This window comes from Paenarthrobacter nitroguajacolicus, assembly GCF_031455195.1.
GTDB classification, from domain to species: Bacteria; Actinomycetota; Actinomycetes; order Actinomycetales; family Micrococcaceae; genus Arthrobacter; species Arthrobacter nitroguajacolicus_D.
Map to the genome: position 1 here is coordinate 341,593 of NZ_JAVDSH010000001.1, position 57,671 is coordinate 399,263.

At 63.1% G+C, this 57,671-nt stretch carries 54 protein-coding genes (2 of these 54 only partly in view); 21 read left to right on the forward strand and 33 right to left on the reverse strand.

What is annotated here, in order from left to right; all coding sequences use genetic code 11:
• Nucleotides 1–277, reverse strand: the 5' end (the start) of a protein-coding gene (locus tag J2Y68_RS01610; protein WP_257368117.1) for a beta-ketoacyl-ACP reductase. Its footprint begins 449 nt before the window's first position; only the first 277 of its 726 coding nucleotides appear in the window; it begins with the start codon at nt 275–277; its stop codon lies off the left edge, out of view.
• Between the two features lie 151 nt (nt 278–428).
• On the opposite strand from J2Y68_RS01610, the gene J2Y68_RS01615 reads away from it, so the two are divergent.
• Genes J2Y68_RS01615 through J2Y68_RS01630 form a run of 4 tightly spaced genes read left to right on the forward strand, consistent with a single transcriptional unit; the run spans nt 429 to nt 2,536 of the window.
• Complete coding sequence (locus J2Y68_RS01615; RefSeq protein WP_309988859.1) at nt 429–929, forward strand: DUF3099 domain-containing protein; 501 nt, start codon at nt 429–431, stop codon at nt 927–929.
• A complete protein-coding gene (locus J2Y68_RS01620) occupies nt 926–1,201 on the forward strand; it encodes a hypothetical protein (RefSeq protein ID WP_309988863.1) in 276 nt (91 codons plus the stop codon). Before J2Y68_RS01615 ends, J2Y68_RS01620 begins: the two co-directional genes overlap by 4 nt.
• Nucleotides 1,202–2,068 (forward strand): SURF1 family cytochrome oxidase biogenesis protein, encoded by an 867-nt coding sequence (locus J2Y68_RS01625; protein WP_309988866.1) that lies wholly within the window; start codon nt 1,202–1,204, stop codon nt 2,066–2,068.
• A complete protein-coding gene (locus tag J2Y68_RS01630) occupies nt 2,069–2,536 on the forward strand; it encodes a YbaK/EbsC family protein (RefSeq protein ID WP_309988868.1) in 468 nt (155 codons plus the stop codon).
• Between the two features lie 22 nt (nt 2,537–2,558).
• Here J2Y68_RS01630 and J2Y68_RS01635 read toward each other — a convergent pair whose 3' ends face one another.
• The gene (locus J2Y68_RS01635) at nt 2,559–4,157 is read right to left on the reverse strand and encodes an ABC-F family ATP-binding cassette domain-containing protein (RefSeq protein ID WP_211712652.1); all 1,599 of its coding nucleotides are present in this window, start codon (nt 4,155–4,157) and stop codon (nt 2,559–2,561) included.
• A gap of 292 nt (nt 4,158–4,449) precedes the next feature.
• Here J2Y68_RS01635 and J2Y68_RS01640 point away from each other — a divergent pair, with 292 nt between their 5' ends.
• The 3 genes from J2Y68_RS01640 to J2Y68_RS01650 are packed head-to-tail and all read left to right on the forward strand — an operon-like array spanning nt 4,450 to nt 6,470.
• Nucleotides 4,450–5,070: a biotin transporter BioY gene (locus J2Y68_RS01640; RefSeq protein WP_309988870.1), complete on the forward strand. Its 621-nt coding sequence runs from the start codon at nt 4,450–4,452 to the stop codon at nt 5,068–5,070.
• 18 nt (nt 5,071–5,088) lie between these two features.
• Entirely contained in the window at nt 5,089–5,838 is a 750-nt protein-coding gene (locus J2Y68_RS01645) for an energy-coupling factor ABC transporter ATP-binding protein (RefSeq protein ID WP_309988873.1), read from the forward strand.
• A complete protein-coding gene (locus J2Y68_RS01650; protein WP_309988876.1) occupies nt 5,835–6,470 on the forward strand; it encodes an energy-coupling factor transporter transmembrane component T family protein in 636 nt (211 codons plus the stop codon). Before J2Y68_RS01645 ends, J2Y68_RS01650 begins: the two co-directional genes overlap by 4 nt.
• Here J2Y68_RS01650 and J2Y68_RS01655 read toward each other — a convergent pair.
• On the reverse strand, nt 6,459–7,709 hold the full coding sequence (locus J2Y68_RS01655; protein ID WP_397334634.1) for a thiolase family protein: 1,251 nt from the start codon (nt 7,707–7,709) through the stop codon (nt 6,459–6,461). The genes J2Y68_RS01650 and J2Y68_RS01655 overlap by 12 nt on opposite strands.
• Nucleotides 7,654–9,045, reverse strand: a complete 1,392-nt coding sequence (locus tag J2Y68_RS01660) for a class I adenylate-forming enzyme family protein (protein ID WP_309988878.1) — start codon at nt 9,043–9,045, stop codon at nt 7,654–7,656. Before J2Y68_RS01660 ends, J2Y68_RS01655 begins: the two co-directional genes overlap by 56 nt.
• Before the next feature lie 61 nt (nt 9,046–9,106).
• Here J2Y68_RS01660 and ypfJ point away from each other — a divergent pair, with 61 nt between their 5' ends.
• Nucleotides 9,107–10,012: a KPN_02809 family neutral zinc metallopeptidase gene (ypfJ, locus tag J2Y68_RS01665; protein WP_309988881.1), complete on the forward strand. Its 906-nt coding sequence runs from the start codon at nt 9,107–9,109 to the stop codon at nt 10,010–10,012.
• A gap of 85 nt (nt 10,013–10,097) precedes the next feature.
• Here ypfJ and J2Y68_RS01670 read toward each other — a convergent pair whose 3' ends face one another.
• Genes J2Y68_RS01670 through J2Y68_RS01695 form a run of 6 tightly spaced genes read right to left on the reverse strand, consistent with a single transcriptional unit; the run spans nt 10,098 to nt 15,251 of the window.
• Nucleotides 10,098–10,430 carry a metal-sulfur cluster assembly factor gene (locus J2Y68_RS01670; protein ID WP_018777579.1) on the reverse strand — a complete coding sequence of 111 codons (333 nt, stop codon included), beginning with the start codon at nt 10,428–10,430 and terminating at the stop codon, nt 10,098–10,100.
• Between the two features lie 13 nt (nt 10,431–10,443).
• Entirely contained in the window at nt 10,444–11,229 is a 786-nt protein-coding gene (gene sufC / locus J2Y68_RS01675) for a Fe-S cluster assembly ATPase SufC (protein WP_257368127.1), read from the reverse strand.
• Between the two features lie 43 nt (nt 11,230–11,272).
• Entirely contained in the window at nt 11,273–11,629 is a 357-nt protein-coding gene (locus tag J2Y68_RS01680) for a non-heme iron oxygenase ferredoxin subunit (protein ID WP_309988885.1), read from the reverse strand.
• A gap of 21 nt (nt 11,630–11,650) precedes the next feature.
• The gene (sufD, locus tag J2Y68_RS01685; protein WP_309988888.1) at nt 11,651–12,964 is read right to left on the reverse strand and encodes a Fe-S cluster assembly protein SufD; all 1,314 of its coding nucleotides are present in this window, start codon (nt 12,962–12,964) and stop codon (nt 11,651–11,653) included.
• Between the two features lie 2 nt (nt 12,965–12,966).
• Nucleotides 12,967–14,430: a Fe-S cluster assembly protein SufB gene (sufB, locus tag J2Y68_RS01690; protein ID WP_011774792.1), complete on the reverse strand. Its 1,464-nt coding sequence runs from the start codon at nt 14,428–14,430 to the stop codon at nt 12,967–12,969.
• Nucleotides 14,430–15,251, reverse strand: a complete 822-nt coding sequence (locus tag J2Y68_RS01695) for a helix-turn-helix transcriptional regulator (protein WP_309988891.1) — start codon at nt 15,249–15,251, stop codon at nt 14,430–14,432. Before J2Y68_RS01695 ends, sufB begins: the two co-directional genes overlap by 1 nt.
• Nucleotides 15,252–15,361: 110 nt before the next feature.
• Between J2Y68_RS01695 and J2Y68_RS01700 the strand changes: the two genes are divergently transcribed.
• The 3 genes from J2Y68_RS01700 to J2Y68_RS01710 are packed head-to-tail and all read left to right on the forward strand — an operon-like array spanning nt 15,362 to nt 18,080.
• Nucleotides 15,362–16,327, forward strand: a complete 966-nt coding sequence (locus J2Y68_RS01700) for an ABC transporter ATP-binding protein (RefSeq protein ID WP_309988893.1) — start codon at nt 15,362–15,364, stop codon at nt 16,325–16,327.
• Complete coding sequence (locus J2Y68_RS01705; RefSeq protein ID WP_309988895.1) at nt 16,324–17,088, forward strand: ABC transporter permease; 765 nt, start codon at nt 16,324–16,326, stop codon at nt 17,086–17,088. Before J2Y68_RS01700 ends, J2Y68_RS01705 begins: the two co-directional genes overlap by 4 nt.
• 47 nt (nt 17,089–17,135) lie before the next feature.
• On the forward strand, nt 17,136–18,080 hold the full coding sequence (locus J2Y68_RS01710; RefSeq protein ID WP_309988897.1) for a COX15/CtaA family protein: 945 nt from the start codon (nt 17,136–17,138) through the stop codon (nt 18,078–18,080).
• Here the strand turns inward: J2Y68_RS01710 and J2Y68_RS01715 are convergent.
• The 5 genes from J2Y68_RS01715 to J2Y68_RS01735 form a co-directional block, all read right to left on the reverse strand.
• Nucleotides 18,077–20,044, reverse strand: a complete 1,968-nt coding sequence (locus J2Y68_RS01715) for an ATP-binding cassette domain-containing protein (RefSeq protein ID WP_309988899.1) — start codon at nt 20,042–20,044, stop codon at nt 18,077–18,079. The genes J2Y68_RS01710 and J2Y68_RS01715 overlap by 4 nt on opposite strands.
• The gene (locus J2Y68_RS01720) at nt 20,041–21,150 is read right to left on the reverse strand and encodes a peptidoglycan-binding domain-containing protein (protein WP_309988900.1); all 1,110 of its coding nucleotides are present in this window, start codon (nt 21,148–21,150) and stop codon (nt 20,041–20,043) included. Before J2Y68_RS01720 ends, J2Y68_RS01715 begins: the two co-directional genes overlap by 4 nt.
• Nucleotides 21,151–21,172: 22 nt before the next feature.
• Nucleotides 21,173–22,063 (reverse strand): hypothetical protein, encoded by an 891-nt coding sequence (locus J2Y68_RS01725; protein WP_309988902.1) that lies wholly within the window; start codon nt 22,061–22,063, stop codon nt 21,173–21,175.
• 22 nt (nt 22,064–22,085) lie between these two features.
• On the reverse strand, nt 22,086–22,466 hold the full coding sequence (locus J2Y68_RS01730; protein WP_211712633.1) for a peptidase inhibitor family I36 protein: 381 nt from the start codon (nt 22,464–22,466) through the stop codon (nt 22,086–22,088).
• A gap of 267 nt (nt 22,467–22,733) precedes the next feature.
• Nucleotides 22,734–23,696: a heme o synthase gene (locus J2Y68_RS01735; RefSeq protein ID WP_211712632.1), complete on the reverse strand. Its 963-nt coding sequence runs from the start codon at nt 23,694–23,696 to the stop codon at nt 22,734–22,736.
• 435 nt (nt 23,697–24,131) lie between these two features.
• Between J2Y68_RS01735 and tkt the strand changes: the two genes are divergently transcribed.
• Genes tkt through pgl form a run of 6 tightly spaced genes read left to right on the forward strand, consistent with a single transcriptional unit; the run spans nt 24,132 to nt 32,355 of the window.
• Complete coding sequence (gene tkt, locus J2Y68_RS01740; RefSeq protein ID WP_309989891.1) at nt 24,132–26,249, forward strand: transketolase; 2,118 nt, start codon at nt 24,132–24,134, stop codon at nt 26,247–26,249.
• A 31-nt stretch (nt 26,250–26,280) separates the two neighbouring features.
• Nucleotides 26,281–27,399, forward strand: a complete 1,119-nt coding sequence (gene tal / locus J2Y68_RS01745) for a transaldolase (RefSeq protein ID WP_309988905.1) — start codon at nt 26,281–26,283, stop codon at nt 27,397–27,399.
• Nucleotides 27,400–27,405: 6 nt separating this feature from the next.
• The gene (locus tag J2Y68_RS01750; RefSeq protein WP_309988908.1) at nt 27,406–29,037 is read left to right on the forward strand and encodes a glucose-6-phosphate isomerase; all 1,632 of its coding nucleotides are present in this window, start codon (nt 27,406–27,408) and stop codon (nt 29,035–29,037) included.
• Nucleotides 29,038–29,052: 15 nt separating this feature from the next.
• A complete protein-coding gene (gene zwf, locus J2Y68_RS01755) occupies nt 29,053–30,609 on the forward strand; it encodes a glucose-6-phosphate dehydrogenase (RefSeq protein WP_211712629.1) in 1,557 nt (518 codons plus the stop codon).
• Nucleotides 30,606–31,547 carry a glucose-6-phosphate dehydrogenase assembly protein OpcA gene (locus tag J2Y68_RS01760; RefSeq protein ID WP_211712628.1) on the forward strand — a complete coding sequence of 314 codons (942 nt, stop codon included), beginning with the start codon at nt 30,606–30,608 and terminating at the stop codon, nt 31,545–31,547. The genes zwf and J2Y68_RS01760 overlap by 4 nt, the downstream gene beginning before the upstream one ends.
• On the forward strand, nt 31,537–32,355 hold the full coding sequence (pgl, locus tag J2Y68_RS01765) for a 6-phosphogluconolactonase (protein WP_309988913.1): 819 nt from the start codon (nt 31,537–31,539) through the stop codon (nt 32,353–32,355). The genes J2Y68_RS01760 and pgl overlap by 11 nt, the downstream gene beginning before the upstream one ends.
• Here the strand turns inward: pgl and J2Y68_RS01770 are convergent.
• From J2Y68_RS01770 to J2Y68_RS01840, 15 genes are all read right to left on the reverse strand, one after another.
• Complete coding sequence (locus J2Y68_RS01770; RefSeq protein WP_309988915.1) at nt 32,308–32,703, reverse strand: RNA polymerase-binding protein RbpA; 396 nt, start codon at nt 32,701–32,703, stop codon at nt 32,308–32,310. The genes pgl and J2Y68_RS01770 overlap by 48 nt on opposite strands.
• Nucleotides 32,704–32,866: 163 nt before the next feature.
• Nucleotides 32,867–33,124 (reverse strand): preprotein translocase subunit SecG, encoded by a 258-nt coding sequence (gene secG, locus J2Y68_RS01775; protein WP_211712625.1) that lies wholly within the window; start codon nt 33,122–33,124, stop codon nt 32,867–32,869.
• Between the two features lie 36 nt (nt 33,125–33,160).
• Nucleotides 33,161–33,976: a triose-phosphate isomerase gene (tpiA, locus tag J2Y68_RS01780; RefSeq protein ID WP_309988918.1), complete on the reverse strand. Its 816-nt coding sequence runs from the start codon at nt 33,974–33,976 to the stop codon at nt 33,161–33,163.
• 75 nt (nt 33,977–34,051) lie between these two features.
• Nucleotides 34,052–35,278, reverse strand: coding sequence for a phosphoglycerate kinase (locus tag J2Y68_RS01785; RefSeq protein ID WP_309988921.1), 1,227 nt, complete (start codon nt 35,276–35,278; stop codon nt 34,052–34,054).
• Nucleotides 35,279–35,287: 9 nt separating this feature from the next.
• Nucleotides 35,288–36,298: a type I glyceraldehyde-3-phosphate dehydrogenase gene (gap, locus tag J2Y68_RS01790; RefSeq protein WP_024821016.1), complete on the reverse strand. Its 1,011-nt coding sequence runs from the start codon at nt 36,296–36,298 to the stop codon at nt 35,288–35,290.
• Between the two features lie 270 nt (nt 36,299–36,568).
• On the reverse strand, nt 36,569–37,192 hold the full coding sequence (locus J2Y68_RS01795; RefSeq protein ID WP_211712622.1) for a superoxide dismutase: 624 nt from the start codon (nt 37,190–37,192) through the stop codon (nt 36,569–36,571).
• A 174-nt stretch (nt 37,193–37,366) separates the two neighbouring features.
• Entirely contained in the window at nt 37,367–38,347 is a 981-nt protein-coding gene (whiA, locus tag J2Y68_RS01800) for a DNA-binding protein WhiA (RefSeq protein WP_235521726.1), read from the reverse strand.
• A gap of 9 nt (nt 38,348–38,356) precedes the next feature.
• Nucleotides 38,357–39,373, reverse strand: coding sequence for a gluconeogenesis factor YvcK family protein (locus tag J2Y68_RS01805; protein WP_309988925.1), 1,017 nt, complete (start codon nt 39,371–39,373; stop codon nt 38,357–38,359).
• Nucleotides 39,373–40,293, reverse strand: a complete 921-nt coding sequence (gene rapZ / locus J2Y68_RS01810; protein WP_211712619.1) for an RNase adapter RapZ — start codon at nt 40,291–40,293, stop codon at nt 39,373–39,375. Before rapZ ends, J2Y68_RS01805 begins: the two co-directional genes overlap by 1 nt.
• A gap of 53 nt (nt 40,294–40,346) precedes the next feature.
• Nucleotides 40,347–42,362, reverse strand: coding sequence for an excinuclease ABC subunit UvrC (gene uvrC / locus J2Y68_RS01815; protein ID WP_309988929.1), 2,016 nt, complete (start codon nt 42,360–42,362; stop codon nt 40,347–40,349).
• Between the two features lie 62 nt (nt 42,363–42,424).
• The gene (locus tag J2Y68_RS01820) at nt 42,425–43,093 is read right to left on the reverse strand and encodes a lysophospholipid acyltransferase family protein (RefSeq protein WP_211712617.1); all 669 of its coding nucleotides are present in this window, start codon (nt 43,091–43,093) and stop codon (nt 42,425–42,427) included.
• The gene (locus tag J2Y68_RS01825) at nt 43,080–43,796 is read right to left on the reverse strand and encodes an HAD hydrolase-like protein (RefSeq protein WP_309988931.1); all 717 of its coding nucleotides are present in this window, start codon (nt 43,794–43,796) and stop codon (nt 43,080–43,082) included. The genes J2Y68_RS01820 and J2Y68_RS01825 overlap by 14 nt, the downstream gene beginning before the upstream one ends.
• Before the next feature lie 61 nt (nt 43,797–43,857).
• Nucleotides 43,858–46,785 (reverse strand): excinuclease ABC subunit UvrA, encoded by a 2,928-nt coding sequence (gene uvrA / locus J2Y68_RS01830; protein WP_309988933.1) that lies wholly within the window; start codon nt 46,783–46,785, stop codon nt 43,858–43,860.
• A gap of 65 nt (nt 46,786–46,850) precedes the next feature.
• Complete coding sequence (locus tag J2Y68_RS01835) at nt 46,851–47,231, reverse strand: GntR family transcriptional regulator (RefSeq protein ID WP_309988934.1); 381 nt, start codon at nt 47,229–47,231, stop codon at nt 46,851–46,853.
• A 154-nt stretch (nt 47,232–47,385) separates the two neighbouring features.
• Entirely contained in the window at nt 47,386–48,162 is a 777-nt protein-coding gene (locus tag J2Y68_RS01840; protein ID WP_309988936.1) for a trans-aconitate 2-methyltransferase, read from the reverse strand.
• 70 nt (nt 48,163–48,232) lie between these two features.
• Here J2Y68_RS01840 and J2Y68_RS01845 point away from each other — a divergent pair, with 70 nt between their 5' ends.
• From J2Y68_RS01845 to J2Y68_RS01860, 4 genes are read left to right on the forward strand one after another with little or no spacing between them, the layout of a single operon-like run.
• Complete coding sequence (locus J2Y68_RS01845) at nt 48,233–50,767, forward strand: DEAD/DEAH box helicase (protein ID WP_309988939.1); 2,535 nt, start codon at nt 48,233–48,235, stop codon at nt 50,765–50,767.
• 11 nt (nt 50,768–50,778) lie between these two features.
• Nucleotides 50,779–52,170, forward strand: a complete 1,392-nt coding sequence (locus tag J2Y68_RS01850) for a CoA transferase (RefSeq protein WP_309988941.1) — start codon at nt 50,779–50,781, stop codon at nt 52,168–52,170.
• A gap of 13 nt (nt 52,171–52,183) precedes the next feature.
• A complete protein-coding gene (locus J2Y68_RS01855) occupies nt 52,184–52,696 on the forward strand; it encodes a GNAT family N-acetyltransferase (protein ID WP_309988944.1) in 513 nt (170 codons plus the stop codon).
• Nucleotides 52,689–54,026, forward strand: a complete 1,338-nt coding sequence (locus J2Y68_RS01860; RefSeq protein WP_309988947.1) for an alpha/beta fold hydrolase — start codon at nt 52,689–52,691, stop codon at nt 54,024–54,026. The genes J2Y68_RS01855 and J2Y68_RS01860 overlap by 8 nt, the downstream gene beginning before the upstream one ends.
• A gap of 7 nt (nt 54,027–54,033) precedes the next feature.
• Here the strand turns inward: J2Y68_RS01860 and J2Y68_RS01865 are convergent, their stop codons facing one another.
• From J2Y68_RS01865 to uvrB, 3 genes are all read right to left on the reverse strand, one after another.
• Complete coding sequence (locus tag J2Y68_RS01865) at nt 54,034–55,383, reverse strand: MFS transporter (RefSeq protein WP_309988949.1); 1,350 nt, start codon at nt 55,381–55,383, stop codon at nt 54,034–54,036.
• A gap of 28 nt (nt 55,384–55,411) precedes the next feature.
• Nucleotides 55,412–56,440, reverse strand: a complete 1,029-nt coding sequence (locus tag J2Y68_RS01870; protein WP_309988952.1) for a TerC family protein — start codon at nt 56,438–56,440, stop codon at nt 55,412–55,414.
• Between the two features lie 165 nt (nt 56,441–56,605).
• Nucleotides 56,606–57,671, reverse strand: partial view of an excinuclease ABC subunit UvrB gene (uvrB, locus tag J2Y68_RS01875; RefSeq protein ID WP_309988955.1) — the 3' portion only. 1,034 nt of this gene lie beyond the right edge of the window; 1,066 of the gene's 2,100 nt are visible here — the last part of the coding sequence; the start codon falls outside the window, past its right edge; the stop codon is at nt 56,606–56,608.

Below are 57,671 nucleotides of genomic sequence, written 5' to 3' on the forward strand. Positions count from 1 at the left end.
GGAGCAGAAGGGTGTCCTTGGTGATCCCGGCATTCGCCACCAGGACCTCCACGGGACCGTGGGCTTCCTCGACGATCTTGAATGCAGCATCGATCGACGCCTCATCGGTCACATCGGCTTTGACGCCCAGGATTCCTTCAGGCAGTTCTGTTTCACTGCGGTAGGTGACGGCGACCTTGTCACCGTTGGCGAGGAACGATTCCGCGATGGCCAGGCCGATGCCGCGGTTGCCGCCGGTGATGAGGACGCTGCGGGGGGCAGATACTGCTTCAGACATACATGTGCTCCAGGTTCCGCGGCATTCGGTGCCGCTGCGACAGGGATTTTCCTTTGTTGATCTTATCCGCCGTGCGCAGCAACCGGCGGGCAACAAGGGCCGTCCGCGGTTTGGGCCGCTACCGGCTTGGTGAGAGAATTGGAAGAGGCCTTTGGAGCGTGATGATTCAACTGTGACCACAGGAAGCAGTCCCCTACAGCAAGTGCCCGGAGACCCGGACGCTGTTTCCGGTGACCCCGAAGTCCACAGCATCACCGATGCGGCAGCTGCCCACTCCGAGGACATGCGTCAGCGCATGATCAAGTATGCGATCGCCATGGGCATCCGCATGGTCTGCATCATCTTGATCTTCGTCGTGGACGGTTGGTTCAAGATCATCGCGATCGCGGGTGCTGTCTTCCTTCCCTGGATTGCGGTGGTCATCGCCAACGGCAGCGACAAGGCCGAGGACCACAGCGAATCCCTGCTGGATTACGTGGCAGTACCGGAAATCGAAAAACCGTCCCAACCTGCGGAGGATGAATCCGCGGACACGCCAACCGTGCTCCAAGGCGAACTGGTGGATGACGAACCATCGGCCAGCCCTGCGGAACACACCCGTGGCCAAGCAAGCGAGGCCGGGAAATCCGGCGATGAACAGGCGACTTCATGAATATCTTTAGCCTCGGCAACCCCGGCCTTTCAGGCCAGGAATCCCGGCAGGCCGCGGGGCCGGTGACATGCTCACGGAAGGGTTGCCGGGCCGGCGCCGAGTGGCAGCTTCTATGGAACAACCCACGCATCCATACAGCAGAGCGGCGGAAAGTGTGGCTCTCCTGCGGCGACCACCGGGAGTGGCTGGAGGACTACCTTCAAACCCGGGGCCTCTGGAAGGAAAGCGTGCCGTTCGTGGCCGACGAGGACCCTGCGAACGAGGCCGGCTGAATGTACCGTTTCCTTTTCTCCAGCAAATGGCTGGGGTACTTTGTCCTGGCCGTGATCTTCGCCACCGCGTGCGTTTTCCTGGGCCGCTGGCAGATGGACCGCCGGGCCGAGACTCTTGCAGAGATCAACCGCGTGGTCAGCAATTATTCAGCGACCCCCATCCCTTTTACGGAAATCAGCGACCAGTTCCACACCCTGGACCCAGAACGGGAATGGACGCAGGTCCAGCTGCGGGGCAGCTACGACCTGGACGGCCAGCGTGTTGTACGTAACCGTCCGCTGAACGGCCAGCCGGGCTACGACGTCGTGGTTCCCTTCCGGCTCACCACCGGCGAGTCGGTGGTCATTGACCGCGGCTGGTTGCCGATCGGCAACAACACTCCAGGCCGCCCCGATGTAGTGCCAGCCCCTCCGGCGGGCGAAGTGACCGTAGTGGCCCGACTGAAACCTGCCGAGCCGAAGCTTGACCGCGGTGCCGTGGATGGGCAACTCGCTTCAATCGACCTTGCCAGCTTCGCCAAAGAATTGCCCTACCCCATCGCCACCGGAGCGTACGGGCAGTTGGCCAGCGAGGATCCCGCGGTGCAACCGATGCCCACCCCGTTCCCGAAGCCGGCCACGGAAGAGGGCACGCACCTTTCCTACTCCCTGCAGTGGTTCGCTTTCGGTGTGCTGATGTTCATCGGTTTCGGCTACGCCGCACGGCAGCAGGCCCGCAACGCGGCCATTGACGCGGAAGAAGAAGAGGACGAAGGGATCATTGCTGCCGGCGGGACACCCAAGCCCCGGACCCCCGCGGTGCGCAAGAACAAGCGGCCCACGTCCGAAGAAGAGGAAGACGCGATCCTTGATGCCCAAGGCTACTGAATGATTCCGGATCCTGTACTGAACGTAAAGTCAGCCCTGACTGCCGCCGGAGTTTCGGACACGGTGCAAATCTTTGAGGACAAGGTTCCGACGGCGGCCGCAGCTGCGTCGGTCCTGGGGTGCGAGGTCGCCGCGATCACCAACAGCCTGATCTTCGAGCTCGACGGCGCTCCCCTGCTCATCCTTGCCAGCGGTGCCGCACGAGTCGATACAACGCTGGTGGCAGATCAGCTGGGAACCGGAAGGATCCGCCGGGCATCGCCGGACTTCGTACTGGAACACACCGGCCAGGAAGTAGGAGGTGTAGCCCCAGTGGGCCACCCTAAGAAACTCCGAACCATCCTGGACACTTCGCTGCGGGAATACCCACTGCTCTGGGCAGGAGCCGGAGACCACAACTCCATGTTCTCCATCAGCTACGAAGAGCTGGCGCGCATCACCGACGCCGAACCTTTACAGGTCCGCTAGGCCGCGGACGGCCAAGCGGGGCTCAAGCCAGCGTAATGAGATCCAGGTAGTCCTCGTTCCAGTGGTCCTCAACGCCATCAGGAAGCAGCACCACGCGTTCCGGGTTCAGTGCCGAAACTGCACCTTCGTCGTGGCTGACCATGACAACGGCACCGCTGTAGTTCTTGAGCGCGCCCAGGATTTCGGCGCGGCTGGCCGGGTCCAGGTTGTTGGTGGGTTCGTCAAGCAGCAGTACGTTGGCGCTGGAGGCCACAATGGTGGCGAGGGCCAGGCGGGTCTTTTCTCCACCGGAGAGCACGCCTGCGGGCTTGTCGACGTCGTCGCCCGAAAACAGGAACGAACCGAGGATGCCGCGGACCTCGGCGTCTTTCATGTCCGGCGCCGAAGAACGCATGTTTTCGAGGACAGTGCGGTCGACGTCGAGGGTTTCGTGTTCCTGGGCGTAGTAGCCCACCTTGAGTCCGTGGCCGGGGATGATGTCGCCGGTGTCGGGCTTGTCGACGCCGGCGAGCATGCGCAGCAGGGTGGTTTTGCCTGCGCCGTTGAGGCCCAGGATGACCACCTTGGAGCCACGGTCGATGGCAAGGTCCACGTCGGTGAAGATTTCCAACGAGCCGTAGGACTTGCTGAGCCCTTCGGCCGTGAGGGGGGTTTTGCCGCAGGGTGAAGGGTCCGGGAAGCGCAGTGCTGCTACGCGGTCGTTTTCGCGGACAGCTTCCAAGCCGCTCAGGAGCCGCTCGGCACGCTTGGCCATGTTCTGGGCTGCCACTGCCTTGGTGGCCTTTGCCCGCATCTTGTTGGCCTGGTCGATGAGGACCTGGGCCTTCTTTTCTGCGTTGGCACGCTCGCGCTTGCGGGCGCGTTCGTCCGTTTCGCGTTGGAGCAGGTAGCGCTTCCAGTCCATGTTGTAGTAGTCGATCTGGGCGCGGTTGGCGTCAAGGAGGTAGACCTTGTTGACAGTGGCTTCGAGCAGGTCGGTGTCGTGGCTGATGACGATCAGGCCGCCCTGGTGGTTCTTCAGGAAGTCACGAAGCCAAGTGATGGAGTCGGCGTCCAAGTGGTTGGTGGGTTCGTCCAGAAGCAGGGTTTCCGCGTCCGAGTATAGGATCCGTGCCAGTTCCACACGGCGGCGCTGGCCACCGGAGAGGGTCTTCAACGGCTGGTTCAGGAGCCGGTCCGGCAGCGCCAGGTTCGAGGAGATTGCAGCTGCTTCGGCTTCGGCTGCGTAACCGCCGCCTGCCAGGAACTCTGCTTCGAGGCGGTCGTACCGGCCCATGGCTTTACGCTGGACGGCGGCGTCCTCGCTGGCCATGTCCTCGTGTGCTTTCTTAAGCTTGCCAACCACGACGTCCAAGCCGCGGGCGGAGAGGATGCGGTCGCGGGCGAGTTGCTCCATGTCAGGGGTCCGCGGGTCCTGTGGCAGGTAGCCGATCTCGCCGCTGCGGGTTACTTTGCCACCAGCGGGGAGTCCTTCGCCTGCGAGGACGCGGGTAAGAGTGGTTTTGCCGGCACCGTTGCGCCCGACGAGTCCAATCTTGTCCCCTTTGTCCACCCGGAAGTTAACCTGGTCCATGAGCAGGCGTGCGCCAGCGCGGAGTTCAAGGTCCTGGACGGTAATCAATTCGGGTGATGCCTTTCAATGGGGAACGCCTGCGGGGACCGGTGGGCCCGGTCAGGTGCGGGGCCTGACAGCTGCGGCGGGGTGGCTGTGAGAACAGCCTGTCCAAGTCTACCGGCACCCCGGCTGCGGACTGGCATCGGCCCGTGAACGGAAATTTTGGGGCACCCTGCAAAGAATCCGCGGCGTGCGTTGTGGGAAGGCTCCAAAATGGGGGTTCCCTGGCCTCCGTACCCTCGAAAGCAGGGGAAAGTTCCGCACGCACCGCACCACATCACACTTGATTGGATCCTTCATGAGCCAGACCGCCTCTGCCACAGCCACGCGCACCGTCACACCTGCCCGTCGACGTTGGACCGCTACCGACATCGGCCTTATCGCCGTCTTCGCAGCGCTCGTCGCGGCCTCCTCGATCGTCCCCGGTATCCCGGTGGGAACCTTGGGGGTTCCGATCACCTTGGTGACCCTCACCGTGATGCTCAGCGGACTGGTGTTGGGCGCTGGACGCGGTTTTGCCGCCGTCGGGCTCTATGTCCTGCTCGGCTTGGCAGGTTTGCCCATCTTCAGCGGCGGCCGCAGCGGGTTGGGCATCCTGGCGACGCCCTCCGCGGGCTACATTGTGGCCTTCCCTTTGGCCGCAGCCGCCACGGGCTACCTGGCCGGCGTCGTTATCCGTCGTACGGTCAAACACCGTGGCCTGTGGCTCTTCGCCGCCGCCATGGTCAGCAGTATCGTCATCATTCACGGTCTTGGTGTCCTGGGCATGATGCTCAACGGCAAGCTGGACTTTGGTAAGGCTTTCCTCGCCGACCTCGCCTTCTACCCCGGTGACATCCTCAAGAACGTGCTGGCCGTGGTCATTGCTCTGGCCATCCACAAGGCTTTCCCAGACGTCCTGGTCCGTCGGGTCAAGTAGGCAGTGAACAATCAGTTAATGAATTCCATCCATTTCGACGGCGTCGCGGTACGAGTGGCGGTCGACGGCAGCGACACTGCCAAGACCCTCCTGCACAACGTTTCCCTGGAGTTGCCGGAGCGCCGCATTGGCGTCATTGGTGCCAACGGTTCCGGAAAATCCACCCTGCTGCGCCTCCTGAATGGCCTGGTTACACCCAGCGAAGGCACGGTAGCGGTCCACGGCGATGACACCGTGGCGAATGTTCGCCGGGTTCGGGGCAACGTGGGCTTCGTGTTCACCGATCCCCTGTCTCAGCTGGTCATGCCGACGGGCCGCGAAGACGTTGAGCTTTCACTCCGCCGTTCGGTCAAGAACTCCAAAGAGCGCGCAGCCCGGGCCGAAGCTGTCCTTGCCCGTTTCGGCCTTCTGGGCCTGGCCGACCAGAGCATCTACGAACTGTCCGGTGGGGAACGGCAGCTGCTCGCGCTGGCCGCCGTTCTGGCCGTTGACCCCAAGGTTCTGGTCCTCGACGAACCATCGACCCTGCTGGACCTGCGCAACCGGGAGCTCCTTCGCCGAACCATCGCAAGCCTGGACCAGCAGGTCATCATGTCCACCCACGATTTGGACCTGGCCCTGGATATGGACCGTGTCCTGGTTGTCGAATCGGGCCGGATAGCGTTCGACGGCGGAGCGGCGGCAGGCGTCGCACACTACCGGATGCTGTGCGCTGCGGAGTTGGAAGGGTTCCCGTCCGGGACCAGAACAGGGGACGTGCCCAGGTGAGGGGTCATGGTTTCCTGATCGCCAACTATGTGCGCGGTGACTCTGTCATCCATCGCGCACCCCTGTGGCTGAAGTTCCTGGTAGTGGCTGCCTGCGGGGCGGCATCGTTCCTGATTGTGGACTGGGCCGTTTCCCTGCTGATCTTCGGCATCGTGTGCGGCATGTTACTGCTCAGCGGAGCAGGCCTCGGACGACTTGCCGGAACCATCCGGATGGTGGCGCCCATTGTGCTGGTGATCGGACTGTTCCAGTGGTGGCAACTGGGAGGGCCCACGGCGGCCCGCATCGTCCTCAACATTCTGGTGTGCGTGGTGGCAGCCTCCGTGTTGACGGCCACTACCCCGGTGCAGGACCTCTTGGATGGCGTGGTCTCCCTGGCCAAGCCGTTCCGGCGGTTCGGGGCCGATCCCGAACGTTTCGCCCTGACCATCGCCGTGATGCTGCGGAGCATTCCGTTCATCGCAGGCGCTTTCTCTGACGTGCGCGATTCTGCCCGGGCCCGCGGCCTGGAGCGGAACCCCCGGGCCCTGGTTCTCCCTGTCTTCATCACTACCGTGGCGTATGCCCGGCAAACGGGTGACGCGTTGGCTGCCCGCGGCCTGGGTGAACCGGAAGACACCCTAGAGCGTTGAGTACCGCATCAGTGCCGCTGTTCCCATGCCGCCGGCGATACTGATCATTGCGAGCCCCAGAGACGACTCCTTCGACTGCAGGAACCGCCGGCGCGCCTGGGCCAGAAGGCGAGTCACCAGGACGGCTCCCGACGCACCGTAGGCGTGGCCCAGCGCCAAAGCTCCGCCGTCCAGGTTGGCCCGTTCGGGCCCGATCCCCATGTGGTCCAGGCAGGCAATCGTCTGTGCGGCGAACGCTTCATTGAATTCGATGAGGTCAATATCGTCCGGCGCCACCGCGTGTCCCGCCAGGAGCCCCTCCGCTGCATTCGCCGCACCGACGCCCAGCAGTTCCGGATGCACCCCGGCGGTGTTGCAACCCAACACCTGCAAGCCGTCCTCCGCGCCCATGGCGCGTGCACGCTTCAGGGAGGTAACGACGACGGCGGAGGCACCATCGGCGTCGAAGCACGAATTCCCTGCTGTGACAGTTCCTCCGGCTACGAAGGCGGCAGGGAAACGAGCCATCATCGGCGCGCGAAGGGAAGGGCGGGGACCGTCGTCGCAGGCCACCAAAGTTCCCTCGTCGCCCAGTGCGACCATCTCGCCCACGAACCTGCCGTCCTGTGCGGCTTCCACCGCCCTCTGGTGGCTGCGGAGTGCGTAGTCATCCTGCCTTTCCCGTGACACACCACATTCCCGTGCCACATTTTCGGCTGCCACACCCATGTCCGGGTCGCCGTACTCCACCGGCACGAAGGTGGCCCGCGAGTAGAAGTCCAGGCCGCCGTCGTCGTTCCTGTTGGCCCGGGCGGGAGCGGTACTGATGCTTTCGACGCCGCCCGCGATATACAGGGGGTCCCCGCCGGCCGCCACCAGCCGGGACGCCAGTGCAATAGCATCCAGTCCCGAGCCGCACTGCCGGTCCACCGTAAGGCCAGGGACTGAGATTGGCAGCCCGGCCTGGAGCGCGGCGAAGCGAGCCACATTTCCGCCGCCACCCACCGCGTTTCCGATGATGACGTCGTCTACCCCGGCAGGGTCCGCCCCCACTGATTCGACGAGCGAACGGATCACCGGGGCCAGGAGGTCCGGCGCGCGGAGGTGCTTCACCTGGCCATTCGCACGGCAAATGGGAGTTCGCAGCGCAGCAATGATCACCGGTTGCAGGGACTCATCCGTCCGAATGGTTCCTGGAGCTCTGTCAGCCAAGGGGCTGCGCCCGCGGGTCGTGGTTCTTGATCCAGTCCAGGAGGACATTCCTGCTGACTTTGCCCCGGTCCGTCATGGGCAGCTCCGAAAGTACAAAGAACTGCAACGGCCATTTGTCTCTCGCCAGCAGCCCGTCCAGCCCGGTGCGCAGGTGCGTGGCGGTGACTGCGCCGTAGGCAGGTACGACGCCGGCAATCACCTTTTGTCCGCGGATATCGTCAGGCGCCCCGGCAGCGACGGCCACTTCGATGCCCGGAACCGAGGCGAGGGCAAGCTCTACCTCGTGGGGGTAGACGTTCTTTCCGGCGGTAAGAATCATGTCCGAGCGACGACCCAGGATGTGGAGTATCCCGTCCTCAACATAACCTTGGTCGCCCACGGTGTACCAGCCATCCAGGCACCGCAAGGCCTGCCCGTCATCCCCCCACAGATAGCCGTTGCTGACCATTGCGCTACGGACGCTGATATTTCCATGTTGACCGTCGGGAAGCGCTCGGCCCGAGTCGTCCATGATGCGCAGTTCCACGCCCGGGAACGGCTTGCCAATGCCGGTGCCGCCTGCATCGAGCCGCTCGCCCGCGGGCAGCCGGGTACCGGACACGAAGCTCAACTCCGAGGCACCGTAGTACTCGTAAATAGCGGCGTGGGGGGCCCAACGCCGTGCGGCCTCCAACGTACGGGCGTCCAACTTCGACCCCGCGCAGATGATGCTTCGAAGACCCGAAGCGTCGACGTCGCCCGCAAGGCCACGTTCGCTGAGCAACCGCAGCATGGTGGGTGCAAGGACCAGGCGCGTAATGCCGTCATGGCTGATGGCGGCGTGCGTCTCACCCACATCGAAGGATTCAAGAGTGTGGAATGCCGATCCTGCATAGAGGCACTCCGAAAGGGCATAAAGGTTAAGGCTGGCTGACAACGGGCCTGGGGCCAACGTCCGGTCCGACGCCGTGAGGCCAAAGAACTCTATGGATGCTTCAAAGGAAGCCTGCCACGAGCTGCGCGAACGGGTGAAGGCCTTCGGGATCGACGTGGTCCCCGAGGTGAGTCCGATAAGGAACGTGCTGGAAGGATCGCCGTCTTCCAACCCCGTACCTTCCGCAGAGCCCGAATCCAGGATGCGCGCCGAGACTTCCTCGACCATGTGCGGCGGCCACTGCGGATCCAGCACAGCGCACCGCCGTTCCCCTGACACGGCCGCCGCATAGCGTTGCACGAAACCCAACGAGTTGGGTTCGGCAAGAACAGTGGTGGCCGCCGCAGTGCCGAGCAGCGCCGCTGCGGCGTCGCGGAGTCCGGCCCAGGTGAGCCCGGCATTTCCCACAACGACGGCGGTGTCGTGTGGGCGCTCGTCGGCCCAGAGCTGAAGTTTGTCCAGGAAAGGCATCCAGCCAATTTTACGGCAGTGTCCAACGCCAGGCACCAAAAGTGACGTCTATTCTGACTGTATGAGTTTCAATGACGGTGCACAGCTTGACCCTTCCCAGGTGGAAGACCGACGTGGCAGCGGAATGGGCCGCGGAACCAAGATCGGTGGTGGAATCGGCGGCGGCATCGTAGTGCTGCTCCTGGCCCTTTTCGGGATCAATCCCAACATCCTGGGCGATCTGACAGGCGGCGGTAGCCAACCGCCTGCCATCGAAAGTGGCACCGCAGGCGCGGGGGGCCTCCAGGAGTGCCAGACCGGCGCCGACGCCGATAAACGACTTGATTGCCGGATCACGGGCACGGTCAACAGCCTCAATGCGTTTTGGCCGAACTATCTGGCCCAGTACAACGTCCAGTATTCGCGCCCGGGGACTGTCATCTTCGACCAAGCCACCAACACCGGTTGCGGCCCAGCAACCACGGATGTGGGTCCTTTCTACTGCCCCACCGACGTGAAAGCCTATTTCGATCCCGGATTCTTCGATGAACTGGTGACCCGCTTCGGCTCCTCCGGCGGCCCCTTGGCGCAGGAGTATGTGGTGGCCCACGAATTTGGACACCATGTGCAGAACATCCTGGGCAACCTCGATAAGGCACAGCAGGACCCGCAGGGTCCCCAGTCCGGTGGTGTCAGGGTGGAACTGCAAGCCGACTGCTACGCAGGATTGTGGGTCCGGCACGCCACAACGCAAACCGATGCAAGCGGCAAGCCGTTCCTGGATCCCCTGACCGAGCAGGACCTGCAGGACGCCCTGTCGGCCGCCTCCGCCGTCGGCGATGACCGTATTCAAAAAGCGGCCACCGGGCGGGTATCCCCGGAATCGTGGACGCACGGTTCCAGTGCACAACGCCAGAAGTGGTTCTACCAGGGCTACACCACGGGTGACATCAACAAGTGCGACACCTTCGGAGTTGCCGCTCCCTAGGACTTTCGCAGTTAACAAAGAATGGTTCCGGGCACATTGCCCGGAACCATTCTTTTTCCCGCTGCGAGCGGGTGAAACATGCTGATCAGATGTTGAAGCCGAGGGCCCGCATCTGGTCCTTGCCGTCGTCGGTGATCCGCTCGGGACCCCATGGCGGCATCCATACCCAGTTGAGGCGCCAGTCATCAACGACGCCGTCGAGCGACTTGCCTACCTGCTCTTCAAGCACGTCCGTCAGCGGGCATGCCGCCGTTGTCAGTGTCATGTCGATCAGGAGCGCGCCGTCTTCGTCTGAATACTTGAGCCCGTACAGAAGCCCCAGGTCCACGACATTGACGCCAAGTTCCGGGTCGATGACGTCCTTGAGCGCTTCCTCGACGTCCTCGAGGCTGGTGCGCGCCGCGTTGATTTCGGTCATGGAATGATCCTAACTAGGCCTGCACGGCAGGGGCAACGGCTACGCCGGCGCCGGGAGCGTAGCGGTCGTAGCCCTCTTCTTCGAGACGGTCGGCGAGCTCGGGGCCGCCTTCCTCAACAACCTTGCCGTCTACGAAAACGTGGACGAATTCAGGCTTGATGTAGCGCAGGATACGCGTGTAGTGGGTGATGAGCAGCGTGCCCATGTTGCCCTCTTCGTGCGCGCGGTTAACGCCCTCGGACACTACCTTGAGGGCGTCGACGTCAAGGCCGGAGTCGGTCTCGTCGAGGATGGCGAACTTCGGCTTGAAGAGTTCCAACTGGAGGATCTCGACGCGCTTCTTCTCGCCACCTGAGAAGCCTTCGTTGACGTTGCGCTGGGCAAAGTCAGCGTCGATGCGCAGCTGCTGCATCGCTGCCTTGACGTCCTTGGTCCAGGTGCGAAGGGCCGGCGCTTCGCCGTCGATGGCCGTCTTGGCGGTGCGCAGGAAGTTGGTCATGGTCACACCCGGAACCTCTACCGGGTACTGCATGGCCAGGAAAACGCCTGCACGTGCACGCTCGTCGACGCTCATCTCCAGGACGTCTTCGCCGTCCAGGGTGATGGTGCCGCTGGTGACCGTGTAACGCGGGTGGCCGGCGATGGTGGAGGCGAGGGTGGACTTGCCCGAACCGTTGGGACCCATGATGGCGTGGGTCTCACCGGTCTTGATGGTCAGGCTGACGCCCTTCAGGATCTCCTTGGTGCCCTGCTCCGTCTCAATGCTGACGTGCAGGTCCTTGATCTCAAGAGTTGACATGCTCTTCTTTCTTTTCGTTCGTAAGTCTGGCGGTACTGGGTGCTCAGTAGTTATCTACCGAGGCACCGTTCACAACGTTGGTCACGTCCACGTAGACGTCGTCGCCATCGATGGTGACGGCGAAAACCGGGACGGGGTCATAAGCAGGCAGCTGGAGGGGCTGGCCGCTGCGCAGGTCGAACTGGGATCCGTGTCCCCAGCACTCGATCGCGCAGCCTTCAACCTCTCCTTCGGACAACGAGATGTCCGCGTGCGAGCAGGTATCGGCGATGGCGTGGATCTCCCCCATCGAGTCCCTCACGATGGCTACAGGGTAGTCACCGATCAGGACACGCAGCGCCTGCTTGACCTGGATGTCATTGGCGTTGCATACCAGTTCGCCCTTGGTTTCTTCACTCATGGTTGTCCTGCCTGGCCTGTCTTAGTTGTCGGTCGCGGCGAGTTCGCGCTCAACAGCTGCGGTCAGGCGCTCTTCGATCGCCGGAACCTTGATCTGCTGAATGATCTCGTTGAGGAAGCCCCGGACCACCAAGCGGCGGGCAACCTTTTCGGGGATGCCACGGGCCATGAGATAGAACAAGTGCTCGTCATCGAAACGGCCGGTGGCGCTGGCGTGGCCGGCACCCTCGATCAAACCCGTCTCGATTTCAAGGTTTGGCACGGAGTCGGCACGGGCGCCGTCGGTGAGGACCAGGTTGCGGTTGGCCTCGTAGGTGTCGGTGCCTTCTGCTTCCTTCCGGATCAGGACGTCGCCCACCCACACGCTGTGGGCATTTCGACCCTGCAGGGCACCCTTGTAGAGGACCCGCGACTTGCAGTTGGCCACGGCGTGGTCAACGAACAGGCGCTGCTCCAGGTGCTGCCCGGCATCGGCGAAGTAGAGACCGAACATCTCGACGTCGGCGCCAGGTGCGGTGAAGCGGGTGGACGGCGTGACACGCACGAGGTCGCCGCCAAGGCTGACCACGATGTGCTTGAACTTGGCATCGCGGCCGATCTTTGCCTGCTGCGATGACGCGTGGACAGCGTTGTCAGCCCATTCCTGGAGTGAGATCACTGTCAGTTCAGCGCCCTCTTCCACGATGATCTCGACGTTCTCGGACACCACGGCAGTGCCCTGGTGGTCAAGGACAACGACAGCCTTGGAGAAGCGCTCAGCCACAATCACGATGTGCTGGGCTGACGGTGCCTCTCCGGCGCCGGTGACCAGGACCGAAACTTCGCTTTCGGCCTGCAGTTCGGCGGGGACGGTGACAACCGTTGCTTCGGCAAAGTTCTCCCATGCATTGGCGGACACGAGGTCCTCCGGGATGGCTGCCTGGCCAATGCGCTTGTCGTCGCGGCCCACGGTCCCAACAACGACGCCGGCAGGCGCCGTGACGCTGACAGTGGGAGCTGCACCGTTGAGCACCTCGGTGTGGAGGCCGCGCAGGCGCTTCAGGGGGGTGAAGCGCCAGTCTTCCTCAAGGCCGTTCAACGGCTTGAAGTCAGCCAGCTTGTATGAGGTGAGACGGCCTGCACGGGAGCTGTCGGGGATGCCCACGCCGCCACCATGCGAGTGGCTCTTGGCCGAAGCGCCGCCGAGCGGACCAGCGGAAGGCTGCTCCGACGTCGTGCTGGTGTTCGTTCCGGTGTTGACGGGCGAAAGGTTCTCGCCTTCCTCGGTGAAGCCGTTGATAAACGGCTGGGCCGAGGGCGCGCCGATGCGCGCCTTTTCTGTTGTGATATCAGTCATTGTTAACCGACGGACCCTTCCATCTGCAGTTCAATCAAGCGGTTCAGCTCAAGGGCGTACTCCATGGGGAGTTCACGGGCGATCGGCTCAATAAAGCCGCGCACGATCATGGCCATGGCCTCGTCTTCGGGCATGCCGCGGGACATCAGATAGAAGAGCTGCTCTTCGCTGACGCGGGAAACGGTGGCCTCGTGGCCCATGACAACGTCATCCTCGCGGATGTCGATGTACGGGTACGTATCCGAGCGGGAAATCGTATCCACCAGGAGGGCATCGCAACGGACCGTGTTGGCCGAGTGCTTGGCGCCCTCGCGGACCTGGACCAGGCCGCGGTAAGCTGCACGGCCGCCACCGCGGGCCACGGACTTGGAAATGATGGAGCTCTTGGTGTTCGGAGCGATGTGAACCATCTTGGACCCGGTGTCCTGGTGCTGGCCCTCGCCTGCGAAGGCGATCGACAGCGTCTCACCCTTGGCGTGCTCGCCAACGAGGTAGACGGCCGGGTACTTCATGGTCACCTTGGAACCGATGTTGCCATCGATCCACTCCATGGTGGCGCCCTCTTCGCAGATGGCGCGCTTGGTGACCAGGTTGTACACGTTGGTGGACCAGTTCTGGATGGTCGTGTAGCGGACGCGGGCGCCCTTCTTCACGATGATCTCCACGACAGCCGAGTGCAGGGAATCCGAGGTGTAGATCGGCGCCGTGCAACCTTCGATGTAGTGAACGTAGGAGTCTTCATCGGCGATGATGAGCGTGCGCTCGAACTGGCCCATGTTTTCCGTGTTGATGCGGAAGTAGGCCTGCAGAGGGATGTCCACGTGAACGCCCTTGGGCACGTACACGAAGGAACCGCCGGACCACACGGCCGTGTTCAGCGAAGCGAACTTGTTGTCGCCCACGGGGATGATGGTTCCGAAGTACTCCTGGAAGATCTCCGGGTGCTCGCGCAGGGCGGTGTCTGTGTCCAGGAAGATGACGCCCTGGGCTTCCAGGTCCTCACGGATCTGGTGGTACACGACCTCGGATTCGTACTGTGCCGCGACACCGGATACCAAGCGGCTGCGCTCAGCTTCGGGGATGCCGAGCTTCTCGTAGGTGTTCCGGATGTCTTCCGGAAGGTCTTCCCACGTTGCCGCCTGCTTCTCGGTGGAACGCACAAAGTACTTGATGTTGTCGAAGTCGATGCCGGAGAGGTCTGCACCCCAGGTGGGCATGGGCTTACGGTCGAAGTACTTCAGGCCTTTAAGGCGCAGATCGAGCATCCATTCGGGCTCGTTCTTCTTCGAGGAGATGTCGCGGACGACCTCCTCGTTGAGGCCACGACGGGCGTTGGCGCCTACGTCGTTCTTGTCGGCCCAGCCGTACTCGTAGTTTCCGATACCGTGCAGTTCGGGATTCTTCTCCAGAATCTCCGAGATCACAGTGCCGTCGGCTACCGCTTTCTCTGCTATTTGGTCCGTCATCACGGCCTTTCTTGCTGGTTGTTTGATTCCTGGTACGGACTCACGGACTGCTCTTCGGCACCTGTAGGCACCGTGGCAGCCAAGCGCCCGGTAGGTATGTGGGTTGTGCAGACATGTCCGCCCTGCGCGAGCGTAGACAGCCGCCGGACGTCGACGCCGACCAAACGGGAAAAGACCTTGGTTTCGGTGTCGCAAAAGACGGGGAATTCAGCAGCGAGGCGCTGGATAGGGCAATGTCCCTGGCAGAGTTGCACGCTGGACAATGCCGCCGGCAGGGGTGCCTTGGCTTCGATGGAATGTGCTGAGGCAACAAATCCGTCGCGGCTCAGGGCCCTCGACAGGGCAGCCGCCCGGGCAGTGATGTCGTCCCCGGCTGCTTCGACTTCGGGGGCGTACCGGCGTTCCATGTCGGAGAAGCGTTCTTCCGCGTACTCGCGGACGGCGTCCTCTCCGGCGAGTTCCTGGAGCCGCCTGAGCGCTGAACTGGCGATGTTCAGGTAATCGTCGCCGAGCTTGGACTGTCCCCGGGAGCTGAGCACGTAACGGCGTGCGGGTCGGCCTGCGCCGGATCCGGCCTTCGCTACCCGCTTGACCTCGATGACGCCAGTGCGTTCCAAGTGGTCAAGGTGCCGGCGAACCGCGGCGGGGGTGAATCCGAGGAGGTCGCCGAGTTCGGCGGCACTCACGGGACCGACCTCGAGGACGGCACTGAGGACGCGGTCACGGGTGCGGTCATCCGCGTCCGGCAACGCAGGCGCGGCAACGGGTGCCCCTGCCGCTGCAGCATGCCGCTTAGGGGGCATGGAAACTGGACTGCTCATGGAATACACAACACAATCATGTCGTAATTTGTTTCATGCATCCAGTAAGGCAAGACTGACCTACGCCTGCCCGCCAAGTGTGACCGTACTACTTCCCGTAGAATACTTTGGTGCGATCACCCGATTCCCCTGTCCTCACCATAGACGGACTAATTAAGGATGTAGGCCCCTTGGCCTCCCTTGACGGCAAGATGCTCCGGGTAGTCAGTGGGCTGTCCATGGTGGCTGAGCGCGGTCAGGTGACTGCCCTGCTTGGGGCCAATGGTGCCGGCAAGACCACCACGCTTGAGTGTGCCCAGGGCCTGCAGAAGCGGACCGGTGGCAGTATTTCCCTGCTCGGTGAGGACCCGGATACGGCGGGGGCCCAGCTGAGGTCCCGCGTAGGCGTGATGCTCCAGGATGGTGGCCTGCCGCCGTCGGCCCGTCCCATCCCGTTGCTGCGGCACATTGCCGGCATGTACCAAAACCCCATGGATATCGACGCACTGGTGCAGCGCCTCGGAATCGACCAGTTCAGCCGCACCACTGTGCGTCGGCTCTCCGGCGGCCAAAAGCAGCGGCTGGCGTTGGCAGCGGCTTTGGTGGGAAACCCGGAGATCCTGTTCCTGGATGAGCCAAGCGCGGGACTCGACCCGCAGTCGCGCCAGACGGTTTTCGACCTGATTGCGGAACTTCGCGACGCCGGAATGGGGATCATCCTGACGACGCACCTGATGGACGACGCCGAACGCCTTGCGGATTATGTCTACATCATCGACGGGGGCCACAACGTAGTGGAAGGAACTGTTGCCGGGCTTCTGCAACACGACCACACTACTGACGCCACCGTTACTGACCGGACCCTGTTTTTCGATGCGCCCCCCGGCCTGGACTTCACAGGCGTCCTTGGCGGGGCGTTGCGGGTCAGCGAGAGCCGGTCAGGCAGTTACTCGGTAACCGGCGAACTCACTCCCGAGGACCTCGCTGCCTTGACGGCCTGGTGGGCAGAGCGGAACATCATGCCTGCCTCGCTGCGCTTGGAAGCCCGCAGCCTGGAAGACGTGTTCCTTGACATCTCCGGAAGGGACGTCCGATGAGCAAACTGCTTTCACCCAACGCGGGACCGGCATCACTGCCCCGCCGGATCATGCAGCAAGGGCGCTACGAAACCATCACCATGCTGCGCAACGGTGAGCAACTCATCCTCGCGATCGTCCTGCCCCTGATGGCGCTGGTGGGCTTGGCTGTTACCCCTTTGCTTGACGGCCTAGGCGGCTCCCGGGTGGATGTTGCCACCCCCGGAATCCTGGCCCTGTGCGCCATGTCCACGGCCTTCACCGGCCAGGGCATCGCAACGGGCTTTGACCGCCGGTACGGCGTCCTCCGTTTCCTGTCCACCACTCCCCTCGGCCGAACCGGGTTGATTGCCGGAAAGGTCCTGGCAGTTCTGGTGGTCCTGGTGCTCCAGGTTCTGGTGGTGGGGGCAGTCGCGGGCCTGCTGGGGTGGCAGCCCCGGCCAGAGGCTTGGATTCCGGGACTCGGATTGCTGATCCTGGGCGCCGCGGCCTTCACTGCGCTGGGTTTGCTCGTGGCGGGCACTGTTCGCCCCGAGGCTACGTTGGCCATCACCAACCTGGTGTGGATACTCTTTGGCGCCCTGGGAGGAATCGTCGTACCGGCCGAACGACTCCCCGCCCTGGTCCAGAGCATCGTGCATTTCCTTCCCTCCGGTGCATTGGGTGAGGCCCTGCGGGAAGCGTTCCTGCAGGGTACTGTCCCCCTTGCCGCCGTCGTGATCCTCGTACTGTGGACCTTAGTGGCCGGTGCCGCCGCCATCCGCTGGTTCAAGTGGAACTAACCAGCCGCGTGTCAACCAACAATGCAGAACTGAGAAGTGAGAAAACTGTGAGCACGGCTTCGCGCCTCCCGAAAACCGTCCAGCGCCTGACGTCCAAGCTGCCGACCGAGGTCAACAAGACGGTCCGCCGTCTCGCCCTGTTCTCGCTCATTGGGCAGACAGTCCTGGTTGTCACCGGTGGCGCAGTCCGCCTTACAGCTTCCGGCCTGGGCTGTCCCACCTGGCCCCGATGCACCAGTGACTCGCTGGTGAACACGCCGGAAATGGGTGTTCACGGGTTCATCGAGTTCGGCAACCGACTGCTGACCTTCGCCCTCGCTGCCGTTGCGGCACTGATGTTGGTGTACTTGTGGAACCTTCGCAGGGAGCGCCGCGACCTTTTCCTGCTGGCATTGGGACTTCTGGCCAGCATCCCGGCTCAGGCAATCATCGGGGGTATCACTGTCCTGTCCGGCCTGAACCCCTGGGTGGTGGGCCTGCACTTCCTGGTCTCCATGGCGTTGGTGGTTCTCTCTACCCTGCTGGTCAACCGGGCTTACGGCCGCACCGGCAAGTTCATGAACCGCACCCTGCCTGTCCTGCCGACCGTGGCCCGTCCGCTCATGCTCGCTGTTGCTGTGTTCTCGGCGCTGTCCGTCATGCTGGGCGTCGTAGTCACAGGAGCGGGACCGCACGCCGGCGACGCCGATGCGCCACGCAACGACCTTGACTGGGACCTTTTCTCGCACATCCACGCCGTCCCCGCCTACCTGATCACCGGCGGAACCCTTTTCGCACTCTACTTGGTGTTCCGGCACAAGCTTGTTGGACCGTTCCGGACGGCGACATACCTCCTCTTGGGCGTGACCTTGCTCCAGGCCGTCATCGGCTTTACCCAGTACTACAACGGTATTCCTGCCCTGCTGGTGGGCGCCCACATGCTTGGCGCTGCGGTGCTGATGAGCGCCTCAACCAATGCGGCCGACGTCGCACGTTCCAGCCCGCAGCGTTAGCTGCGGATGAGCTGGGCGGGGTTCGCCCGCGACGCCACCACTGCCGGATAGACCGCTGACAGGGTACCGCTCAGCAGACCCGCCGCGATACCCAGGATGGCCGCATCCGCCGGTATAACGGGCAGCCAGCCCTCGTTCGCCGAATAGGCAAGGGCAGCGCCCATTCCTGCGGCGGCGCCGGCAACCCCGCCCAGCGTACCCACCAACGCACCCTCCACCAGAAACATGGACGCCAAGGCGCCCCTGCGCATACCGAGGGCCAGCCTCAACGCTATCTCCTGCGTTCGTGCCAGGACCCCCACATACATTGTTGTGCCTGCGCTCAAGCTTGCGATTGCCAGGAGAATTACCGAAACCATCGCAACCATTCGACCCAGGTCAGTGTTAATCCCGTGTTTGAGCTCCCTGAGGTCAGCAACGGTCTGCACCTCGACTGCTTCCGGTGATGCGGGACTCAGGGCCTTGGGGAGCGCTTCTGCTATGGCCGCCGGCGCGCCCGTGCGGGTACGAAGGACCAGGGTGGCAGCCATCTTGTGTGAAGCAATTGGATACGACCCAACGCCCACCACCACAGCGCCACCCAAAACGGGGTCGCGTCCTGGGTTGTTGATGATTCCCACCACTGATACGGGTTGCCCATAGAGCCAGACCACGACGCCGGGGCCGGGCTTCGCTACGCCCAGTTGACGCGCTGCGTCCCGGCCCAGGAATGCCACCGGTGCCCCGAATGAATGGTCAAGCAGAGCGACATCACCGTAGGAAACGTGGGCCCCCTGCAGGCGGACGTAAGCGGCGTCTGCAATGAGGACTGCACCACTGAATGGAGGTGCTTCCGGGACGGAGCCCGGCCGGAACGTCGAAGGCTGTGCCTCGCTGGCCGGGATTTCGGCGACCACGCCGGCATCGGTGACCCCGGGAAGCAGGCTCGATTCCATCAGATCCGTCGACACAGCCGCCCAGGAATCGTAACCGCCCACCCGTGTGGCCCGGACTTCATCATTGGCCGCTGCGTTTATGCGTGCGGAAACCTTGACGGCGGCACTTTCGCTGAGACTGACGGCCGCGACCAGCCCACCAGTGCCCAAAAGGAAAGCAAGAACCAACAGCAGGGCCTTGGCTGGGCGTGTGGTCAGGGCAGACAGCGCGTCAGCGACAAGGTCGATGACCTCATGCCTGCGACGCCGGTCCAGGATGGGACGATGTTCGCCGGCTGTGAAGTGATTCTGTCCACCCTGTTCTGCAGGGAAAACGGGCCCCGTGTCGTCAATAATGCGTCCGTCCCGCATGGTGATGGTTCGGTCCGCGGATGCTGCGATGCCAGGGTCATGCGTGACCACGACTACCGTGGTGCCGCCCTTCTGTAGCTGCCGTAGGTGATCCACCACCACGCGTCCGTTGGCGGTGTCCAGGCTTCCGGTGGGTTCATCGGCCAGAACCACGGTGGGCGCGCCGATGACCGCGCGTGCAATGGCCAGGCGTTGCCGCTCCCCACCGGAGAGCAAGGAGGCGGGGGTTTGTGTCCTGTCCTCCAAGCCGAACCTGCGCAGGGCGGGAATAACCAAGCGCTTCTGCTCTTTCCAGGCAACTCCCCGAGAGCGAAGCCCCAGAACTGCGTTTCTGGCAGCGGCGTCCCGTCCCACCATGTGGGACTCCTGAAAAATGAACCCGAAGGTCCTTGCCCGGAGTTCCGCCCGCTGCCTGATCGGCAGAACGCCGACATCGGCGCCCATCACTACATACGTTCCGCCAGTCGGCGCGTCCAGCAAACCCAGGATGTTGAGCAGGGTCGATTTGCCGGAGCCAGAGGGCCCGACGATAGCCACGAATTCCCCTGCCCGAATGTCCAGGTTCACGTCTTCCACGGCTTTGGCCCCGGGAAACTCCCGGCTGACATGCCGCAGGGAGATCAGGGGGTCCTCCCCGAGCGGGGCGATGCTGGGCGCGAGCTGCCCTTTGGCGCTCACGGCAGCAGAACCTTGTCGCCTACGGCGATGCCTTGGACGTCGGCCAACGCGGCCCAACCCTCAGCCTGGGCTGTCACTGTGACGTCTATCCGTTTCGAACCCTCTTCCGTGCCGAGTTGGACATAGGCGATTCCCGACTCCTGTCGAATGGCGATGAGCGGCACCGCGAGCGACTGGGCCGGCACGCTTCCGGACGTCGCCGTGACGGACTGCCCGGGTGCCAAGCCAACGGTCCCCGAAGGGATGGAAAATGTAATGTCCATCCCCGGCACAACATTGTTGCCGCTGTCACCCTCAGTGAATGCGCCGGCAGCCGTCACCAAGGTATTCACACTTACCGTTCCTGCCCTGACGGTCACTGAGGATCCGACGGCGAAGCTCCCGGCCTGGAGCACGGTGGCCCTGGCTACGATCGTGTCTTCGGCTATGGAGATCTGTGCCACCACGCCATCCTCTGCGAGCACGGCGCCAGTCGCGGCAATCGAAGCAACTCTTCCTGTATCACCCGGAACCTGAACGAAGTCCCGCCAACGAAACATCACTGCGGGTGCGGACTTGTTGCTTGCGTCGACGTTGGATGACGTGGGGGCGGAGAAGCCCGCGGCCTTGTACCAGGCCTCAAGGGCATCTTGGGTCTGCTGGTCAAAGATTCCGGTTGCCTTCACCGCAAACCCGAACCCAGCCAGGCTCTCTTGCAGCGCCCGGACGTCCGGGCCGGAGTCGCCAGCCACCAGGTCCCGATACATCGGAACGTTGGCAGGCATCACCAGAAGGGGACGCCCGGATACGACAGCCAGCAACTCACCTGGCGCCACGGAATCTCCCACGGCCTTGGGTGTGGAAGTCAGGACCAGCCTGTCTATCCCATCGGAAAGACTCGCGGTGACTGGCGACGTTTTGCCGGCCACCACTTTCCCGGCAACAGTGACTTGTTGGGCCACAGCCCGGCGCTCGATGGTGGCCGACACGGGAATCACCTCAGGGGTGTCCTGAGTCGAGGTTGCCATGGAAGCAGCTTGCGAGCCGGCCCAATAGGCAGCAAACATCCCTGACAACGCTACGACACCTGCGACCACCACAAGCCACCAGCGGGGTACGCGTTTCATGGCGGGGCCGTCGAGTCTCGTCTCAGAGCCGCGCATCGGCCACGCCGTGGTCGCGAAGAACCTGTTTGGCTCTCTCAACAGCCGCCGCCTTCTGTTCAGCCAGGACGTTGAGCTCGGCCTGATGGCCTTTCATCAAGGCCGCTTGGTACTGCGCGAAAATGTCATATGGCTTTCTGGCGCCCCCACTGGATTCCTTGCAGTCAACGTCGAGTACCGCCACACGGATTTCATCTTCCTTGGAACCACCCGAGGCGACAGTCCAGGTGTCGCCAGCCACCAGTTTCAGGCCCTTCTCAGCCAGACACCGCTGCCAGTCTTCTCGATACGCCAGATATTCCGGGTCACGGGCCGTGAGCCCCACGGCGTCCTGGGTAATCTGTTGCTGGACTGACAAATCACCGGCCAAGCCTTCAAGGAATTCCGGGAACCCGGCCCGCCCCACAGTGTTGCTGCACTTGGTTTCTGCCTGCTGGTGCTCGGCGCTGAGGGCGGGCCGGTCGGGCTGTTCTGGCATTACGCCGGCAACCTTGCGGATCTCGGGCTTGACGCCGTTTTTTGCGGCCAGTGTCTTGGACCATTGCCCGTATCGACGGTCTTGAAGCCCTTTGCCGTCACCACCCCAAGGGGCCACGGTGAATCCGGCGTCCTCAACGCAGTCGTAGATCAGGAATGCCACCGCGGAATTGACCAGGACGTTCTCCCGGTCGGAGTACCAGTAGGCACTCATCGGGAGCACGACCTCTCCCGTGGCCTCATTGAGGACCGCACGCGCACCTGCTCCTGCTGCGCGATCCACAACAGGAAGGTTTGACGTTGACGTTGGCGCGGCCGGGGCTTGGCCCACGGGCGAACAGGCTGTGACGATGACCGAAACCACCAGCATCGTCACAGCACTGCCTACGGCTTGAAGCATGGTCGTTGCACTGCGCAATCCGTCAGCCCCAGACGCTCGTGATTTCGTCGTCCCAGTTCCTGCCGGCCACCATGGCACTGCCCCTCAGGTCGTTCATGGCGTTCCCGCCCCGGAAGATGATGCTGTACCCGGAGAAGTTGTCATCAACGTAGAAATAGACGTACGGAGAAGCTGGATCGGCGGGTGGCCCTACCACCAGGGAACTTGCCTTATCGTTCGCTGCCGTTCCGACGTTGGAGGTCACCCATCCGAAGGTTCGCTGCGTTCCTGTAAACCAATAGTCGTCGTAGAGGCATACCCTTGCCGTGGAGCATGCCGGGGCGGCCTGGGCGGCGGAAACGCCCGTCAGGACCGAAGCCCCTGCAATGGTCATCACTCCGGCAGTACGCAATAGCTTCTTCATTGCTTCCCCAAATCTTGGTCGGAAATGGAACAGCTTTGTTCCGCTTCGAACGGTAGGGGATATGTTGCGACACCTAGTCGGACTCCAGCACAACTAGGTGGTGTCGACGCTGAAAATGAGTGCTGGGAGCCCTGAACTAGGTGTTGAAGGAAGCCGCGTAGGTGGTATGAGCAGGCGTGGTGCGGTGGGTAAAAGCAAAAGGCACGACGCCGCACCCGGGTAAGTGGCGGCGTCGTGCCTTTGCGTTGGGCTAGCTGAAGAGTCGGCTTAGCCGCCGATAAGCGGTGAACCAATGAAGGGATCGACTGCCAGCGCGATGAACAGCAGGGTCAGGTAGCTGATGGAACCGTGGAAGACCTTCATGGCTCCCTTGTTGGAGACGTCGCCGCCCTGCGCACGCTTGTAGAGGGCGTGGCTCTCGTACAGGAACCAGGCACCGGCAGCGACGGCAGCAATGGTGTAGACCCAGCCGGCTCCACCGACAGGAATCATCAAGAGCGAACAGGCGACCATCGCCCAGGCGTAAAGAACTACCTGTACGGAGACCACCTTGGCGCCGGCGATGGCTCCGAGCATGGGCACGTTTGCGTTCCGGTAGTCCTCGCCGTAGCGCATGGACAGTGGCCAGTAGTGCGGGGGCGTCCAAAGGAAGATGACCATGAAGAGGACGATCGCCGGCCACTCGACGGTGTTGGTGACAGCAGCCCAGGCGATGAGGACCGGGAAGCAACCGGCCGCGCCGCCCCAGACAATGTTCTGGGCAGTCCGGCGCTTAAGGATCATGGTGTAGATCACCACGTAGAAAACGATGGCACCCAGGCCCAGCCATGCGGACAACGGGTTCGCGCCGAACCAGAGGATCGCGATGGAAGCGGCACCGAGGATCCAGGCGAAGACCAGGGCTTCCCGGGGAGTCACTTCACCGGTGACCAGCGGACGCTTCTCGGTCCGGTGCATCAGCTTGTCAATGTCGCGGTCGATATAGCAGTTGAAAACCCCGGCACTGCCAGCTGCGAATGCGCCACCGACCAAAGTGGCCAGGATCAGACCGATGGAAGGGAATCCCCGCTGCGCGAAGATCATGGTGGGCAGCGTGCTGACCAGCAGAAGTTCGATGACACGGGGTTTGGTCAGAGCCAGATACGCCTTGAATTTACGGGACATTCCAATGCTTCCCCGGGCCGGGGACGCGTTGACGGGCGTATCAGTTGTGCTCACGGCGGCAGTCACTCTGTTCTATGCTCTGGGGTTCTCGCAGCGGCTGCCGTCCCGGTTTTCGAAAGCAAACACGGGCGCATGAACCGCTGGTGGCCTCCAAATATCATACCGTGGCCGGAAGTGGCCCAATGTCCGCAAAATTCGTCAATGTTTCCGAAACTTCACTCCCGCGCCGGGCCATCGTGATTCATATAAGGGAATTTCTGTCCAGTTAGTGGGATTCCCTGAGTTGCATGACACGTTTAGGGCTAAGCTGGTGAGCAGATCAGCACACGTTGACCATCCGGGAAACCGTATTCTCGGATATCCGTGCGTCTGGATGAGAGATCAACGTTTCAATGGTGAACGGCTGGTAGACACATTGCAGCGGGCGCCATCCTGTGCTTCCTGCGTGCTGTCCGTACGCCTGCCGTCAGCACAGAGAGGGGCTCGGTTTTCGTGCCACATTTGGAAGAGCAAGAACTGTCATGGACCGATCTGGACAAGAAGGCTGTTGACACCGTTCGCGTGTTGGCCGCCGACGCCGTGGAGAAGGTCGGCAACGGCCACCCTGGTACGGCAATGAGCTTGGCTCCGGCAGCGTACCTGCTGTTCCAGAAGCTGATGCGCCACGACCCCAAGAACCCAGACTGGATTGGCCGCGACCGGTTCGTCCTGTCCCCCGGCCACACCTCGCTGACCCTCTACATCCAGCTTTTCCTTTCCGGTTATGGCCTGGAATTGAAGGATCTTGAGGCGCTGCGCACTTGGGGTTCGTTGACCCCGGGCCACCCCGAGTACAAGCACACCGCCGGTGTGGAAATCACCACCGGTCCGCTCGGCCAGGGCCTCGCGTCCGCCGTCGGGTTCGCCTACTCACAGCGCCGCCAGCGCGGCCTCTTCGACGCCGATGCTCCCGCCGGCGAATCGCCGTTCGACCACACCATCTGGGTTATCGCATCCGACGGCGACCTCCAGGAAGGCGTCACGTCCGAGGCTTCCTCGCTGGCCGGACACCAGGAACTGGGCAACCTCGTAGTGATCTACGACGAGAACCACATTTCCATCGAAGATGACACCGACATTGCCTTCACCGAGGACGTACTCAAGCGTTACGAGGCCTACGGCTGGCACACCCAGCGCGTCGACTGGACCAAGACCGGCGACTACGTCGAGGACGTCCAGGAGCTCTACTCGGCACTGCAGGCTGCCAAAGCTGAGACGAACAAGCCGTCCATCATCTCGCTGCGCACCATCATTGGCTACCCGGCACCGAAGAAGCAGAACACCGGCAAGATCCACGGCTCCGCCCTCGGTGCCGAGGAAGTCGCAGCCCTGAAGACTGTGCTCGGTTTCGATCCGGCAAAGTCCTTCGACGTTGACGAGGAAGTCCTGGCGCACGCCCGCAAGGTCCTGGACCGCGGCGCTGAGTCGCGTGCTGCCTGGCAGAGCTCGTTCGAAGCATGGCAGGCCGCCAACCCGGACGCTGCTGCACTGCTTGAGCGCGTTGAAGCCAAGAAGCTCCCCGTCGGCATTGATGCTGCACTGCCGGTGTTCGAAGCCGGCAAGGACGTTTCCACCCGTGCCGCCTCGGGCAAGGTCCTGAACGCGATCGGCCCTGTCCTGCCTGAACTCTGGGGCGGCTCCGCTGACCTTGCCGAGTCGAACAACACCACCATCGAAGACTCGCCGTCGTTCATCCCGACGTCGCGTTCCACCGATGCCTGGAAGGGCAACCCCTACGGACGTGTCCTGCACTTCGGTATCCGTGAGCACGCTGCCGCGTCGATCGTGAACGGTATCTCCCTGCACGGCCGCACCCGCGCCTTCTCGGGCACGTTCCTGATCTTCAGCGACTACCAGCGCCCTGCCATCCGCCTCGGCGCCCTCATGGGTGTTCCGTCCCTGTATGTCTGGACACACGATTCCATCGGCCTGGGCGAAGACGGACCCACCCACCAGCCCGTGGAGCAGCTCGCGACCCTCCGCGCCATCCCGGGCCTGGACGTTGTCCGCCCGGGCGACGCCAACGAGGTCTCGGCAGCATGGAAGGCCATGCTGGAAAACCACGAGAACCCGGCCGGCATTGTGCTGACCCGCCAGAACATCCCCACCTATGCCCGCGGCGAAGGTGAGGCTGCAGGTGACACCTTCGGTTCCACTGCAGGTGTTGCCAAGGGCGGTTACGTCCTTGCCGAAGCCTCCAAGGACGGCGAAACGGTTGACCCGCAGGTGATCCTGATCGGCACCGGTTCAGAGGTCCAGCTCGCCGTCGCTGCCCGCGAAGCCCTCCAAGCCGAAGGCATCGCAGCCCGCGTGGTTTCCATGCCCTGCGTTGAATGGTTCAACAAGCAGGACGAGGGCTACCGCGAGTCCGTGCTCCCCGCCGCCGTGAAAGCCCGCGTTTCTGTTGAAGCCGGCCTTGCACTCGGCTGGCGCGAATTCGTCGGCGACGCCGGCCGTTCGATCTCCCTGGAACACTTCGGCGCCTCGGCCGACTACAAGCGGCTCTTCAACGAATTCGGCATCACCGCCGAAGCCGTCGCGGCCGCAGCCAAAGACTCCCTCGCAGACTCGAACGCATAACAGTCTGCTCCCCTCTCACAGGAGAAAAAACATGTCTAGCACTCCCACGCAGCAGCTCTCTGATGCCGGCGTTTCCATCTGGCTCGATGACCTCTCCCGCACCCGCCTGGACACTGGCACCCTGCAGAAGCTCATCGACGAAAAGAACGTCGTTGGTGTGACCACCAACCCGTCCATCTTCCACGCCGCCATCACCGCCGGCACGGACTACGACGCCACTATCGCAGCGCAGGCTGCCGCGGGCGCCAGCGTTGAAGAGACCATCTTCGAGATCACCACTACGGACGTCGCTGACGCCTGCGATCTCTTCGCGCCGATCGCCGCCGCCACCAATGGTGTGGACGGCCGCGTCTCCATCGAGGTGGACCCCCGCCTTGCCTGGGACACTGCCGGCACCATTGCCGAGGCCAAGCACCTCTACGCAAAGGTCAACAAGGACAACGTCCACATCAAGATTCCGGCAACCCTGGAAGGCCTCGAAGCCATCACGGCAACCCTGGCCGAGGGAATCAGCGTCAACGTGACCCTGATCTTCTCCTTGGAGCGCTACCGCGCGGTCATCAATGCCTTCCAGTCCGGCCTTGAGCAGGCCAAGGAGAACGGCCACGACCTCTCCAAGATCCACTCCGTGGCTTCCTTCTTCGTTTCCCGCGTTGACTCCGAGATCGACAAGCGCCTCGATGCCATCGGCACAGACGAAGCCAAGGCACTCAAGGGCAAGGCGGGCGTCGCCAACGCCCGCTTGGCCTACCAGGTCTACGAAGAACTCTTCTCCACCGAGCGCTGGGCTGTCCTGGCCGAGGCCGGAGCCCTGCCCCAGCGCCCGTTGTGGGCCTCCACCGGCGTCAAGGACCCGGCCTACCCGGACACCCTTTACGTGACCGAGCTCGTCGCCGCCGGAGTGGTCAACACCATGCCGGAGAAGACGCTCGACGCTACGTTCGATCACGGCGTCGTCACCGGTGACACCATCACCGGCACCTACGACGAAGCGAACGAGACCCTCAATGCCCTCGAAGCACTGGGAGTCTCCTACAACGACGTCGTCACCCTCCTGGAGACCGAAGGCCTCGAGAAGTTCGTTGGCTCCTGGAAGGAACTCCTCGCCGACGTCGAAGGCGCACTCGTCACCGCACGGAAGGCTTCCTAACCCACTATGAGCACAATCAGCTACGACGCCAGCGGTGCCGCCCAGCAGGCCATCGCCCAGCACATCGACGGCCTGGTCGAAGAAAAGATCGCCACGAGGATATTCGCCAAGGACCACACCCTGTGGGGCCCGGATGCGGAGTCCGAGTCGGCGATCCGCCTCGGCTGGGTAGAAGCCGCCACCGTGTCCCAGGCCTTGGTCGGGGACATCCTGGAACTTCGTGATTCCCTCCGCGCCGAAGGCGTCTCACGCATTGTCCTCTGTGGCATGGGTGGATCGTCCTTGGCTCCCGAGGTTATTGCCGGCACCGCAGGCGTCGAGCTGACCGTGCTGGACAGCACCGACCCCGAACAGGTCAGTGCTGCCCTGGCTGACCGGCTGGAGGAAACGGCCATCGTCGTTTCCTCCAAGTCCGGCTCCACCGTGGAAACCGATTCGCAGCGACGCGTGTTCGAGAAAGCGTTCACTGACGCCGGTATCGATGCCAAGAGCCGCATCATCATCGTCACCGATCCTGGTTCGCCCCTGGACAAGGCCTCCCGCGAGGCAGGCTACCGCGCGGTGTTCAACGCCGATCCCAACGTGGGCGGACGCTTCTCCGCACTCACCGCCTTCGGCCTGGTCCCTTGTGGCCTCGCCGGAGTAGACATCCAGGCGTTCCTGGACGAAGCGGAAGAAGCTGCCGAGATCCTCAACGAGGATTCGGCAGACAACATCGGCCTGGCCCTGGGCATCGCCCTGGGCGGCACTAACCCACTCCGCAACAAGATCGTCATTGCCGAGGACGGTTCCGGCATCGTCGGCTTCGCCGATTGGGCCGAACAGCTCATTGCCGAGTCGACCGGCAAGCTGGGTACCGGTGTCCTGCCGGTCGTTGCCGGTCCAGAGTCCCCTGAGGCCCTGAACGGAGCCGAGGACGTCCTGGTGGTGCGACTGGTCGGTGCGGATGCCGACGTCGAACTTCGCGAAAACGAGGTCGCAATCGCCGGTGGCCTGCCTTCCCAGATGTTCGTCTGGGAGTTTGCCACGGCAGTTGCCGGCCGCCTCCTGGGAATCAACCCCTTTGACCAGCCCGACGTCGAAGCCGCCAAAGTGGCAGCCCGTGGCCTGCTTGATGCCCGCCCGGAGCCCACACCGGCCGCTTTCACGGACGGTGTGGTGGAAGTGCGCGGTGGTGACTGGCTCGGTTCTGCTGCGACCGTGGCCGAAGCCGTGCAGGCGCTCCTCGAACAGCTCGGCGCGGACGGCTACCTGAGCGTCCAGGCGTACCTGGATCGCATTTCCTACGCCCCCCTTGAGGGGATCCGGGATGAGCTTGCCGCTGTGAGCGGCCGCCCGGTCACGTTCGGCTGGGGTCCCCGGTTCCTTCATTCCACCGGCCAGTTCCACAAGGGCGGACCGGCCATCGGCGTTTTCCTGCAGGTCACTGCCGCCGCTTCCACCGATCTCGAAATCCCGGAGCGCCCGTTCACGTTCGGGCAGCTCATCGCCGCGCAGGCATCGGGTGACGCCCAGGTCCTTGAAGGACACGGCCGTCCTGTGCTGCGCCTGCACCTCACCGAGCGCGCCGCAGGTGTAGCGCAGCTCCAGGACGTCGTCGCTGCGCTTGCCGGCCAGGCCAGCGCACTCGAAAGCTAAGGCACAAAACACAACATGCCAGAAACTGAAAACGGCAGGAAGAACGCTGGCCTGCGGAACCCCTTGCGGGATCCGCGGGACCGGCGCCTGAACCGCATCGCCGGGCCTTCGTCGTTGGTGTTCTTCGGAGTCACCGGCGACCTCGCCCGTAAGAAGCTCATGCCCGCGGTCTACGACCTCGCCAACCGTGGCTTGCTCCCTCCGAGCTTTGCCCTGGTGGGTTTTGGTCGCCGTGAGTGGGATAACGCCGAATTTGCGGCCGAGGTCAAGGAAAACGTCAAGGCGCACGCCCGGACGAAGTTCGATGAAGCGGTCTGGGAGCAGCTTGCCTCCGGTATCCGCTTTGTTCAGGGCGAGTTCGACGACGACGACGCCTTCGAGCGCCTCGGTGATGTACTGGATGAGCTCGATGAAACCCGTGGGACCCGCGGTAACCACGGCTTCTACCTGTCCATCCCGCCCAAGGCGTTCGAGCAAGTCTGCCGGCAGCTTTCCAAGCACGGCCTGGCCCAGGCCAAGCCGGGCCAGTGGCGCCGAGTAGTTATCGAGAAGCCGTTCGGCCATGACCTGGAATCCGCTCGGCAGCTGAACGACATTGTCGAATCAGTGTTCCCGCCGGACGCCGTATTCCGGATCGACCACTACCTGGGCAAGGAGACGGTACAAAACATCCTTGCACTGCGCTTCGCGAACCAGTTGTTCGAGCCGCTCTGGAACGCCAACTACGTGGACCACGTCCAGATCACCATGGCCGAGGACATCGGCACCGGTGGGCGTGCAGGCTACTACGACGGCGTGGGTGCGGCCCGTGACGTCATCCAGAACCATCTGCTGCAGTTGCTCGCCCTGACCGCGATGGAAGAGCCGATCTCGTTCAACGCCGATGACCTGCGTGCTGAGAAGGAGAAGGTCCTCGCCGCGGTCAAGCTGCCCGATGACCTCTCCACGCACTCCGCGCGTGGCCAGTTCACCGGTGGTTGGCAGGGCGGCGAGAAAGTCCTCGGTTATCTGGACGAGGACGGTATCCCCGCGGACTCCAAGACGGAAACCTACGCGGCGATCCGGGTGGATATCAACACCCGACGCTGGAACGGCGTTCCGTTCTATTTGCGTGCCGGCAAGCGCCTGGGCCGTCGTGTCACCGAAATCGCCGTGGTGTTCAAGCGTGCACCAAACCTTCTGTTCCGTGACCACGGTGAGGACGACTTCGGCCAGAACGCCGTGGTCATCCGCGTGCAGCCCGATGAGGGCGCCACGATCCGTTTCGGGTCAAAGGTACCGGGCACGCAAATGGAAGTCCGTGATGTCACCATGGACTTTGGTTATGGGCACTCGTTCACGGAGTCCAGCCCCGAAGCGTATGAACGCCTCATCCTGGACGTTCTCCTGGGCGAGCCGCCCCTGTTCCCCCGCCATCAGGAAGTCGAACTTTCCTGGAAGATCCTTGACCCGTTCGAGGAATACTGGGCCGGGCTCGATGAACAACCGCAACCCTACGCACCCGGCAGCTGGGGACCGGCCTCGGCCGATGCCCTGCTGGCCCGTGACGGACGAACCTGGAGAAGGCCATGATCGTAGATCTTCCCGATACCACCACTTCCAAGGTCTCCAAGAAGATCACGTCGCTGCGCGAGCAAGGCGGCGTGATCGCCTTGGGCCGTGTCCTGACCTTGGTGGTCGTGACGAAGTCGGGGCTCGAAGAGGAGGCCATCGAGGCCGCCAACGAAGCCAGCCGGGAACACCCCTGCCGGATCATCGTCCTCGCCGACGCCGGCGCTGAAGGCCCGGACCGCTTGGACGCGCAGATCCGCGTGGGCGGCGACGCCGGTGCCTCCGAAGTCATCGTCCTGCGCGGCCACGGCCACATGGCCCACGAAAGCGAATCGCTCGTGGCGGCCCTGCTGCTTCCGGATGCCCCGATCGTTGCCTGGTGGCCGCACGGTGCACCGGAAAGCGCGTGTGAGACCTCGATTGGCCGCATCGCGCACCGCCGGATCACGGATTCGGCCAACGAACCGGACCCTCGCCTGGCGCTGGAAAACATCCGGTCCACCTACAAGGCCGGTGACACCGACCTCGCTTGGACCCGACTGACCAACTGGCGCATGCAGCTGGCCGCTGTGTTTGACCAGGTGGACGGTGACCCTGTTTCGGCTGTTGCGGTGGAGGGAGCCTCGGATTCTCCCAGTACGTTGTTGCTCGCTGCCTGGCTGAGCCTTGCCTTGCAGGCACCTGTCACGATTGTGGCGGATCCCGCAGGCACGGGCATCCGACGTGTCCGACTGACCCGAGCCAGCGGCGATGTGCAGTTGTTCCGTCCCGGCCTGTCCGTGGCTGAACTGACGCAGCCGGGACAGCCAGCGCAGCGGATCACGCTCCCCCGTCGGAGCCTCAAGGACTGCTTGGCCGAGGAACTGCGTCGGCTTGATCCCGACGAAGTCTTCGGAGAAGTGATTACGATGGGACTGCCACTTACCAGCCAGAGGAGAGTCCAGACCAGTGCACGCTGAGCCAAGAGTAAGCATCCACCCCGACTCGAAGGTGCTGATGGCTGCCATTGCGGCCCGCCTCATCACCAAGCTTGTGGATGTCCAGGACAAACACGGCGAAGCCACGGTAGTCCTGACGGGCGGCACTGTTGGCATTGGAACGTTGAAGGCAGTAGCCGACTCGGCTGCGGCTCCGGCAGTGGACTGGTCCAAGGTCAACTTCTGGTGGGGCGATGAGCGTTTCGTTGCTGCTAACAGCGATGACAGGAACACGCGCCAGGCGCACCAGGCGCTTTTGTCGCACCTGGACGTGGATCCGACACGCATACACGAACCTGGATCGGCGGACCAGTTCGCTTCCGCGGAGGAAGCAGCTGCTGCCTACGCCGATGAATTGAAGGCTGCCGCGGAGGCGGAGCACGCAGCGGACATGTCCGATGACAGGCCGGAACACCCAGGCGTACTCCCCCGCTTCGACATCCTCCTTCTTGGTGTTGGCCCGGACGCGCACGTAGCGTCACTGTTCCCCGAACAGGCCGGCATTCGCGAGAAAAAGCGCACGGTGGTGGGCGTCGTGAACTCCCCGAAGCCGCCGCCGTCGCGGATTTCACTGACGCTTCCGGCCATCAACACCGCCCAGGAAATCTGGATGGTCGTGGCAGGTGAGGACAAGGCCGGAGCGGTAGGGCTCGCCCTTGCCGGCGCCAACCCCGTCCAGGTCCCGGCAGCGGGCCCTGTGGGCCGTTCGCGGACTCTGTGGCTTATTGACGAGAATGCAGCGTCACGCGTCCCCCAGCAACTCGTCCGGAAGGACCCCGCGGGCGCGTAACCGCTCCAACGCTCCGGCCAGGACCACTTCGGCGTCCTGGCTGGAGCGTCTCTCTTTAACGTAATCCAAGTGGGACTTGAAGATTTCGTCCTCAGGCCGCGACGATGCCGGGTGACTGGGATCCCTTGAAGCAGGCAGTCCACATTTGGGGCAATCCCACGCCTTGGGTATCTGCTCGTCCGGTAGTTTGAGGAAGACCAGCTGGGTTTCGTGTCCCTTGGCGCACCAGTATGGGACCCGGATACGGGGCAGCTGTTGCCCTTCGCCGTGGTCGCTCTGATTTCTGGGTTCGGATCCTTGGGTGACCCCCACTCGGGTGCCCCGGTAACCTGGCGTGCCATGAACCATTTTCGAACCCCTAGCGAGTCGGTGGTCGGCCGTCACGGCCCTGCGGCCTCGCGGCCAACACGGCCATTCTAATGCGGGGAGCCCGACGGCGGCACTGCTGTTTGGTGCGGGGCAAGAAAAAAGGGGAGGTTCCTGTGAAGGAACCTCCCCTTGCCAGGAACGACTAGGAGTCGCCGCCCGAAGCAAAACGCATGATCAGGCCCAAGCCAATGATGACTACGCCCCAGGTAATTCCGAGAATGATGGTGAAGCGGTTCAGGTTGCGCTCGGCAACACCTGAGGAGCTCAGACCTGAACTCATTCCACCACCGAACATGTCGGACAGACCGCCGCCACGTCCCTTATGCAGGAGGATGAGCAGCGTCAGCAGGAGGCTGGTGATGCCCAGCAGGATCTGCAGAATGACTTGAAGAACGTCCACGACGGCCTTTCGAAGAAGCGGAAATCGGGAGCCGGACTAGTCAGTGACCAGGTGGTTCTCGAACCTGACAATGTTAGCAAACTCCGCGGGGTCCAGGCTGGCGCCACCCACAAGCAAACCGTCGACGTCGCTTTCTGCCATGATTGCCGCGGCGTTGTTGGCCTTGACGGAACCGCCATACAGCAACCGTGTCTTGGACGCGACCGTTTCGTCAAAGAGCACGGCAAGTTCGGCACGGATGGCAGCACACATTTCCTGGGCATCCTCAGGACCGGCTACTTCCCCGGTTCCAATGGCCCAGACGGGCTCGTAGGCTACTACAAGCTCAGCCGCCTGCTCGGCCGCAAGACCCTCAACACCGGCCCTCAACTGGGCCAGCGTGTGCTCAACGTGTGTTCCGGCCTGGCGGACTTCCAGGCCCTCTCCCACGCAGAGCACCGGAGTGAGGCTATGGCGGAAGGCTGCCTTGACCTTGGCGTTGAGGACTTCGTCGGATTCGCTGTGGATGGTGCGGCGTTCACTGTGTCCCACCAGGACGTAGGCGCAGCCCAGCTTGTTGAGGAACTGTCCGGAGATGTCTCCGGTGTAAGCACCGGAGTCGAACTGGGACAGGTCCTGGCCGCCGTAGACAACGTCCAGGTCGTCACCCTGCACCAAGGTTTGGACGCCGCGGAGATCGGTGAACGGAGGGAAGACGGCCACCTCCACCCGGTTGTAGTCGTGCTTGGCATCGGACAGGGTCCAGGCAAGCTTCTGCAGCAAGGTGATGCCCTGGACGTGGTCCATGTTCATCTTCCAGTTGCCGGCGATGAAGGGCTTGCGGACGAAGTTGCCGTTGGCAGAGGTAGTCACATGAACTCCAAAGATTACGTTGAGATGTGGAACGGCCGGCAGGACGCATGCGCGTCCTGCCGGCCGGTTTGGTGCTTAGCGGTCCAGGACGCTGAGCCCGGGAAGTTCCTTGCCTTCAAGGTATTCCAGGCTGGCGCCGCCACCGGTTGAGATATGGCCGAACTGTGAATCGTCGAAGCCGAGGGTCCGAACCGCGGCCGCGGAGTCGCCGCCTCCAACAACTGTGAAGGCCACAGTGTCTGTGAGTGCCTGCGCGATGGCACGGGTGCCACTCGAGAAGGCCTCGAATTCGAACACGCCCATGGGGCCGTTCCAGAACACGGTCTTGGCCCCTTCGATGTGGGCGGCGAAAGCCGACGCGGTTTCCGGGCCGATGTCCAGGCCGATGCCGGAAGCACCGAAAGTGCTCTCCTCAATGGCATCTGCCCTGACAACCTCGTGGTCGGCATCCGCTGCGAAACGGCTGGCGACCACCACGTCAGTAGGGACCACAAACGACGTTCCGGCGTCGGCGGCACGGTTGAGGTAGTCCTGGACGACAGGGATCTGGTCTTCCTCAAGGAGGCTGCCGGCAACCTTGTGCCCGGCCGCAGCCAGGAAGGTGAACAGCATGCCGCCGCCAACCAGGATGGTGTCGGCCTTGCCCAGCAGGTTGTTGATGACAGCCAGCTTGTCCGAGACCTTGGAGCCGCCGAGGACCACGACGTAAGGGCGCTGCGTGTCGGTGGTCAGTTTTCGGAGAACCTCGACCTCGGTGTGGACGAGGTCGCCCAGGTACGACGGCAGCCGCGTAGCGACGTCGTAGACGCTGGCGTGCTTGCGGTGCACGGCGCCAAAAGCATCGTCCACGAATGCGCCGTTGTCACCTGTCAGGGCCACGAGTTCGTCAGCAAACGCGCCGCGCTCGGCGTCGTCCTTGCTGGTTTCCCGTGCATCGAAGCGTACGTTTTCCAGGACAAGCACGTTACCGTCCTGCAGGCCGCTGGCCAGCTCCTTGGCGGAGGCGCCGACGGTATCCTTGGCGAGCTGCACGGAGAAGTCCGCGAGTTCAGCCAAGCGGTCCGCTGCGGGCTTCAGGGAGTACTTTTCCTCGGGAGCACCCTTGGGGCGGCCGAGGTGGGCGGTTACGAGCACACGGGCACCGGCGTCCGAGAGCTTCTTGAGGACCGGCAGGGACGCTTTGATGCGGCCGTCGTCGGTCACTGTAGAGCCGTCGAGCGGCACATTCAGGTCACTTCTGACCAGAATGTACCGCCCGCGGACACCTTCAGCGATGAGTTCGTTGAGGGTGTGAGATGTCATGTGTCTACCCTAGCCCAGCTTGGATGCGACGAGCTCCGTGAGGTCTACGAGGCGGTTGGAGTAACCCCACTCGTTGTCATACCAGGAAACAACCTTGACCTGGTTGCCAATGACCTTGGTGAGGCCGGAGTCGAAGATGGACGACGCCGGGTCGCCAACGATGTCCGAGGAGACGATCGGGGCGTCCGTGTAGGACAGGATGCCTGCCCACTGCTCGGACTCTGCTGCGGCCTTCACAGCGGCGTTGACTTCCTCGACCGTTACTTCGCGGGAAACCGTAACCGTGAGGTCCGTTGCGGAGCCGGTGGGGACGGGAACGCGGATGGCGTAGCCGTCGAGCTTGCCCTTGAGCTCCGGCAGGACCAGGCCGATTGCCTTGGCGGCACCGGTGGAGGTGGGAACCATGTTGATGGCAGCAGCGCGGGCACGGCGGAGGTCGCCGTGCGGGCCGTCCTGCAGGTTCTGGTCGGCCGTGTAGGCGTGCACCGTGGTCATGAGGCCACGCTCGATGCCGAAGGCGTCGTTGACAACCTTGGCCAGCGGGCCGAGGCAGTTGGTGGTGCAGGACGCGTTGGAGATGATGTTGTGCGCTGCGGGGTCGTAGAGCTCGTGGTTCACGCCCATGACGATCGTGATGTCTTCGTCGCTGGCAGGTGCCGAGATGAGGACCTTCTTGGCTCCGGCGTCGATGTGCTTCTGCGCCGCGGCGGCCTTGGTGAAGAAGCCGGTGGACTCGATAACGATGTCCACGCCCAGCTCGCCCCACGGAAGGTTCGCGGGATCGCGCTCTGCCAGGACCTTGATCGACTTGCCGTCGACAACCAGGTTTCCATCGACAACTTCCACGGTCTGGGCGAGGCGTCCACCGACGGAGTCGTACTTCAGGAGGTGGGCGAGGGTCTCGGGGCTGGTGAGGTCGTTGACTGCGACGATCTCAAGGTCTGCGCCCTGGGCCAGTGCTGCGCGGAAGTAGTTGCGGCCGATGCGGCCGAAGCCGTTGATACCAATACGGGTGGTCACTATGTGTCAATCTCCTTGGTGCTCTTGCAAGCACGCCTAGTGAGTCGGATCAGATATTTCCAACTAACAGACCCCGCACGCCGTTGGGCAGAGGTGATTATCAGATCGGAGGGCGACCAGCCACGTTGCTGAAGGCTAACCGCCTTCCGTGATCCATCTTACGTTTAACTAAGCCTGCCCCCGCAACTGCGGAGGCAGGCTTTCCAGCATTTAGCCGGAATTCACGCTAAAAGTGACTTTTGTTACATCTGCGTGAACCGGAGCTCACCACTAGAGGACGATGAGGCCCGTGGCGTTGGTGCGTGCGGCTTCGAAGCGCTTGGCTACGTCTGCCCAGTTTGCGATGTTCCAGAATGCCTTGACGTAGTCAGCCTTGACGTTCACGTAGTCCAGGTAGAAGGCGTGCTCCCACATGTCCAGCATCAGCAGCGGAGTGGTGCCGAGTGCAACGTTGCCCTGCTGATCGTAAAGCTGCTCGATGACCAGGTTTCCACCGATGGGCTCGTAGGCCAGGAAAGCCCAGCCGGAACCCTGCAGGGCCAGTGCGGCAGCGCTGAACTGTGCACGGAAGGCATCGAACGAACCGAAAGCGTCGTCGATGGCTGCTGCGAGTTCGCCTTCAGGCTTGTCGCCACCGTCCGGGGAAATGTTGTTCCAGAAAACGGAGTGGTTGATGTGGCCACCGGTGTGGAACGCGAGGTCCTTGGAGAGGCGGTTGATGTTGGCGAAGTCGCCCTTGTCGCGTGCTTCAGCGAGCTGGGAGAGCGCGTTGTTGGCGCCTGCGACGTAGGCCGCATGGTGCTTGCTGTGGTGCAGCTCCATGATCTTTGCCGAAATGTGCGGCTCGAGTGCTGCGTAGTCGTAGCCGAGCTCGGGCAGAACGTACTCTGTCACGAAATCCTCCAATGTAATGGACTGAAGTCCGGGTTGGTAACTCTCGTTATTTCATCCGGCCAGCGGACCGGCCGGAAATCCTTGGCGAAGAAGCCTGCTCTTGCCTCCACCGGGAACAACCCGCGGGGCCCTCGCAGTATTTCCTCCGCACTTTTTCGATTCTATGGGTGCGGGCTACTCGTCCATCATTTCGGGAGTCACATTTGCCTCAGTGCCCGGGATACCCAAGTCCAACGCACGCTTGTCGGCCATGGCCAGCAGGCGGCGGATGCGGCCCGCAATGGCGTCCTTGGTCATGGGCGGATCAGCGAGCCGGCCCAATTCATCCAGGCTTGCCTGCTTGTGGGCAACACGGAGCTCCCCCGCGTACTTCAGGTGGTCCGGTACGTCGTCGCCCAGGATCTCCAGGGCGCGGTCCACCCTTGCGCCGGCCGCAACGGCGGCCTGGGCTGAGCGGCGCAGGTTGGCATCATCGAAGTTGGCAAGCCTGTTGGCCGTGGCCCTGACTTCCTTGCGCATCCGCCGTTCCTCCCAGACCATGAGTGCGTCATGGGCACCCATACGGGTCAGGAGGGTCGCGATGGTGTCGCCGTCACGGATCACCACGCGGTCCACACCACGCACTTCGCGGGCCTTGGCCTGGATCCCGAGCCGCCGGGCCGCACCCACCAGGGCAAGGGCCGATTCGGGTCCGGGACACGTCACCTCCAGGGATGAGGAACGTCCCGGCTCCGTCAGGGAACCGTGTGCGAGGAAAGCACCCCGCCAGACAGCCTCGGCGTCGGCTGCTGAACCGTTCACGACAACCGATGGGAGTCCCCGCACCGGCCGGCCCCGCCCATCCAAGAGGCCCGTCTGCCGGGCCAGGGCCTCGCCGTCCCGGACCACGCGGACAACGTAGCGGCTCCCCCGGCGCAGGCCACCACCGGAAACCACGATGATTTCGCTCTGGTGGCCGTAAACCTCGGCGATCGCGGCGCGCAGGCGCCGTGCCGTGGAGGCCAGGTCTACTTCGGCCTCAATGACGATGCGCCCTGAAATGATGTGCAAGCCGCCCGCAAAGCGCAGCATTGCTGAAACCTCGGCCTTGCGGACCGAAGATTTCTTGATGTCCAGCCGGGACAGTTCGTCCTTGACCGACGCAGTAAGTGCCATCGTGTGTTCCTAACTGTTCCCGAAAATATCGTGGTACGCCGCTGCCAGCAGCAATGGATCATGGACGGGGCGGCGCCTCGACGCCCCTACTCTACCCAACACCACTTCGGCACCGAGCATCCCGGCAGCCTTTTCGAAGGCCTTCAGATCCTGGATCGCAGCGGGGTCGGCAAGAACCACATCCACGCTGAACTCGGGTGCATAACGGCGCAGGACGTCCAAATGGTCAGCGGCCGTCATACCTGAGGTTTCCTTGGTCTCCACGTCCAGGTTCATGGTCAGGCAGCGCTTGGCCGCGGTGTCCCCGAGCGCTTGGCGAAGCTCAGGTAGCAGCAGATGCGGGAGCACCGAGGTGTACCATGAGCCGGGTCCAAGGATCACCCAGTCGGCCAGTTCGATGGCGGTAAGCGCTTCCGTGCAGGCGGGAGCCGCTTCGGGAAGGAGAGTGACATCCTCCAGTTTCCCCGCCACGGCGCATTTCGCCTGGCCCCGGACGGTCTGCAGTTCATAGCCGCCGCCCGGAAGCTGCACCCTTGCCTGGCCCTCAATGGTGAGGGGAACACTGGACATGGGCAGCACTTGCCCGCGGGCGCCGAGCAAGGCTCCCGCCCATTTCAGTCCGGCGACGGTGTCGCCAAGCAACTCCCACAGCGTGACGATGAGCAGGTTGCCCATGGCATGGTTGTCCAGCGACCCGCCCTTGGCAGAGCCGGCGTCGAAGCGGTGCTGCATGACATCGCGCCAGGTACGTCCCCAGTCGGTATCGTCGCAGAGCGCACTCAAAGCCATCCGCAGGTCCCCGGGCGGGAGGACGCCGTACTCGTCGCGGAGACGCCCGGACGAACCGCCGTCGTCCGCTACCGTGACGATTGCCGTCAGCTCGGAGGTAAGCAGCCGCAGGGCGGACAGTGACGCCGCCAGTCCGTGGCCGCCGCCCAAGGCGACCACCGACGGGCTTTTCTTCTGTTGGCTGCCGGGGACGCCCTTCGGGGGAATGAGCGGCAGCGGGCCCGTCAGGACCCCCACTATTCGCGCCCCAGGTCGCGGTGGGTGGTGGTAACGGTGACGCGGGGATACTGCGCCAGGCGCTTGGAAAGCTCGACGGCGACGGCCACCGAACGGTGCTTGCCTCCGGTGCAGCCCACAGCCAAGGTGGCGTAGTGCTTGTTTTCCTGGCGGTAGCCGTCCAGTACCGGCTCCAAGGCACTGACGTAGCGGTCAACGAACTCGTGGACGCCATCAGCGGCCAGGACGTAGTTGCTGACGTCCTCATCCAAGCCGGTGTGCGGCCGGAGTTGCGGAACCCAGTGCGGGTTGGGAATGAAACGCGCGTCGGCGACGAAGTTCGCGTCCACGGGCAGCCCGTACTTGAAGCCGAAGCTCATGACGTTCAACCGCAGGGTGACAGGTCCGGTGTCGCTGAACAGCTCGGTGATGGCCGTGGCAAGTCCGTGGACGTTGAACTCGGTGGTGTCCAGGACGACGTCAGCATGCTCGCGCAGTTCCCGCAGGACCTCGCGCTCGATACCGATGCCATCGAGGATCCGTCCGCCGCCCTGAAGCGGGTGGGGCCTGCGGCCTTGCTCGAAGCGGCGGACCAGCACTTCGTCGCTGGCGTCAAGGAACAACACCCGGAAAGTGATGCCTGTGGCGCTGAGCGCACCCAGGGCCGTCTGGATGTCGGTGAAGAGGTCCTTGCTGCGGACATCGACCACCACGGCCAGTTTAGGAATCGATTTGGGGGCGTGCGAAACGATTTCAGCCAGGGTGCCCAGCATTTGTGGGGGCAAGTTGTCCACGACATACCAGCCGTGGTCTTCCAAGGCATCGGAAGCCGTGCTGCGGCCAGCCCCTGACATGCCAGTGACTACCAGCAGCTCCGCCTCCGGTGGCTTGACGGGCGTGAGGCCGTCCTGCTCCGTGCCGGACCCTGTTGCCTCATCCATCAAGTGTTCCCCGTTCAGTTCGGAATGGTCGTTGCAGCAAGTTCTTACCCTAACTAAGATTCAAGGATTTCGCCGGTGGTCATGTTGATCGCCGGAGCTGCCTCGTCGGAGTCCGCGGTGGTCCCCAGATGCTGGACAACTGCGGCTGCCAATGCCGGGCCGATGCCCTTGGCGGAGGTGAGCTCCTCCACTGACGCGGCGCGGATTTTCTTGAGCGACCCAAAATGGGCCACCAAGGCCTTTCGTTTGGCTTCACCGAGGCCTGGGACCCCGTCCAGCACGGAAACTGTCATGGCCTTGCCACGCTTTTGCCGGTGGAAGGTGATGGCAAACCGGTGCGCTTCGTCACGAATCCGCTGGAGCAGGTACAGGCCCTGGGAGGTTCGGGGCAGGATCACCGGGAAGTCGCTGTCGGGCAACCAGACTTCCTCAAGCCGCTTGGCGAGCCCCACGACGTAGACGTCGTCGATTCCCAGCTCCGCAAGGGCACGCGATGCCGCGTTGACCTGCGGTTGTCCGCCGTCCACCACCACCAGGTTGGGTGGGTAGGCGAACTTGGCTTTGGGTGCGGGCATGGTGGGATCCGACGGCGGCACCTCACCGGCGCGGACGCTCCCGGGCCTTGCAGGGTTGCTGATTTCGCCGGAAACAACAGGCACTTGTGCGACCTTATCCGCCAGGTAATGCCGGAACCTGCGCGTCAGGACGTCATGCATGGCTGCGGTGTCATCTGCTGCTGCGGCACCCGTGATGGAGAACTTGCGGTAGTCAGCCTTCTTGGGCAGGCCATCCTCGACCACCACCATGGATGCCACCACGTTTGTTCCTTGCACATGCGAGATGTCGAAGCACTCGATGCGCAGCAACGGCACGGGTATGTCCAGGGCTTCCTGGAGCTCTTGGAGGGCCAAGGACCGGACAGTGATGTCCCCGGCGCGCCGGGTCTTGTGCAACTTGAGGGCCTGCTCCGCGTTGTCGCGGACAGTGGACATCAGCGCAGCTTTGTCCCCGCGCTGGGGCACCCTGATGTCCACCTTGGCGCCGCGCAGGCCTCCCAGCCATTCAGCGAGCTCTGCGTGGTTGCTGGGGTTTTCCGGGACAAGGACTTCCCGGGGGATGCGCCCTTGGACTTCGCTGTCCTCGCCATAGACCTGCTGCAGCAGATGTTCGATGAGTTCGGGCGTGGTGGCATCTTCGACCTTCTCAACCACCCAACCCCGCTGGCCGCGGACACGGCCCCCGCGCACGTGGAAGACCTGGACAGAGGCCTCCAGCTCGTCGTCATGCAAGGCGAAGACGTCGGCATCGGTGTCCTCGGCGAGGACCACGGCGTTGCGCTCAAAGACCTTGCGCAGGGCGATGATGTCATCCCTGAGCCCAGCAGCGCGCTCGTAATCGAGGTCGGCTACCGCCGATGCCATCTCTTTCTCCAGCCGGCTAATGAAGCGTTTGGCTTCGCCGCCCATGAACGAACAGAAGTCCTCTGCGAGCACCCGGTGTTCATCAGAAGTCACCCTGCCAACACATGGCGCTGAACATTTGTCGATGTAGCCAAGAAGGCACGGCCGTCCGCTGGACTCTGCCCGCTTGAAGACTCCCGCACTGCAGCTGCGAACCGGGAATACCCTCAGGAGGGTGTCCATGGTTTCCCGGATGGCCCCGGCTGTATAGGGCCCAAAGTACCTGGTCCCTTTTCTCCGCTCGCCACGCATGACTTGCACCCTGGGGTATTTTTCGCCCATGGTCACCGCGAGGTACGGATACGTTTTGTCGTCACGGAAGACGACATTGAAGCGTGGCTTGAATTCCTTGATCCACGTATATTCGAGCTGCAGCGACTCGAGTTCACTGCCAACCACGGTCCATTCGACGCTGCTGGCCGCGTGGACCATGGCATAGGTCTTGGGGAGCAAACCTGCCGGGTTGGCGAAGTACGAGTTCAGCCGTGAGCGGAGGTTCTTGGCCTTGCCTACATAGATGACCCGTCCATGGGGGTCGCGGAAACGGTAGACACCCGGCGTGGTGGGAATTTCACCCGTCTGGGGTCGGTAACTTGCTGGATCTGCCACGTTTCCAGTCTAGTGAACCGGACCGACACCAGATGCCACGGACAACCCGCGGACCTGGGTGGTTAGTCCACGGACTTGCTCTGGTTGTAGCTCGTGGACCGTTCCTGGCCGCTGAGCAGGGCAATGGCATCCATGATCTTGTCCGTGACCTCGCGGCGGGCCGGCAGAGAATGATCCGGGCCCGTCTTCTCGAAGTAGAGCGGTTCGCCGACCTTCATGGTGAAGTGCTGGGGCCGGACTGCGTTCTTATCCGCCGGCTGCAGCTTCTCGGTGCCGATCAGTCCTACCGGGATGACGGGGGCTCCGGTAGTCAGCGCAAGCCAGCCCACGCCCGTGCGACCACGGTAGAGGATTCCATCACGGGACCTGGTGCCCTCGGGGTAAATGCCGATGCCCTTGCCCGACTCTAGGATGTCCAGCAGGGTCTTCAGCGCCTGTACGCTTGCAGCCTGCTCGCCCCGCTCCACGGGGATGGAACCAACGGCCTCAAAGAAGGACTTCATCACGGCGCCCTTGACGCCCTTGGTGGTGAAATATTCCGCTTTGGCAAAGAACGCGACCGGACGGGGCATCAATGCCTGCACGATCACGCTGTCCAGGAAGGAAAGATGATTGGGGGCAACAATGAAGGGACCGTCAGTCGGTACGTTTTCCAGCCCAATGACCGTAGGGCGGCACGTGGAGGAAATGAGCCCGCGGGTAGTCCACCGGATCGCATCAAAGACTGCCATCGTTTTGTACCTCGCTCAGGGCTGCCGTGCGGACAGCGTCAAGTTCTTCAATTGTGCTTTTCAGTTCAAGCGCGGTTGTTACCACGGTCACTGCACCGGCCTGCTCGAGTTCGCCATCGGGCGCAAAACCCCAGCCGACGCCGATGCAGTCCAGTCCGTTGGCCATCGCACCAGCTATGTCCTGGTGCCTGTCCCCCACCATGACTGCGGGTTGCGAGTGCAGGTCGGCCAGGGCCGCGCCCACGATTTCCACTTTGCCGGAGGCCGTGTTGGCGCCCAGGGACTCGTCGTCGGCGGCGCCCCGTATGGAGACGAAGAAGTCGGCAATGCCATGATGCTCAAGGACCAGGCGGGCAATGGACTGTGGTTTTTGGGTAGCTACCGCCACCGGACGGCCGGACTCAGCAAAGTACTGCAGGAGACCGTAAATACCCGGGTAAAGCTTGCTCTGGGCGATACCGGATTCCTTGTAGTGGCGCCGATAGCGATCAATAACCTGGTCCACCAATTCGGTGGGGACATTCGCCAAATGCAGGAGCGAATCACTGAGCTTTGGGCCCACCATGGAATTCAGGATTGCCTGCTCCGGGACGGGAAGGTCCATTTCCCTGAGGGCAGCCGAGATTCCCCCAGTTATACCGCCGGCAGGATCGACAAGGGTGCCGTCCAGATCGAATATTACGGGCACCTTTGTTTGAGTCACCGGGTTAGTTTCTCACGAGTAGCGGCATGCCTGAAACTCGCATGCCGCTACCGGAATACTTCTATCCCAGAATCTCGGCCAGGAATGTTGCGGTGTGGCTCTCAGTGGATTTCGCCACCTGCTCGGGTGTTCCCGTCGCGATTATCCGGCCACCGCCCGATCCACCGTTGGGGCCCAGGTCCACAATCCAGTCGGCTGACTTGATGACGTCCAGGTTGTGTTCGATGGTGATGACGGTGTTGCCTTTGTCCACCAGCCCCTGGAGAACCATCAGGAGTTTCCGGATGTCCTCGAAGTGCAGCCCTGTGGTGGGCTCATCCAGGACGTAGATGCTCCTGCCGTTCGAGCGCTTCTGGAGTTCGGCTGCAAGCTTGACGCGCTGCGCCTCGCCACCCGACAGCGTGGTGGCAGGCTGGCCTAGCCGGACGTAGCCCAGGCCAACGTCCACCAGAGTCTTCAGATGCCGCGCAATGGGCGTGAAAGCCGCAAAGAACTCCGCACCTTCCTCAATAGGCATGTTGAGGACGTCGGCAATGGTCTTGCCCTTGTAGTGGACCTCAAGGGTTTCCCGGTTGTAGCGCGCACCATGGCACACTTCGCAGGGAACATAGACGTCCGGCAGGAAGTTCATCTCGATCTTCAACGTGCCATCACCCGAGCAGGCCTCACAGCGCCCGCCCTTGACGTTGAAGGAGAACCGCCCGGGCTGGTAACCCCGGACCTTGGCTTCGGTGGTCTCGGCGAACAGTTTGCGGATGTTGTCGAAGACGCCGGTGTACGTTGCAGGGTTGGACCGGGGCGTACGGCCGATAGGACTCTGGTCGACGTGGACCACCTTGTCCAGGTGCTCCAGTCCCGCCACGGTCCGGTGGCGACCGGCCACCTGCTTGGCGCCGTTGAGCTTATTGGCCAGCACCTTGTACAGGATCTCGTTGACCAGCGTGGACTTGCCGGATCCGCTGACGCCAGTGACGGCGGTGAAAAGTCCCAGGGGGAAGGTCGCGTCAACGTTGTTGAGGTTGTTCTCCCGGGCGCCGACAACCTTCAACTCGCGCTTTTTGTCATACTTGCGACGCTTCTTGGGGATGTCGATGGTCCGGCGACCGGACAGGTAATCGCCGGTCAGCGATTCCGTGTTCGCCAGGAGTTCTTTGTAGGTGCCGGAGTGCACAACCTGGCCGCCGTGCTCACCGGCGCCCGGTCCAATGTCCACCACCCAGTCGGCCTCTTGGATGGTGTCTTCGTCGTGCTCAACGACAATCAGCGTGTTACCGAGGTCCCGGAGGCGCGTGAGCGTCTCGATGAGTCTCCGGTTGTCGCGCTGGTGGAGGCCGATGGACGGTTCGTCAAGGACGTAAAGGACACCCACCAGGCCGGAGCCGATCTGGGTTGCCAGCCTGATCCTCTGGGCTTCGCCGCCGGACAATGTGCCGGAGGGCCGCTCAAGGTTGAGGTACTCCAAGCCGACATCCAGGAGGAAGGTCAGCCGGGCCTGGATCTCCTTAAGCACCTGGTTGGCGATCTGCGCTTCCCTGTTGGTCAGGGTCAGGCTGCCCAGGAACTCCGCGCATTCCCGCATCGGCAGGGCGGCGACTTCGGCGATCGATTTGCCGTTGATCAGCACCGACAGCGACGCCGGGTTGAGGCGCGCGCCGTTGCACTCAGGGCAGGGGATCTGCCGCATGTATTCTTCGTAGCGGTCACGGGCCCAATCCGAGTCCGTTTCCCCGTGCTTCCGGTGAACGTACTGGATGGCACCTTCGAAGCCGGTGCTGTACTTACGCTCCCGGCCGAAGCGGTTCTTGTACTGGACAACAACCTTGTGGTCCTTGCCGTGCAGCACGGTGTTGCGGACGTCCTTCGGAAGTTTCTCCCACGAGGTCTTCATGGAGAAGCCCAGTTCGTGCGCCAGGCCCTCCAGGAGGCGGTTCCAGTATTCGGTGGTCGCCGTACCCAATGACCACGGGGCGATGGCGCCTTCGCCGAGCGATAGCTCAGGGTTGGGAACAATCAGTTCCTCGTCGACTTCAAGCTTGGTACCGATGCCACTGCAAGCGGAGCAGGCACCGAAGGGGTTGTTGAACGAGAAGGAGCGCGGCTCGATCTCATCGATGGCCAGGGGGTGCTCATTGGGGCAGGCAAGGTTCTCGGAAAACGCCCGGATGCGTCCGGGATCGTCAGCATCCAGGTCGACGAATTCAACCAGGACGCGTCCCTCGGCCAGGCCCAGGGCTGTTTCCACGGAGTCCGTGAGCCGTTGGCTGATGTCGTCCTTTACGACAAGGCGGTCCACCACAACCTCGATGGTGTGCTTAAACTGCTTGCCCAGCTTGGGGGGATCGCTCAGCTGGACCAACTCGCCATCCACGCGGGCACGGGAGTAGCCCTTGGTGGTCAGTTCCTTGAAGAGGTCAACGAACTCGCCCTTGCGTCCGCGAACCACGGGTGCGAGGACCTGGAAGCGGGTCCCGGTCTCCAGTTCAAGGAGCTGGTCCACGATCTGCTGGGGCGTCTGCCGGGTAATCGGCTCGCCACACACTGGGCAGTGCGGGCGGCCAACGCGGGCCCACAGAAGCCGCATGTAGTCGTAAATCTCGGTGATGGTACCCACGGTGGAGCGCGGGTTCTTGCTGGTGGACTTCTGGTCAATGGACACCGCAGGTGACAGGCCCTCGATGAAGTCGACATCGGGCTTGTCCACCTGGCCAAGGAATTGGCGCGCGTAGGCAGACAGCGATTCCACGTACCGGCGCTGGCCTTCGGCGAAGATAGTGTCAAAAGCCAACGAGGACTTGCCGGAACCCGAAAGGCCCGTAAACACGATCATGGCGTCCCGGGGCAGGTCCAGGTCCACGTTGCGAAGGTTATGTTCCCGGGCGCCCTTGACCACCAGGCGCGACAGGTCAGGCCTGGCGGGCTTGGTTTCAAGAACGGCTGGGACGCTGTTCGGCGATTCGATGGCGGTATCTTCAGCTAAGGCTTTGGGCACTTACCAATGCTAATCGAAAACTTCTTCGAATTTCCATGTCGTGCCTCACACGCTACTGATCGGTATCAGTCAGCGTCGTAGGCGGCTGCCAGAAGCTGCACGGCTTCAGCAAAGGAAGCGCCCTGTGCCTTCGCGGCGGCCGCGTATTCGGCTGCGACTCCGGCCAGCGCTCCCCATCGGTCGTCCCGTGCACAGACGACAGTTCCGTTCCGCCCCCGGGTAGCTACCACGCCCGCCGCTTCCAGCTCCTTGTACGCGCGGGCCACTGTATGGGGTGCAACATCCAGCGCACCCGCAAGATTGCGGACCGGAGGAAGCTTCGCCCCGACCGTAAGGGCTCCGGAGTCAACCAGTTCGATGATCCGGAGGCGCAACTGTTCAAAGAGCGCTACGGCGCTCCCGGTGTGGGGCCGCCAGGTGCCGGGGAACTCGCCTGTGGGAGTCATCAGTAACTCCGGCCGGTCACCGGCGTCGTGCGCGGCGTGAGGGATTCGAAACGTCCATGGTCCATGTCGAAAATTAGACCAGCGACGCCGGTACGGGACAAGCCGGTCCGGCGAGGGAAACTTTCGGCTGCTGGAATCGGCGGCAATCCAGGGTTCAATTCTTGCGCGCGACCGCAAAGATCCGCCGGAAAGGAAAAACTGTGCCGTGTTTCGTGGCCGGATAAGCTTCCCGCAGCATCGCGGCGTACTCCTGCTCGAAGCCTGCGGCTTCCTCCGCGGACAAAGCCGCCAGCACAGGTCGCAAGCCCGTGCCGCGGACCCATTCCAGGACCGGGTCCTCGCCGGTCAGTACCTGCTGGTAGGTGGTCTCCCAAGCGTCGGCCGCGCATCCGGCGTCGAGCATTATCCCCAAGTAGTCCGCAGGAGTGCCTACAGCGTCATCGTGCCGAAGGACTCCAGCCAACCGGGGCGACCACCGGGGCGACTCTGCCAGTCCGCGCATCAGGGCGTGGGACGGAGAGGTGAAATTTCCCGGTACCTGCATGGCGAACCAGGCGCCGGGTTTGAGGTCGCGCAGCCAAGCAGCCACCATTTCCTGGTGGCCCGGTACCCATTGGAGCGCCGCGTTCGTGACAACCACATCGGTATCCGTATCCGGTTCCCAGCGGGCGATGTCGCCTGGCTCGAACTCCAGGTGCGCGGTCTGCTTCGCCAGCGACTCCGCTTTGCGGAGCATCTCCGCCGAGGAGTCAACGCCCACCACGCGGGCCTCGGGCCATCGATCGGTCAGCGTCGCCGTCAGGTTTCCGGGGCCGCAACCGAGGTCCACCACCTTCCGCGGGTCGTTGGCCTGGATCCTCCCGACGAGGTCATGGAACGGCCTGTCCCGATGATTACCGAACTCGGTGTACTTGGACGGGTCCCACTTCACTAGAGCCTCCTCGCGTCTGGCATCACTGCTGGGCCGAGCCTAAACCGTGCGGGCACTAAGCTGGAAACCAATGAAACTTCTTGAGCAGCTTCCCGGTTCCGCCGATACCGGTCCCCTGGACCCGGACGAAATTTACACACGGTTCGTGGAGTGGACGGAGAGTCGGGGGCTTCAGCTGTACCCGGCGCAGGACGAAGCGATCATGGAACTCGCCTCCGGCGCCAACGTCATACTCGCCACCCCCACAGGTTCCGGAAAGTCGCTGGTGGCCATCGCGGCTCACTTCGAAGCCATGGCACGGGGCAAACGAAGCTACTACACGGCTCCCATCAAGGCCCTGGTATCGGAAAAATTCTTCGCCCTGTGCGACATCTTCGGCGCGGAGAACGTGGGGATGATCACGGGTGATTCCGGCGTGAACCAGGACGCGCCGATCATTTGCTGCACCGCGGAAATCCTTGCCAACATCGCCCTCCGCGAGGGGGCTTCTGCCGAATTGGGCTCCGTCATCATGGACGAGTTCCATTTCTACTCCGACCCGCAACGCGGTTGGGCGTGGCAGGTTCCATTGCTGGAACTCCCCCAGGCCCAGTTCCTCCTCATGTCCGCCACTTTGGGCGACGTCACCCGCTTCGAGGCCGGCCTGACGGAACTCACCGGCCGCTCCACCACCACCGTGAGCTCCGCGGAACGCCCCATCCCGCTGCACTACTACTACCAGGTGACGCCTGTACACGAGACCCTGGAGGACCTGCTCGCCACCAAGCAGGTTCCGGTGTACGTGGTCCACTTCAGCCAAGCTGAAGCCATCGAACGCGCACAGAACCTAATGAGCATCAATATGTGCAGCCGTGACGAGAAGGACCGGATCGCTGAACTCATCGCGGGCTTCAGGTTTGCCGCCGGATTCGGAAAGACCCTCAACAGGCTGGTCCGCCACGGCATCGGTGTCCACCACGCCGGAATGCTTCCGAAGTATCGCCGCTTGGTGGAGCAGCTTGCCCAGGCAGGACTCCTGAAGGTTATTTGCGGCACCGACACTTTGGGCGTCGGCATCAACGTACCCATCCGCACCGTGCTGTTGACGGCTCTCAGCAAGTACGACGGCGTACGAACCCGGCCGCTGAACTCCCGCGAGTTCCACCAGATTGCAGGCCGCGCAGGCCGCGCGGGCTACGACACTGCAGGTACGGTGGTGGTCCAGGCTCCGGAGCACGTGGTGGAGAACACCAAAGCCATGGCGAAGGCCACGGCCAAGTTCGGAGATGACCAAAAGAAGCTGCGCCAGGTGGTCAAGAAGAAGCCTCCGGAGGGGTTTGTTTCCTGGGGCGAGCCGACCTTCAACAAGCTGGTGGAGTCCATACCGGAGCCGCTGACGTCCAGCTTCACCGTCACCCACGCGATGCTGCTGAACCTTATGGAATGTCCTGGCGACCCCTTCCAGGCAACCCGCAGGCTTCTCAGCGAAAACCATGAGAGCCGCCCCGCGCAGCTGAAACTGATGAAGAAAGCCTTGGGGATCTACCGCGAACTCCTGGCAGCAGGAGTTGTTGAACGGATCCCCGAGGACCAGCAAGAGGCTGAAGGACGTTCGGTACGCCTCACCGTTCACCTGCAGGCAAACTTTGCCCTCAACCAGCCGCTGTCCCCCTTCGCCCTTGCTGCGTTGGAACTGCTCGACCCTGAGTCGCCGTCGTACGCCCTGGACGTTGTCTCCGTCATCGAGTCGACGTTGGAGAAGCCTCGACAGATACTTTCCGCGCAGCAGAAGAAGGCACGTGGCGAAGCGGTTGCGGCCATGAAGGCTGACGGTATCGAGTACGACCAGCGCATGGCGATGCTCGATGAAGTCACCTATCCCATGCCGTTGGCGGAGATCCTCGGCGAAGCCTTCGAGGTGTACCGCAAGGCAGCCCCCTGGGTTGGCGACTTTGAGCTTGCACCGAAATCGATCATCCGTGACATGTATGAGCGCGCCATGAACTTCGGGGAGTTCGTCCAGTTCTACGGCTTGGCCCGTTCGGAGGGCATCGTCCTCCGCTATCTGGCGGACGGTTTCCGGGCCCTCCGGCAGACCGTTCCCCAAGACCTGCTCCGCGAGGATCTTGAAGACCTCATCGCCTGGCTGGGCGAACTGGTCCGCCAAGTGGATTCGAGCCTGCTGGATGAATGGGAAGAGCTCACCTCCGGGGCGGCGCCGACACCGCATGACGCTCCCCCGCCCCCGCCTCCGTCGCTGACGTCGAACATCAGGGCCTTCCGGGTGATGGTCCGTAACGAGATGTTCCGCAGGGTGGAACTTTTCGCTGACGAGGATTCCAACGCCCTGGGCGAGCTCGACGCCGATGCCGGCTGGGATGCCGGGCGTTGGGAAGACGTGTTGGACGATTACTTTGACGAACACGACGACATCGGCACCGGTCCCGACGCCCGCGGACCGGGCTTGCTCATCATTACCGAAGAGCCCGGCACATGGAAGGTCCGGCAAATTTTCGATGACCCGGCACGCAACCACGACTGGGGCATTTCGGCCGAAGTGGACCTTGCAGCTTCTGATGAGTCCGGCACCGCCGTGGTCCGCGTGACAGACGTCAACAGGCTCTGAACGGGAATCCCATGGGAACCATCCCCAACCTCGGTGCAGGCCTGCGGGAACTGGGGGCACTCGGTGAACTGCCACCCGCCCCTTGGGACGGCCCGCGCCGGTGGTGGGGCGGTGCATTGGATGTGGAGGGCCTGGCGCTCGGCTCAGTTCAAGCGGTGGCAACTGCACTTAACGCACTGACCGGCTCCGCCGACAGGTACTCCGTGGCCGCCGGTCCGGTGGCAGCCTCGTTCGATTCACTCGGATACTTGCGAATCGACGGTCAGAAACCGATGGGCTTCGCTCCGATGTCAGGATTCCGGCCCACCGCTGATGGCTGGATCCGCCTCCACGCCAACTATCCACACCATGCGGCGCGCTTGTTGGAAGCCCTTTCAGCCAGGGGCCCACAAGACGCGGACCGGGCGCTCTTGTCGATGACCTCCCTGGAGGCCGAGGCCGCGATCGTGGCCAACAAGGGCGTGGCTGCGGCCGTCCGGAGCCGCACCGAATGGCTCGCCTCGCCGATGCGTCCGGCGGCGGCGTCCGGCGACTGGATCGACGTCGAACCTTCGGCTGAGCATGCTGCCGCCTCGCCTGGCACGGCCTGGCTTCCTGCCGGCAACCCACGGCTGCCGTTGGACGGCCTCAGGGTGCTCGACCTGACCCGTGTCATTGCCGGCCCCACCGCAACTCGGCTCCTGGGTGCCCTCGGCGCGGACGTACTACGCATCGACCCGCCCCAGCTTCCGGAATTAACGGACGCTTTCGTCGATTCAGGTTTCGATAAGCGAAGCGCCGAGGCGGATCTTGGCCGGACGGCGGACTTCGCCGTCATGAACGGGCTGGTTGCTTCGGCCGACGTTGTGGTCACGGGATACCACGACGGCGGCCTCGACCGTTTCGGTCTGGCGCCCGGTGCGCTGTTGGCGAGCAGGCCCGGCCTCGTCGTTGCCACCTTGACCGCGTGGGGCCGCGGTGGACCGTGGAGGGGGCGGCGTGGATTCGACAGTCTGGTGCAGGCGGCCACAGGGATCGCCGAACGGTATGGACAACCCGACGACGCAGGGTGGAGACCCGGCGCCTTGCCGGTACAGGCCCTGGACCATGCCACCGGGTACGGCCTGGCTGCTGCCGTCATTGCCTTGTTGGGCGAACGGCTACGGACCGGACGTGGTGGATCGGCGACGATGTCACTGGCACGTACCGCCGAGCAACTTTTCGAACTTCCCCCGGTCCACGGGGATGGTGCTACCAGTCCCCTGCTGGAGCCCGATTTTCTGGTCACGGACAGCCCCTATGGCACCCTCAGGTTCGTGGGGCCACCCCTCCTGGTGGAAGGCACGCAGCTCATGTACCGGGAGCCGCCCGTACAGTACGGATCGTCAGCGTTGGCGTGGCGGCGGCAGGCCGATCTCCCCTAGTAAGCTCGATGCCATGAGTGCAATCCGACCCGCCACCGTTGAAGACGTCCCCGCTATCCTTCGTATGATCCACGATCTTGCGATCTACGAAAAGGAACCGGACGCCGTCAAGAACACCCCGGAGATGCTCACGGACGTCCTCTTTGGCGACAACCCCCGTGTCTACGCCACCATCGCCGAGAATGCCGCGGGCACGGTGCAGGGCTTCGCTTTGTGGTTCCTGAACTACTCCACGTGGGAAGGGGTCCACGGCATCTACCTGGAGGACCTTTACGTCGTCCCCGACGCGCGCGGCGAAGGCCACGGCAAGGCGCTGTTGCAGCATCTGGCCGCGACCGCCGTCGAACGTGGATATGCGCGCGTGGAGTGGAGCGTCCTGAACTGGAACGAACCCTCGATCAATTTCTATAAGAACCTCGGCGCCTTCCCCATGGCGGAATGGTCAACATTCCGTCTGACAGGTGACGCTCTTGAAGCGTTCGGCGCAAACGACGGCCACGTCAACCAGGCACTCGCCCGTGGCTGAAAAAGTGCAGCCAAACAACGGCCATAGCATCCGCGCCCGCCACGAATTCCGCGGGATCCGGACCGTGGAGCACTACTTCACGGTTCCCCTGGACCATGAAACCGACAGCGAAGGCGGCTCCGGCGAGACGATTTCGGTGTTCGCCCGTGAATATTCCTCCGCTGAGCACACGCCGGAGACAGCCAGCCGTTTGCCCTGGCTGCTGTACCTCCAAGGTGGGCCGGGTGGCCGGGGCAATAGGATCACCTCCCTCTCCGGATGGATGAAGGCCGCCGCCAAGGATTTCCGCATCCTGATGCTCGATCAACGCGGGACGGGTTTGTCCGCGCCCATCGAGCGCCAGAGCCTGGAACGACGGGGAGACGCCGAGGCGCAGGCAGAGTACCTGACGCATTTCCGGGCGGATTCCATCGTGGCCGACGCTGAGCACATCCGCGCGGTCCTGGACTCCGGACCATGGACCGTCCTGGGCCAAAGCTTCGGCGGTTTCTGTGCTTTGACGTATTTGTCCTTCGCGCCCGAAGGGCTGCGGGAAGTACTGATTACCGGTGGACTGGCCCCTCTCCAGGGTCCGGCCGATCGCGTCTACCGCGCCACGTTCCGCCGTGTCGCGGCCCGCAACGCAGAATACTTCTCGTGGTACCCCGAGGACCGGGAACTCGTGACCCGGATTGTGCGTCATTTGGAACAGCAACCTGAGTTTTTGGCGAGCGGTGAGCGGCTGACGCCGGAGCGGTTCCAAATGGTGGGGTCGTTCCTGGGCGGCAACAGCAGGGTTGATTCGCTGCACTACCTCCTGGAAGACGCATTCATTGAGACGGGCGCAGGGCAGCGGCTATCCGAATCGTTCCTCGAACAGGTGCGGGTGCTGGTGAGCAGGGGAACCAATCCCCTCTACGCCGTGATGCACGAATCGATCTACGGCCAGGAAGAAGCCACCAACTGGGCCGCGTGGAGGGTGCTGCGCGACTACCCGGAATTCGAGCCGGACGCCGCCGAGCCGCTGCTCACCGGCGAAATGGTTTATCCGTGGTACTTCGAGCAGGATCCATCACTCGTCCCACTGCGTGAGGTCGCTGGTCTGCTGGCCAGCAAGAAGGACTGGAAGCCTTTGTACGACACCGGAAGGCTGGCAGCCAACACTGTCCCGGTTGCGGCGGCGGTGTACAGGGACGATATCTACGTCGATCATGACCTTTCCCTGGAGACGGCGGCCGCCGTGCGTGGGCTCCAGCCGTGGGTTACCCCGGACTTCCACCATGATGGCATTGGCGAGGACGGGGAGGGCATCTTCGGGCGGTTGCTGGGCATGGTCCGGGCTGCCCGCTAGATCTGAATCACTGAATCACTTGGTCTCGGGAGTGTCCGGCTGGGCGGAGTGGTCCCCGCAGGGCCGCAATGCCGGCCAGGACCAGTACCGCTGCCGCCACCATGCTGGAAGCAACGTTGAGGCCCTGGTAGCCGATCCATGCCAGGAGCAGCCCGGAGGTGGCGCCGCCCACTGCCCCGGCAGCACCCATCAGCGTGTCCGATACGCCCTGCACGGTGACCCGTTGGCCCGGTGCGACGCTCTCTGCCAACAATGTTGAGCCGGCAATGGTGGCTGCGGACCAACCCAGGCCGAGCAGAATCAGTCCGCTCGTCACCAGGACAGGCTCGTGCTGGCCGAAGCCGGCGATGAGCACTGCCAGTAACAAGAGGCCGTGGCCCAGGGCGATGGTCTTCAGTCGTCCGGCCTTGTCCGTCAGCCACCCCCACAACGGCGACAAGGCAAACATGCCGGCGATGTGCAGCGAAATGGTCACACCTATGACCACAAGGGCGTCCGTGCTGTCGGTGGTCCCTCCGTGGTGCCCCTGATGCGATCCACCCAGCAGTTGTTGCAGGTGCAGCGGCGTCATGGACATGACAGCCACCATCACCCCGTGAGCGGCGACCACGGCCGTGAGCGCCAGCATCGCTGGCGGGGACGAGCGGACAGCCCGCAGGCCGGACCCGATGGTGCCCCTCACGGGCTTCTCCCCCGTGGCGCCTGGCCCGCTGGCGTCGGCGGCCAGGCGGCGGGCCAGCAGCAAGGGGTCCGGCCGCAAGCCGACGAAAAGCAGTATGGCTGCCAGCAGCAGCCCCGCGGCGGAAAACACGAACGGTCCAGCGATCGAAGGCAGGCCCAAAGCCGCTCCGACCGCAGCGCCAGGCTGGATGAGGTTCGGACCTGCGACCGCCCCGATAGTGATCGCCCAGACCACCGTTGAGAGCGACCGGCCACGGCGTTCGGGTTCAGCGAGGTCGACGGCGGCGAATCTCGCCTGGAGGTTCGCTGCGGTACCGAGGCCAAGGAAGGCCGCGCCCAACAACAAGACAACGAACAACTGGCTCATCACAGAAAGGATGATGAGGAGCGCACCGGCCATGGCTGCCACCAGGCCGGTCACGAGACCGACACGGCGCCCACGTGCCTCGGCCAACCGCGCCAGCGGTAGAGCTGCGATCGCTGCGGACAAAGTCAGTACCGTGGTGATCGAACCCGCCCATGCCTCGGAACCGGAAAGGTCCACGGCCAAGAGCGAACCAATGGACAATGTGGCTCCATTGCCGACTCCGCTGAGGAGTTGGGCAGAGCTGAGGAGGAAAACGGAACGGCGCTGGACCCGTTGAGGGTCCAGCGCCGTCGTCGAAGTGGTGTTCACTTCATGAGACTACAACGATCCAAGCCGACTACTCGGCTTCGCTCATGCTCTTTCGTGCGTCCTCTTCCAGCCTTGCATCCATCTTGGCCTGGCGCGCTGCCGGGCTCAGGAGGCTGGCGACGACGGCCACAATGATGGTTCCGACGATGACTGCGAGCGATACGTAGGTGGGGATCTCCGGGGCCCACTCGATGTGGTGGCCGCCGTTGATAAAGGGCAGTTCGTTGACGTGCATGGCGTGGAGGACCAGCTTGACGCCAATGAACGCCAGGATCACTGAGAGCGCGTGCTTCAGGTAGACCAGGCGCGTCATCAGGCCGCCAAGCAGGAAGTACAGCTGGCGCAGGCCCATCAGCGCGAAGATGTTCGCTGTAAACACGATGAAGGCGCTCTGGGTGAGCCCGAAGATCGCCGGGATGGAGTCGACAGCAAACAGGAGGTCTGTCAGGCCGATGGTCACGAAGACGATCAGCATGGGGGTGAAGACCTTCTTGCCGTTAACGGTGGTCCGCAACTTGCCGCCGTCGAACTTCTCGGACATGGGCAGGACCTTGCGCAGACGCGCAATAAGCGGGTTCTCGGCGCCTTCTTCCTCGTCTTCACCGGAGTCCTTGGCCTGCTTCCAGGCGGTCCAGAGCAGGAACGCGCCAAAGATGTAGAAGACCCAGCTGAACTGCTCGATGACGACGGCACCCAGGGCAATGAAGATGCCGCGCAGGACCAGCGCGATGATGATACCCACCATCAGCACTTCCTGCTGGTACTTACGGGGCACCGCGAAGCGGGCCATGATGATGATGAAGACGAACAGGTTGTCGATGCTCAGGCTGTACTCGGTAACCCAACCCGCGATGAATTGGCTGCCGTACTCCGGACCGGTGAAGTAGAACATTGCTCCGGCGAACACCATGGCCAGGGCCACATAGAAAGCGACCCAGAGACCGGCTTCCTTCATTGAGGGTTCGTGGGGGCGCTTGACGACCAGCAGGAGGTCAATCAGCAGAATAATTCCGAGGACGACGAACGAGCCGACCTCGAACCAGACAGGGAGCTCCATTTAAGGGCCTTTCGCAGGGTACGTGAAAGCGGTGTAAGTCTCTCCGGTCGCCTGGAGACTCAATGCTCTGACATGGCGACCCGCTAGGCCCGGCGAGGCAACTATGCCTTGCGTGCTGACGGACTTAGCGCTTGGGATACTCCCCTACGTGCCTCCAACCTTACCTTAGGCGTGGCCTGCGGTCTGCATCTGCCTCAATTCGCGCTTCAACTCCTTGACCTCGTCACGGATCCTGGCAGCCACTTCGAACTGCAACTCGGCCGCGGCCCCGTGCATCTGCTCCGTGAGCTGCTCAATGAGTCCCACAAGGTCCTCGGCAGGAGCTGCAGCAAGCCCGTCCTGCCGGACCGTCGCGGCACCCTTGGCGGCGGACTTACCGCGCTTGGCACCCTTAGCCAGCCGGTTGTTGTTCAGCAGTTCCTGGGTGTCGGCATCTTCCTTGGCCAGCTGGTCGGTGATATCGGCAATCTTCTTGCGGAGCGGCTGGGGATCGATGCCGTGGTCGGTGTTGTACTGGACCTGGATGGCTCGGCGACGGTTGGTTTCCTCGATGGCGTGGGCCATGGAGTCCGTAATCCGGTCGGCGTACATGTGTACCTGGCCCGAAACGTTACGTGCAGCACGCCCAATGGTCTGGATCAAGGACGTCGAGGAACGCAGGAAGCCTTCTTTGTCAGCGTCGAGGATGCTGACCAGGGAAACTTCGGGCAGGTCGAGGCCTTCACGGAGCAGGTTGATGCCCACCAATACATCGAAGACCCCCATGCGGAGTTCACGGAGCAGTTCGACGCGCCGCAGGGTGTCGACGTCGGAGTGGAGGTATTCCACTTTCACGCCGTGGCCCACCAGGTAGTCGGTGAGGTCCTCCGCCATCCGCTTCGTCAGGGTGGTCACCAGGACGCGTTCGTTCTTTTCGGTGCGGGTCCTGATTTCGCCCAGCAGGTCGTCGATCTGGCCCTTGGTGGGCTTGACCACTACCTCGGGATCGATGAGTCCCGTGGGTCGAATGATCTGCTGGACGTAGCCATCAGCCTTGCCGAGCTCGTACTTGCCGGGGGTTGCGGAGAGGTAGACCGTCTGGCCGATACGTTCCAGGAACTCGTCCCACTTCAGGGGCCTGTTGTCCATGGCGGAGGGCAACCGGAAACCGAAGTCCACCAGGTTGCGCTTGCGGGACATGTCACCTTCGTACATGGCACCGATTTGCGGAATGGTCACGTGGGACTCGTCC

Excerpts from the sequence above, each read along its gene's own strand:
- J2Y68_RS01750 (WP_309988908.1), top strand. The coding sequence starts at position 27,406 with ATGAGCACAATCAGCTACGACGCCAGCGGTGCCGCCCAGCAGGCCATC.
- J2Y68_RS01760 (WP_211712628.1), top strand. The coding sequence starts at position 30,606 with ATGATCGTAGATCTTCCCGATACCACCACTTCCAAGGTCTCCAAGAAG.
- sufC (WP_257368127.1), bottom strand. The coding sequence starts at position 11,229 with ATGTCAACTCTTGAGATCAAGGACCTGCACGTCAGCATTGAGACGGAG.
- J2Y68_RS01620 (WP_309988863.1), top strand. The coding sequence starts at position 926 with ATGAATATCTTTAGCCTCGGCAACCCCGGCCTTTCAGGCCAGGAATCC.
- ypfJ (WP_309988881.1), top strand. The coding sequence starts at position 9,107 with ATGAGTTTCAATGACGGTGCACAGCTTGACCCTTCCCAGGTGGAAGAC.
- J2Y68_RS01655 (WP_397334634.1), bottom strand. The coding sequence starts at position 7,709 with ATGTCCTCCTGGACTGGATCAAGAACCACGACCCGCGGGCGCAGCCCC.
- J2Y68_RS01725 (WP_309988902.1), bottom strand. The coding sequence starts at position 22,063 with ATGCTTCAAGCCGTAGGCAGTGCTGTGACGATGCTGGTGGTTTCGGTC.
- rapZ (WP_211712619.1), bottom strand. The coding sequence starts at position 40,293 with ATGGATGAGGCAACAGGGTCCGGCACGGAGCAGGACGGCCTCACGCCC.
- tal (WP_309988905.1), top strand. The coding sequence starts at position 26,281 with ATGTCTAGCACTCCCACGCAGCAGCTCTCTGATGCCGGCGTTTCCATC.
- J2Y68_RS01785 (WP_309988921.1), bottom strand. The coding sequence starts at position 35,278 with ATGACATCTCACACCCTCAACGAACTCATCGCTGAAGGTGTCCGCGGG.
- whiA (WP_235521726.1), bottom strand. The coding sequence starts at position 38,347 with ATGGCACTTACTGCGTCGGTCAAGGACGAACTGTCCCGGCTGGACATC.
- J2Y68_RS01630 (WP_309988868.1), top strand. The coding sequence starts at position 2,069 with ATGATTCCGGATCCTGTACTGAACGTAAAGTCAGCCCTGACTGCCGCC.
- J2Y68_RS01845 (WP_309988939.1), top strand. The coding sequence starts at position 48,233 with ATGAAACTTCTTGAGCAGCTTCCCGGTTCCGCCGATACCGGTCCCCTG.
- J2Y68_RS01820 (WP_211712617.1), bottom strand. The coding sequence starts at position 43,093 with ATGGCAGTCTTTGATGCGATCCGGTGGACTACCCGCGGGCTCATTTCC.
- J2Y68_RS01660 (WP_309988878.1), bottom strand. The coding sequence starts at position 9,045 with ATGCCTTTCCTGGACAAACTTCAGCTCTGGGCCGACGAGCGCCCACAC.
- J2Y68_RS01720 (WP_309988900.1), bottom strand. The coding sequence starts at position 21,150 with ATGAAACGCGTACCCCGCTGGTGGCTTGTGGTGGTCGCAGGTGTCGTA.
- J2Y68_RS01850 (WP_309988941.1), top strand. The coding sequence starts at position 50,779 with ATGGGAACCATCCCCAACCTCGGTGCAGGCCTGCGGGAACTGGGGGCA.
- sufD (WP_309988888.1), bottom strand. The coding sequence starts at position 12,964 with ATGACTGATATCACAACAGAAAAGGCGCGCATCGGCGCGCCCTCGGCC.
- J2Y68_RS01705 (WP_309988895.1), top strand. The coding sequence starts at position 16,324 with ATGAGCAAACTGCTTTCACCCAACGCGGGACCGGCATCACTGCCCCGC.
- J2Y68_RS01640 (WP_309988870.1), top strand. The coding sequence starts at position 4,450 with ATGAGCCAGACCGCCTCTGCCACAGCCACGCGCACCGTCACACCTGCC.
- J2Y68_RS01670 (WP_018777579.1), bottom strand. The coding sequence starts at position 10,430 with ATGACCGAAATCAACGCGGCGCGCACCAGCCTCGAGGACGTCGAGGAA.
- J2Y68_RS01645 (WP_309988873.1), top strand. The coding sequence starts at position 5,089 with ATGAATTCCATCCATTTCGACGGCGTCGCGGTACGAGTGGCGGTCGAC.
- J2Y68_RS01695 (WP_309988891.1), bottom strand. The coding sequence starts at position 15,251 with ATGAGCAGTCCAGTTTCCATGCCCCCTAAGCGGCATGCTGCAGCGGCA.
- J2Y68_RS01835 (WP_309988934.1), bottom strand. The coding sequence starts at position 47,231 with ATGACTCCCACAGGCGAGTTCCCCGGCACCTGGCGGCCCCACACCGGG.
- J2Y68_RS01870 (WP_309988952.1), bottom strand. The coding sequence starts at position 56,440 with ATGGAGCTCCCTGTCTGGTTCGAGGTCGGCTCGTTCGTCGTCCTCGGA.
- J2Y68_RS01730 (WP_211712633.1), bottom strand. The coding sequence starts at position 22,466 with ATGAAGAAGCTATTGCGTACTGCCGGAGTGATGACCATTGCAGGGGCT.
- J2Y68_RS01855 (WP_309988944.1), top strand. The coding sequence starts at position 52,184 with ATGAGTGCAATCCGACCCGCCACCGTTGAAGACGTCCCCGCTATCCTT.
- zwf (WP_211712629.1), top strand. The coding sequence starts at position 29,053 with ATGCCAGAAACTGAAAACGGCAGGAAGAACGCTGGCCTGCGGAACCCC.
- J2Y68_RS01680 (WP_309988885.1), bottom strand. The coding sequence starts at position 11,629 with ATGAGTGAAGAAACCAAGGGCGAACTGGTATGCAACGCCAATGACATC.
- sufB (WP_011774792.1), bottom strand. The coding sequence starts at position 14,430 with ATGACGGACCAAATAGCAGAGAAAGCGGTAGCCGACGGCACTGTGATC.
- J2Y68_RS01770 (WP_309988915.1), bottom strand. The coding sequence starts at position 32,703 with ATGGTTCATGGCACGCCAGGTTACCGGGGCACCCGAGTGGGGGTCACC.
- J2Y68_RS01625 (WP_309988866.1), top strand. The coding sequence starts at position 1,202 with ATGTACCGTTTCCTTTTCTCCAGCAAATGGCTGGGGTACTTTGTCCTG.